52 protein-coding genes and 3 tRNA genes (1 of these 55 cut by a window edge) are annotated in these 57,671 nt (G+C 66.9%); 30 read left to right on the top strand and 25 right to left on the bottom strand.

All coding sequences use genetic code 11. The features are described 5' to 3' along the window. A protein-coding gene (locus tag AB4Z42_RS14935) for a TIGR03084 family metal-binding protein (protein WP_442009957.1) crosses the window boundary here: on the top strand, window positions 1-750 show its 3' portion. 33 nt of this gene lie to the left of the window's left edge; 750 of the gene's 783 nt are visible here — the last part of the coding sequence; its start codon lies beyond the left edge, outside the window; its stop codon occupies window positions 748-750. Here the strand turns inward: AB4Z42_RS14935 and AB4Z42_RS14930 are convergent. Together AB4Z42_RS14930 and AB4Z42_RS14925 are read right to left on the bottom strand one after the other, a co-directional pair. Beyond that, window positions 747-1,238 carry a pullulanase gene (locus tag AB4Z42_RS14930; RefSeq protein ID WP_442010056.1) on the bottom strand — a complete coding sequence of 164 codons (492 nt, stop codon included), beginning with the start codon at window positions 1,236-1,238 and terminating at the stop codon, window positions 747-749. The genes AB4Z42_RS14935 and AB4Z42_RS14930 overlap by 4 nt on opposite strands. A 5-nt stretch (window positions 1,239-1,243) precedes the next feature. After that, window positions 1,244-2,731, bottom strand: coding sequence for a CCA tRNA nucleotidyltransferase (locus AB4Z42_RS14925; RefSeq protein WP_442010055.1), 1,488 nt, complete (start codon window positions 2,729-2,731; stop codon window positions 1,244-1,246). 54 nt (window positions 2,732-2,785) lie between these two features. Between AB4Z42_RS14925 and AB4Z42_RS14920 the strand changes: the two genes are divergently transcribed. From AB4Z42_RS14920 to AB4Z42_RS14885, 8 genes are all read left to right on the top strand, one after another. After that, a complete protein-coding gene (locus AB4Z42_RS14920; RefSeq protein ID WP_442009956.1) occupies window positions 2,786-3,556 on the top strand; it encodes an NUDIX hydrolase in 771 nt (256 codons plus the stop codon). Window positions 3,557-3,600: 44 nt separating this feature from the next. Next, complete coding sequence (locus AB4Z42_RS14915) at window positions 3,601-6,024, top strand: hypothetical protein (RefSeq protein WP_442009955.1); 2,424 nt, start codon at window positions 3,601-3,603, stop codon at window positions 6,022-6,024. Then, window positions 6,021-9,857 (top strand): murein biosynthesis integral membrane protein MurJ, encoded by a 3,837-nt coding sequence (murJ, locus tag AB4Z42_RS14910; RefSeq protein ID WP_442009954.1) that lies wholly within the window; start codon window positions 6,021-6,023, stop codon window positions 9,855-9,857. The genes AB4Z42_RS14915 and murJ overlap by 4 nt, the downstream gene beginning before the upstream one ends. A gap of 65 nt (window positions 9,858-9,922) precedes the next feature. After that, window positions 9,923-10,495 (top strand): RNA polymerase sigma factor SigM, encoded by a 573-nt coding sequence (sigM, locus tag AB4Z42_RS14905; RefSeq protein WP_442009953.1) that lies wholly within the window; start codon window positions 9,923-9,925, stop codon window positions 10,493-10,495. Window positions 10,496-10,544: 49 nt separating this feature from the next. Beyond that, window positions 10,545-11,153, top strand: a complete 609-nt coding sequence (locus tag AB4Z42_RS14900) for a hypothetical protein (protein WP_442009952.1) — start codon at window positions 10,545-10,547, stop codon at window positions 11,151-11,153. Between the two features lie 89 nt (window positions 11,154-11,242). After that, on the top strand, window positions 11,243-12,217 hold the full coding sequence (trxB, locus tag AB4Z42_RS14895) for a thioredoxin-disulfide reductase (RefSeq protein WP_442009951.1): 975 nt from the start codon (window positions 11,243-11,245) through the stop codon (window positions 12,215-12,217). A 9-nt stretch (window positions 12,218-12,226) separates the two neighbouring features. Next, on the top strand, window positions 12,227-12,568 hold the full coding sequence (gene trxA, locus AB4Z42_RS14890; RefSeq protein ID WP_442009950.1) for a thioredoxin: 342 nt from the start codon (window positions 12,227-12,229) through the stop codon (window positions 12,566-12,568). A 135-nt stretch (window positions 12,569-12,703) separates the two neighbouring features. After that, window positions 12,704-13,900: an N-acetylmuramoyl-L-alanine amidase gene (locus AB4Z42_RS14885; RefSeq protein WP_442009949.1), complete on the top strand. Its 1,197-nt coding sequence runs from the start codon at window positions 12,704-12,706 to the stop codon at window positions 13,898-13,900. A 10-nt stretch (window positions 13,901-13,910) separates the two neighbouring features. On the opposite strand, the gene AB4Z42_RS14880 is transcribed toward AB4Z42_RS14885, so the two are convergent. From AB4Z42_RS14880 to rpmH, 9 genes are all read right to left on the bottom strand, one after another. Further along, entirely contained in the window at window positions 13,911-14,660 is a 750-nt protein-coding gene (locus tag AB4Z42_RS14880) for an acetyltransferase (RefSeq protein WP_442010054.1), read from the bottom strand. A 218-nt stretch (window positions 14,661-14,878) separates the two neighbouring features. Then, complete coding sequence (locus tag AB4Z42_RS14875; protein ID WP_442010053.1) at window positions 14,879-15,847, bottom strand: ParB/RepB/Spo0J family partition protein; 969 nt, start codon at window positions 15,845-15,847, stop codon at window positions 14,879-14,881. Window positions 15,848-16,088: 241 nt separating this feature from the next. Continuing rightward, window positions 16,089-17,090, bottom strand: coding sequence for a ParA family protein (locus AB4Z42_RS14870; protein WP_442010052.1), 1,002 nt, complete (start codon window positions 17,088-17,090; stop codon window positions 16,089-16,091). 8 nt (window positions 17,091-17,098) lie between these two features. Continuing rightward, complete coding sequence (gene rsmG, locus AB4Z42_RS14865) at window positions 17,099-17,788, bottom strand: 16S rRNA (guanine(527)-N(7))-methyltransferase RsmG (protein ID WP_442009948.1); 690 nt, start codon at window positions 17,786-17,788, stop codon at window positions 17,099-17,101. A 58-nt stretch (window positions 17,789-17,846) separates the two neighbouring features. Continuing rightward, a complete protein-coding gene (locus AB4Z42_RS14860) occupies window positions 17,847-18,398 on the bottom strand; it encodes a Jag family protein (protein WP_442009947.1) in 552 nt (183 codons plus the stop codon). A 97-nt stretch (window positions 18,399-18,495) separates the two neighbouring features. Beyond that, on the bottom strand, window positions 18,496-19,560 hold the full coding sequence (yidC, locus tag AB4Z42_RS14855) for a membrane protein insertase YidC (protein WP_442010051.1): 1,065 nt from the start codon (window positions 19,558-19,560) through the stop codon (window positions 18,496-18,498). A 37-nt stretch (window positions 19,561-19,597) separates the two neighbouring features. Beyond that, entirely contained in the window at window positions 19,598-19,951 is a 354-nt protein-coding gene (gene yidD / locus AB4Z42_RS14850) for a membrane protein insertion efficiency factor YidD (RefSeq protein WP_442009946.1), read from the bottom strand. After that, window positions 19,948-20,304: a ribonuclease P protein component gene (rnpA, locus tag AB4Z42_RS14845; RefSeq protein ID WP_442009945.1), complete on the bottom strand. Its 357-nt coding sequence runs from the start codon at window positions 20,302-20,304 to the stop codon at window positions 19,948-19,950. Before rnpA ends, yidD begins: the two co-directional genes overlap by 4 nt. A 19-nt stretch (window positions 20,305-20,323) precedes the next feature. Next, complete coding sequence (gene rpmH, locus AB4Z42_RS14840) at window positions 20,324-20,467, bottom strand: 50S ribosomal protein L34 (RefSeq protein ID WP_442009944.1); 144 nt, start codon at window positions 20,465-20,467, stop codon at window positions 20,324-20,326. Between the two features lie 566 nt (window positions 20,468-21,033). Here rpmH and dnaA point away from each other — a divergent pair. The 10 genes from dnaA (at window position 21,034) to AB4Z42_RS14790 (ending at window position 33,219) form a co-directional block, all read left to right on the top strand. Continuing rightward, a complete protein-coding gene (gene dnaA, locus AB4Z42_RS14835) occupies window positions 21,034-22,533 on the top strand; it encodes a chromosomal replication initiator protein DnaA (RefSeq protein WP_442009943.1) in 1,500 nt (499 codons plus the stop codon). Between the two features lie 569 nt (window positions 22,534-23,102). Then, window positions 23,103-24,302 (top strand): DNA polymerase III subunit beta, encoded by a 1,200-nt coding sequence (gene dnaN / locus AB4Z42_RS14830; RefSeq protein ID WP_442009942.1) that lies wholly within the window; start codon window positions 23,103-23,105, stop codon window positions 24,300-24,302. A 28-nt stretch (window positions 24,303-24,330) separates the two neighbouring features. After that, window positions 24,331-25,224, top strand: a complete 894-nt coding sequence (gnd, locus tag AB4Z42_RS14825; RefSeq protein ID WP_442009941.1) for a phosphogluconate dehydrogenase (NAD(+)-dependent, decarboxylating) — start codon at window positions 24,331-24,333, stop codon at window positions 25,222-25,224. Beyond that, window positions 25,225-26,415 (top strand): DNA replication/repair protein RecF, encoded by a 1,191-nt coding sequence (gene recF, locus AB4Z42_RS14820; protein WP_442009940.1) that lies wholly within the window; start codon window positions 25,225-25,227, stop codon window positions 26,413-26,415. It begins immediately after the preceding gene. Then, complete coding sequence (locus AB4Z42_RS14815) at window positions 26,408-26,956, top strand: DUF721 family protein (RefSeq protein WP_442009939.1); 549 nt, start codon at window positions 26,408-26,410, stop codon at window positions 26,954-26,956. Before recF ends, AB4Z42_RS14815 begins: the two co-directional genes overlap by 8 nt. A gap of 235 nt (window positions 26,957-27,191) precedes the next feature. Further along, the gene (gene gyrB / locus AB4Z42_RS14810; protein WP_442009938.1) at window positions 27,192-29,234 is read left to right on the top strand and encodes a DNA topoisomerase (ATP-hydrolyzing) subunit B; all 2,043 of its coding nucleotides are present in this window, start codon (window positions 27,192-27,194) and stop codon (window positions 29,232-29,234) included. A 34-nt stretch (window positions 29,235-29,268) separates the two neighbouring features. After that, window positions 29,269-31,776: a DNA gyrase subunit A gene (gene gyrA, locus AB4Z42_RS14805; protein ID WP_442009937.1), complete on the top strand. Its 2,508-nt coding sequence runs from the start codon at window positions 29,269-29,271 to the stop codon at window positions 31,774-31,776. A gap of 38 nt (window positions 31,777-31,814) precedes the next feature. Further along, window positions 31,815-32,846, top strand: a complete 1,032-nt coding sequence (locus AB4Z42_RS14800; protein ID WP_442009936.1) for a DUF3566 domain-containing protein — start codon at window positions 31,815-31,817, stop codon at window positions 32,844-32,846. A gap of 83 nt (window positions 32,847-32,929) precedes the next feature. Beyond that, window positions 32,930-33,003, top strand: a tRNA-Ile gene (locus tag AB4Z42_RS14795). A gap of 143 nt (window positions 33,004-33,146) precedes the next feature. Then, a tRNA-Ala gene (locus AB4Z42_RS14790) sits at window positions 33,147-33,219 on the top strand. A 31-nt stretch (window positions 33,220-33,250) separates the two neighbouring features. Here AB4Z42_RS14790 and cwsA read toward each other — a convergent pair. Continuing rightward, a complete protein-coding gene (gene cwsA, locus AB4Z42_RS14785) occupies window positions 33,251-33,685 on the bottom strand; it encodes a cell wall synthesis protein CwsA (protein ID WP_442009935.1) in 435 nt (144 codons plus the stop codon). Window positions 33,686-33,792: 107 nt separating this feature from the next. On the opposite strand from cwsA, the gene AB4Z42_RS14780 reads away from it, so the two are divergent. After that, window positions 33,793-34,320, top strand: a complete 528-nt coding sequence (locus AB4Z42_RS14780) for a peptidylprolyl isomerase (protein ID WP_442009934.1) — start codon at window positions 33,793-33,795, stop codon at window positions 34,318-34,320. Between the two features lie 3 nt (window positions 34,321-34,323). Here the strand turns inward: AB4Z42_RS14780 and AB4Z42_RS14775 are convergent, their stop codons facing one another. Next, window positions 34,324-34,740 carry a PH domain-containing protein gene (locus AB4Z42_RS14775; protein WP_442009933.1) on the bottom strand — a complete coding sequence of 139 codons (417 nt, stop codon included), beginning with the start codon at window positions 34,738-34,740 and terminating at the stop codon, window positions 34,324-34,326. Between the two features lie 155 nt (window positions 34,741-34,895). After that, a complete protein-coding gene (gene crgA, locus AB4Z42_RS14770; RefSeq protein WP_442009932.1) occupies window positions 34,896-35,159 on the bottom strand; it encodes a cell division protein CrgA in 264 nt (87 codons plus the stop codon). 83 nt (window positions 35,160-35,242) lie between these two features. Here crgA and AB4Z42_RS14765 point away from each other — a divergent pair, with 83 nt between their 5' ends. Together AB4Z42_RS14765 and AB4Z42_RS14760 are read left to right on the top strand one after the other, a co-directional pair. Next, window positions 35,243-35,992 (top strand): DUF881 domain-containing protein, encoded by a 750-nt coding sequence (locus tag AB4Z42_RS14765; protein ID WP_442009931.1) that lies wholly within the window; start codon window positions 35,243-35,245, stop codon window positions 35,990-35,992. 70 nt (window positions 35,993-36,062) lie between these two features. Further along, entirely contained in the window at window positions 36,063-36,728 is a 666-nt protein-coding gene (locus AB4Z42_RS14760; protein WP_442009930.1) for an aminodeoxychorismate/anthranilate synthase component II, read from the top strand. Here the strand turns inward: AB4Z42_RS14760 and pknB are convergent. The 7 genes from pknB to AB4Z42_RS14725 all read right to left on the bottom strand — a co-directional run bounded on the left by pknB (window position 36,706) and on the right by AB4Z42_RS14725 (window position 46,427). Then, a complete protein-coding gene (gene pknB, locus AB4Z42_RS14755; RefSeq protein ID WP_442009929.1) occupies window positions 36,706-38,580 on the bottom strand; it encodes a Stk1 family PASTA domain-containing Ser/Thr kinase in 1,875 nt (624 codons plus the stop codon). The two genes, AB4Z42_RS14760 and pknB, sit on opposite strands and share 23 nt — an antisense overlap. Next, window positions 38,577-39,923 (bottom strand): serine/threonine-protein kinase, encoded by a 1,347-nt coding sequence (locus AB4Z42_RS14750; RefSeq protein WP_442009928.1) that lies wholly within the window; start codon window positions 39,921-39,923, stop codon window positions 38,577-38,579. The genes pknB and AB4Z42_RS14750 overlap by 4 nt, the downstream gene beginning before the upstream one ends. Continuing rightward, entirely contained in the window at window positions 39,920-41,395 is a 1,476-nt protein-coding gene (gene pbpA, locus AB4Z42_RS14745; RefSeq protein WP_442009927.1) for a D,D-transpeptidase PbpA, read from the bottom strand. Before pbpA ends, AB4Z42_RS14750 begins: the two co-directional genes overlap by 4 nt. After that, entirely contained in the window at window positions 41,392-42,804 is a 1,413-nt protein-coding gene (locus AB4Z42_RS14740) for an FtsW/RodA/SpoVE family cell cycle protein (protein ID WP_442009926.1), read from the bottom strand. Before AB4Z42_RS14740 ends, pbpA begins: the two co-directional genes overlap by 4 nt. Then, window positions 42,801-44,396: a PP2C family protein-serine/threonine phosphatase gene (locus AB4Z42_RS14735; protein WP_442009925.1), complete on the bottom strand. Its 1,596-nt coding sequence runs from the start codon at window positions 44,394-44,396 to the stop codon at window positions 42,801-42,803. Before AB4Z42_RS14735 ends, AB4Z42_RS14740 begins: the two co-directional genes overlap by 4 nt. Beyond that, window positions 44,393-44,860: an FHA domain-containing protein FhaB/FipA gene (locus AB4Z42_RS14730; RefSeq protein WP_442009924.1), complete on the bottom strand. Its 468-nt coding sequence runs from the start codon at window positions 44,858-44,860 to the stop codon at window positions 44,393-44,395. The genes AB4Z42_RS14735 and AB4Z42_RS14730 overlap by 4 nt, the downstream gene beginning before the upstream one ends. A 142-nt stretch (window positions 44,861-45,002) precedes the next feature. After that, window positions 45,003-46,427 carry an FhaA domain-containing protein gene (locus AB4Z42_RS14725; RefSeq protein WP_442009923.1) on the bottom strand — a complete coding sequence of 475 codons (1,425 nt, stop codon included), beginning with the start codon at window positions 46,425-46,427 and terminating at the stop codon, window positions 45,003-45,005. 247 nt (window positions 46,428-46,674) lie between these two features. Here AB4Z42_RS14725 and AB4Z42_RS14720 point away from each other — a divergent pair. Together AB4Z42_RS14720 and AB4Z42_RS14715 are read left to right on the top strand one after the other, a co-directional pair. Next, a tRNA-Leu gene (locus AB4Z42_RS14720) sits at window positions 46,675-46,757 on the top strand. A gap of 107 nt (window positions 46,758-46,864) precedes the next feature. Next, window positions 46,865-47,122, top strand: a complete 258-nt coding sequence (locus tag AB4Z42_RS14715; protein ID WP_442009922.1) for a hypothetical protein — start codon at window positions 46,865-46,867, stop codon at window positions 47,120-47,122. A 12-nt stretch (window positions 47,123-47,134) separates the two neighbouring features. Here the strand turns inward: AB4Z42_RS14715 and AB4Z42_RS14710 are convergent, their stop codons facing one another. After that, entirely contained in the window at window positions 47,135-47,752 is a 618-nt protein-coding gene (locus tag AB4Z42_RS14710) for a TetR/AcrR family transcriptional regulator (protein ID WP_442009921.1), read from the bottom strand. A gap of 112 nt (window positions 47,753-47,864) precedes the next feature. Here AB4Z42_RS14710 and AB4Z42_RS14705 point away from each other — a divergent pair, with 112 nt between their 5' ends. The 5 genes from AB4Z42_RS14705 to AB4Z42_RS14685 all read left to right on the top strand — a co-directional run bounded on the left by AB4Z42_RS14705 (window position 47,865) and on the right by AB4Z42_RS14685 (window position 54,105). Continuing rightward, window positions 47,865-50,129, top strand: coding sequence for a molybdopterin-dependent oxidoreductase (locus AB4Z42_RS14705; protein WP_442009920.1), 2,265 nt, complete (start codon window positions 47,865-47,867; stop codon window positions 50,127-50,129). 12 nt (window positions 50,130-50,141) lie between these two features. Next, a complete protein-coding gene (locus AB4Z42_RS14700) occupies window positions 50,142-50,639 on the top strand; it encodes a pyridoxamine 5'-phosphate oxidase family protein (protein WP_442009919.1) in 498 nt (165 codons plus the stop codon). Window positions 50,640-50,647: 8 nt separating this feature from the next. After that, window positions 50,648-51,127, top strand: a complete 480-nt coding sequence (locus AB4Z42_RS14695) for a nitroreductase family deazaflavin-dependent oxidoreductase (RefSeq protein WP_442009918.1) — start codon at window positions 50,648-50,650, stop codon at window positions 51,125-51,127. Window positions 51,128-51,251: 124 nt separating this feature from the next. Then, entirely contained in the window at window positions 51,252-52,205 is a 954-nt protein-coding gene (locus AB4Z42_RS14690) for a ferritin-like domain-containing protein (RefSeq protein WP_442009917.1), read from the top strand. Between the two features lie 118 nt (window positions 52,206-52,323). Next, window positions 52,324-54,105, top strand: a complete 1,782-nt coding sequence (locus AB4Z42_RS14685) for a serine/threonine-protein kinase PknH/PknJ (protein ID WP_442010050.1) — start codon at window positions 52,324-52,326, stop codon at window positions 54,103-54,105. 3 nt (window positions 54,106-54,108) lie between these two features. On the opposite strand, the gene AB4Z42_RS14680 is transcribed toward AB4Z42_RS14685, so the two are convergent. Together AB4Z42_RS14680 and AB4Z42_RS14675 are read right to left on the bottom strand one after the other, a co-directional pair. Further along, window positions 54,109-54,930: an acyl-CoA thioesterase domain-containing protein gene (locus tag AB4Z42_RS14680; protein ID WP_442009916.1), complete on the bottom strand. Its 822-nt coding sequence runs from the start codon at window positions 54,928-54,930 to the stop codon at window positions 54,109-54,111. Window positions 54,931-54,958: 28 nt separating this feature from the next. Then, window positions 54,959-55,264 (bottom strand): GNAT family N-acetyltransferase, encoded by a 306-nt coding sequence (locus AB4Z42_RS14675; protein WP_442009915.1) that lies wholly within the window; start codon window positions 55,262-55,264, stop codon window positions 54,959-54,961. Window positions 55,265-55,299: 35 nt separating this feature from the next. Here AB4Z42_RS14675 and AB4Z42_RS14670 point away from each other — a divergent pair, with 35 nt between their 5' ends. Continuing rightward, window positions 55,300-56,355 (top strand): MBL fold metallo-hydrolase, encoded by a 1,056-nt coding sequence (locus AB4Z42_RS14670; RefSeq protein ID WP_442009914.1) that lies wholly within the window; start codon window positions 55,300-55,302, stop codon window positions 56,353-56,355. Here AB4Z42_RS14670 and AB4Z42_RS14665 read toward each other — a convergent pair. Further along, window positions 56,352-57,326, bottom strand: coding sequence for a pirin family protein (locus AB4Z42_RS14665; RefSeq protein WP_442009913.1), 975 nt, complete (start codon window positions 57,324-57,326; stop codon window positions 56,352-56,354). The genes AB4Z42_RS14670 and AB4Z42_RS14665 overlap by 4 nt on opposite strands. Window positions 57,327-57,671 lie beyond the last annotated feature (345 nt).

Raw genomic sequence — 57,671 nt, 5'->3', positions numbered from 1 at the left:
CGCGCGGAAAGCGACGAACTGGACGCGTTGGTGGCCGACCTCCCCGCCGCGCGCTGGGCGGAGGCCACACCCTCACCGGGATGGACGATCGCTCATCAGATCGCCCACCTGTTGTGGACCGACCGCGTCGCGCTGACCGCTGTCACCGACCAATCCGGGTTCGACGCCGTCCTCGCCGAGGCCGCCGAGGACCCGTCCGGATTCGTCGACGCGGGCGCAGAAGAGTTGGCCGTGACGCCGCCCGATCAGCTGCTCGCCGATTGGCGCCGCACCCGCGGCCAGTTGCACGACGAGCTGCTCACGGTGGTCGACGGCCGCAAGCTGCCGTGGTTCGGTCCGCCGATGAGCGCGGCGTCGATGGCCACCGCCCGGCTGATGGAGACGTGGGCGCACGGCCTCGACGTGGCCGATGCGCTCGGCGCCGACCGGCCCGCGACCGCGCGGCTCCGCTCGATCGCACACATCGGTGTGCGAACCCGCGACTTCGCGTTCGCCGTCAACAACCTTGCGCCACCGGCAGATCCGTTCTTCGTGCAGCTGAGCGCCCCCAGCAACTCTGGGGCCTCGACATGGTCGTGGGGTCCCGAGGACGCAGCGCAGCGGGTCACCGGCTCGGCGCAGGACTTCTGCATGCTCGTCACGCAGCGCAGGCCACGCTCAGCGCTGGACGTCACGGCCACCGGCGAGGACGCCGAACGGTGGCTCGGTATCGCGCAGGCGTTCGCCGGCCCGCCCGGACCGGGCCGCTAAGAGAGTTCGTCGGCCCCGTCGGCGTGACCGTCCGCATCGCGGTCGCTCAGCTTGATGTCCCACCGGCCGTCTCCGTCGGTGTCGACGTAGGCGTGTTCACCGCTCACCGCGCGGTCGGCCAGCCCGTCACCGTCGGAGTCGGCGAGCCTGTCGTCGGCCTGACCATCGGCATCGACGTCGACCACCGACCCGCCGGTGTGCTCGACGCCGTCGAGCCCGAACCATCTCAAGAGCCCTACCCGGTCGGCACTGACCGCCCAGGTGCCGGTGCCGTCGTCGGTGAAGTAGGCGGCCTCGGGACCGTGGTCACGGATCAGATGGTCGGCGACGTCGTCGGCATCCAGATCGGCCATCGCGTCGTCGAGCAGTCCGTCACCGTCGAAATCCAGGCCGACCGCCTCGAATGCGCCGTCACCGTCGAGGTCGATATCGGGGGCAGCGGTCCAGATGGTCGCCGAGCCGTCGCCGTCACCGAGGCAGTACTCCATGACGATCAGACGGTGCCGTCGCCTCTCGAGTTCCACCACTTCGTCAACTCGTCGACCGCTTCCTCATGCGACAGCGGACCGCGATCCAGCCGCAGCTCCTTGAGATACCGCCACGCCTGGCCGACCTGCGGTCCGGCCGGGATGTCGAGCAGTCGCATGATCTCGTTGCCGTCGAGATCGGGCCGCACACGCTCCAGATCCTCTTTTTCGGCCAGCTCCGCGATGCGATGCTCGAGGTCGTCGTAGGCCGCCTGCAGCCGGGCGGCACGCCGCTTGTTGCGCGTGGTGCAGTCCGCCCGGACCAACTTGTGCAGTCTGGGCAGCAGCGGACCGGCGTCGGTGACGTATCGCCGCACCGCCGAATCGCTCCACCGGCCCGTGCCCTTGCCGTCCGCGTAGCCGTGGAACCTCAGGTGCAGATACACCAGCTGGGACACGTCGTCGACCATCTGCTTGCTGTACTTCAGCGCCCGCATCCGCTTACGCGTCATCTTCGCGCCCACCACCTCGTGGTGGTGAAAGCTGACGCCGCCGTCGTCTTCGTGCTTGCGGGTGGACGGCTTACCGATGTCATGCAGCAGCGCCGCCCAGCGCAGCACCAGATCGGGCTCGGATTCCAGATCGATCGCCTGGCGCAACACGGTCAGCGAATGCCAGTAGACGTCCTTGTGCTGATGGTGTTCGTCGATGGCCATCCGCATGGCGCCCACCTCCGGCAGCACGACATCGCCGAGGCCCGTCTGCACCATCAGGTCGATCCCGGCGACCGGGTCCGCGCCGAGAAGCAACTTGTCCAACTCGGCGGCCACCCGTTCCGCGGAGATCCGGTCCAGCTGGGGCGCCATCTCGACCAGAGCCGCGACGACCCTCGGGGCGACGGTGAAGCCCAGTTGTGAGACGAACCGCGCCGCGCGCAACATCCGCAGCGGGTCGTCGCCGAACGACCTTTCGGGGGCGGCCGGGGTGTCGAGCATCTTCGCGCGCACGGCCGCCAAACCGCCCAGCGGATCGTGGAACTCGCCCGGACCGTCGGCGGTGATGCGGACGGCCATCGCGTTCGCGGTGAAATCGCGGCGTACGAGATCGTCGTCGAGGTTGTTGCCGAATTGCACTTCGGGGTTGCGCGACACCTGGTCGTAGGTGTCGGCGCGGTACGTGGTGATCTCCAATCGGTCACCGGCCTTGCCCACCCCGAGCGTCCCGTACTCGATGCCCGTGTCCCACAGCGAATCGGCCCATCCGCGCAGGAAAACCTGCATCTGCTCGGGGCGCGCGTCGGTGGTGAAGTCGAGGTCATTGCCGAGGCGGCCGAGCAGCGCGTCGCGCACGCTTCCGCCGACGAGGAAGAGCTCGTGGCCCGCGTCAGCGAACACGCGACCCAGGTCGCGCAGGACGTCGCCGTGCTGGTTCAGCGCAACCTGCGCTGCACCCAGCAGTTCGGCGTCACTCGCTGATCCGGCCACGTTCGGACACCCTAATAGCAACGGCTCCATCACGACCGGTGAGTGCGGCCGGAGCGATACACCGTGGCAGCTACTATCGCTTGGGTGTCGGACGGCGAACAGGCAAGACCACGACGGCGCCGCGGCCGTCGTCGCGGCCGCCGCGCCGCAGGTCCCCCCGAAGCCGGCGCCGCCAACGCCGAGCACCACAACAATGCGGCCGTTCCCGCCCCGAAAGACCAGACCAACCCGCAGCCCAAGCCCCAGAAATCGCGGCCGCGGCGCCCACCGGACCGCTTGCGCACCGTGCACGAGACATCGGCCGGCGGCCTCGTCATCGACGGTATCGACGGACCCAAGGACGGCCAGGTCGCGGCGCTGATCGGGCGCACGGACCGGCGCGGCCGGATGCTCTGGTCGCTGCCGAAAGGACATATAGAGCAGGGCGAAACCGCTGAACAGACAGCCATTCGCGAGGTCGCCGAAGAGACCGGAATACAGGGCAGCGTGCTGGCCGCGCTGGGCAGCATCGACTACTGGTTCGTCACCGAGGGGCGCCGCGTGCACAAGACGGTGCACCATTACCTGATGCGATTCCTCGACGGTGAGCTGTCCGACGAGGACCTCGAGGTCACCGAGGTGGCGTGGGTGCCGCTGAGAGAACTGCCATCGCGGCTGGCCTACGCCGACGAACGCCGGCTTGCCGAGGTCGCCGGTGAGCTCATCGACAAACTGCACGCGGATGGGCCCGCCGCGTTGCCGCCGCTGCCACGGACTTCGCCGCGGCGCCGGGCCCAGACGCACTCGCACACCCGCAACCGTCGTCCCGACGAAAAGACAACTCGGCGGACGAACGGATGCGGCCAAGGGCCGTGAGTACGGCTGGGCCCACGCCCGAAGGGCAGGGGACGGGGCCGCGCATGTTCCCAGCGGCGCGCTTGCTCGTCGCGATCGGGCTGTTGGCACTGTTCGTCGTCCCGATGGTGGCGCCCCGCGCGGCTGCAGGCGAGCCGGGCTCGACACCGTTCCTTTCGGTGCACATCGATCGCGTCACTCCCGAAGTCGTCACCACGACCAGCGACCCGGTCGTCACCGTCACCGGCACCGTGCAAAACGTCGGCGACCGCCCGGTGCGCGACGTCATGGTCCGCCTCGAGCACACCGCGGCCGTGAAGTCGTCGGCCGGGCTGCGAACCAACCTCGCAGGCAATGTCGACCAGTTCGAGCCCGTCGCCCATTTCGTCACGCTTGCACCGGAATTGGCCCGCGGAAGTGCTGTGCCATTCACCCTGTCCTACCCGCTGCGCTCCGCACAGGAACCGTCGCTGGGCATCGAGAAGCCCGGGGTCTATCCGGTGATGGTCAACGTCAACGGAACCCCGGACTACGGCGAACCTGCGCGCCTCGACGACGCCCGGTTCCTGCTGCCGGTGCTCGGTGTGCCACGTGACCCCTCCGCAGACACCGACGACGCACTGACGGCGGTGGTACCGCCGGACACCTCCAAACCGGTCGGGCTGACCGTGCTGTGGCCGTTCGCCGACCGTCCCCGGCTGGCCGCGGGCGCACCCGGAGGCACCACACCGGTGCGGTTGATCGACGACGACCTGGCGACTTCTTTGGCGGCCGGCGGCCGGCTGGACACTTTGTTGTCGGCCGTGGAGTTCGCGACCGGACCTCAGGTCGATCCCGAAGGGCACGTCCGCATGTCGACGTGTCTGGCCGTCGACCCCGATCTGCTCGTCACCGTCAACGCGATGACGGGCGGCTACGTCGTCAACGACGGTCCCGACGCGGGGCCGGGCACGCCGACACATCCCGGTGCGGGTCAGGACGCCGCGGTGGCCTGGCTCAATCGCCTGCGGGCGATCGCGAAGCAGATGTGCGTCGCGGCGACCACCTACGCGCAGGCCGACCTCGACGCACTCCGACGCGTCGGCGAACCTCGCCTGTCCGGCATCGCGGTGACGGCGGCCGGCGATATCGTCGACCAGATCCTCGGGATCGCATCGGTTCGCGGCGCCAGCCTGATCGGCGACGGGCCACTCACCGGGCCTGCGGTCCAGCTGCTGTCCAGCATGGGCCCACGTCCGGAGGACAGGGGAGGTACGACCGTCGCGATCGGCGCGGCCGAGGTCGCCGCCGGATCGGAGTCCGACAGTGGTGCCGACACTCCGAGTCCCGCGGACCTGTCGCCGGTGCGCTACACGCCGAACCTCGTCTCGTCACCGTTCGACCCTGCTGTCGGCGCGGCGCTGGCCGGAGCGGGCGCCGAACCCGTGTCGCCGTCGTACCTCGACCCCTCCCTGGCGATCCCCCTTCAGCACGCATCCGAGGTCGCGCGCAGGCAGGACGCGGTCGGCGCTCTGATGTGGCGCGCGCTGCAACCCGATTTCGCGCCGCGCACCGAAATCCTCATGCCTCCGATGGTGTGGAGCCCTCGGCCCGCGGATGCGCAGGCGATTCTCACCGCGTCGGCGACGATGATCAACGCCGGGATGGCGCGGCCGCGACCGCTGACCCAGGTGATCACCGACGGCAACGCCGTGCCGACACAGGCCGTCGCGCCGCTGCCCGAGACCAACCTGGGGGATCCGCGCGGCCGATTCGACGACGCCGTCGTGGCGGGCATCTCAGCGGTGACGGGCCGGCTGTGGGGCCTCACCGCGGCGTTGACCACCGATGAGCGCACCGGACTCACCGGATACAGCTACACGGCACCGCTGCGCGAGGACTCGCTGCGCGCACTGAGCCAGTCGGTACCGCCGGACGCCCGCAACGGCCTTGCGCAGCAGCGGCTGACCACGGTGGGCCGCACGGTCGACGACCTGTTCAACGCGGTCACCATCGTCAACCCGGGTGGCTCGTACACGCTGGCGACCGAACGCAGCCCGCTGCCGCTCGCCCTGCGCAACAACCTCCCCGTGCCGATCCGGGTGAGATTGGACGTCGACGCTCCGCCGGGTATGACCGTCACCGATATGGGCGTCATCGAGCTGCCTCCCGGCTTCCTGCCACTGAAGGTGCCGATCGAGGTGCACTTCACCCAGCGCGTTGCCGTCGACGTGGCACTGCGCACCGACGACGGTCTGCCGCTCGGCGAACCGGTGCGCCTGTCCGTGCATTCCAACGCGTACGGCAAGGTGCTGTTCTTCATCACGCTGACCGGCGGGGCGATCCTCGCGCTGCTCGTCGGCCGACGGCTCTGGCATCGCTTCCGCGGCCAGCCGGACCGCGCCGACCTCGACAGGCCCGATCCCCTCGAAGTCGCGTTGCGTTTCGACGACGAATCGGCGGGCACCGCCGGTACGCACGCGGGCCGGACCACCGGTAGCGAGAAATGAGTACCATCCCCAGCTCTCCGAGCGTGGGCCCAGAAGGACGCGGCCACCCTGGCCCACCGCTGCCCCGCGTCGATCTCGGGGGGCCGCTGCCACCACGCCACCCGACCGCGTCGGGTCCGGGCAGCCCACCCGATCCGCTCGCCGGTCCCCCATCGCCGCGCCTTCGACCCCCGCCACCGCCACCACCGCGGCTTCCGCGCGGACCCGCGCCGCGGCGCCGGGCCGGGCGGCCTGAACTGTCCGACGCCGCAGTGGTGTCCCGCTCGTGGGGCATGGCCTTCGCCACGTTGATCAGCCGGCTGACCGGTTTCGCCCGCATCGTGCTGATCGCGACCATTCTCGGCGCCGCGCTGTCCAGTGCGTTCTCGGTGGCCTATCAACTTCCCAACCTGATCGCCGCACTGGTGCTCGAGGCGACGTTCACCGCGATCTTCGTGCCCGTGCTCGCCCGGGCCGAGCGCGACGACCCCGACGGCGGCACGGCATTCGTACGCCGCCTGGTCACCCTGGCGACCACGCTGCTGCTGCTCACCACCGCGGTGGCCATCGTCTCGGCGCCCCTGCTGGTCGGACTGATGCTCGGTCATGACACTCAGGTGAATCGCGATCTGACAACGGCGTTCGCCTATCTTCTGCTGCCGCAGGTGTTGTTCTACGGGTTGTCGTCGGTGTTCATGGCGATCCTCAACACCCGCAACGTCTTCGGGCCGCCGGCTTGGGCGCCGGTATGCAACAACATCGTCGCAATTGCCACGCTCGGCCTCTATCTCGTTGTCCCCGGCGAGCTTTCGCTGGACCCGGTGCAGATGGGCAACGCGAAGCTGCTCGTGCTCGGCGTCGGCATGACGTTGGGAACCGTGACACAGGTCGTGGTCCTGCTCGTCGCACTGCGGCGCGAGCGGGTCAGCCTGCGCCCCCTGTGGGGGATCGACGACCGGCTCAAGCAGTTCGGCGCGATGGCGTCCGCGATGGTGCTCTACGTGCTGATCAGTCAGGTCGGACTGATCGTCGGCAATCGGATCGCCAGTGGCGCTGCGGCTTCGGGTCCGGCCATCTACAACTACACCTGGCTTGTCCTCATGCTGCCTTTCGGCGTGATCGGGGTGACGGTGCTAACCGTGGTGATGCCACGGCTGAGCCGAAACGCCGCCGCCAACGACCAGCCCGCGGTGCTGGCCGACCTGTCGCTGGCGACGCGCCTGACGATGGTGACGCTCATCCCGATCGTGGCCATGATGACGGTGGGTGGCCCCGCGATCGGCAGCGCGCTGTTCTCCTACGGGAACTTCGGCGATGTCGATGCCGGCTACCTCGGCGTGGCGATCAGCCTGTCCGCCTTCACCTTGATCCCCTACTCCCTTGTGCTGCTGCAACTTCGGGTCTTCTACGCCCGGGAGCAGCCGTGGACGCCGATCGCGCTGATCGTCGTGATCACCACTGTGAAGATCGCGGCCTCCGTGGCGGCGCCGCACCTCACCGATGATCCCGACCTGGTTGCCGGCTACCTCGGCCTGGCCAACGGGCTCGGATTCGTCGCCGGTGCGACGGTCGGCTACTACCTCCTGCGCGCGAACCTCAACCCGCCGGGCGGACGCCTGGTCGGCCTGAACGTGGTGCGCACCATCCTCGTCACGATCTGCGCGTCGCTGATCGCCGGTCTCCTCGCCCACGTAGTCGACAAACTGTTTGGTCTCGAGTCTCTGACCAGCATGTGGGGCGGCGGCGGGTCATTGCTTCGCCTACTGGTGCTCGGGTTGATCATGACGCCGATCATCGCCGGAGTCCTGCTCGCCGCCAGGGTGCCCGAGGCGGAGGCGGCGCTGGCCGTCGTACGGAGGCGCATCGGTCGTCCCGGACACGGTGCCGAAGAACAACAGAGGGTGCCCTCACCACCGACAACGCGGCCCGACCAGCCTCCGTCGGGCACACCCCTCACGTACGCTCATCAAAGGAATTCGCCCGTGCCAGGGCGTCGGCCGGGCCCTCCGGTCGTGCGGCGCGGGCCCCCGGCGGCCGTCGGGGACGGGATGCGGAAAGGACCAGCGGTGACCAACGACCCCGCAAGCGGCTCCGTGCCGGGTCCAGACAACACCGCCACCGCGAAGATCCCGCTGGCGCCGCCGTCTGGTGACCGCGAAGCACCGGTGTCCGCCGACCAATTCCAGCCCGACGTCGCCCAGTCTCCCGCCGACGCGAACAAGACGGCACAGATCTCGACCCAGGAGGCCAACGGCACGACGCCGATGCCGGCATCCGGCCGCCCACCGTCGGACTACGGCGGCGATCCGACCCGCGAATCGCTGCCCTTCGACGTGCCGCGAGAACCGGCGATCGAGGCCGCGACCTCCGATGAAGACGTCCATCTCATACCGGGAGCCGTCATCGGCGGCGGCCGGTACCGCCTGCTCGTCTTCCACGGCGGACCGCCGACGCTGCAGTTCTGGCAGGCGCTCGACACCGCGCTCGACCGCCAGGTGGCGCTGACGTTCGTCGACCCGGACGCGACGCTCTCCGACGGCAACCTGCAGGAGATCCTGTCGCGCACCCTCAAACTGAGTCGCCTCGACATGCCCGGTGTCGCCCGGGTGCTCGACGTCGCCAACACCGGATCGGGCGGTCTTGTGGTCGCCGAGTGGATCCGCGGCGGTTCGCTCGCCGAGGTCGCCGAGACGTCACCCTCGCCGATCGGCGGTGCCCGCGCGATCCAATCGTTGGCGGCCGCCGCCGAGGCGGCCCACCGCGCAGGCGTGGCGCTGTCGATCGACCACCCCAGCCGCGTGCGGGTGAGCATCGAGGGCGATGTCGCGCTGGCCTTCCCGGCGACGCTGCCGGATGCGACCCCCGAGGACGACATCCGCGGCATCGGCGCGGCGCTCTACGCGCTGCTTGTCGACAAATGGCCGCTTCCGGAGTCGGGCGTGCGCAGCGGGTTGGCGCCCGCCGAACTCGACTCGACAGGCCAGCCCGTCGAGCCTCGCGCGGTCGACCGTCAGATCCCGTTCCAGATCTCCGCCGCCGCGGCGCGTGCGGTGCAGGAGGGCGGCGGCATTCGCAGTGCCCCAACGCTGTTGAACCTGCTGCAACAGGCCACCGCGATCGCCGATCGCACCGAGCTCATCGCTCCGGTCGACGAAGCCGAAGCGCCGCCCCAGCAGAAGCGGTTCCGCGAGAACCTCGCCGAGGACCCCGAAGCGCAGGCACGCCGCCGCAAGGCGCTCCTCATCGGGCTCGGCGTCGGCGGCGCGGTCATCATCATCGCGCTGGTTCTCCTCGGCACGGTGCTGACGCGAATCTTCGGCGACGTCGGGGGTGGCCTCGGCGGCGACGAACTGGGCCTCAATGCTCCCGGCTCGACGACGGAGAGCAGCAGTAGCAGCCCGGGCGAGACCGTGAAACCCGTTTCGGCAACGGTCTTTTCGCCCGAGGGCGAAGCCGACGCCCCCACCGAGGCCAAGCTCGCCATCGACGGTAACCCGACAACTGTGTGGCCGATCGACACGTACACGGATCCGAATCCCTTCCCCAACTTCAAGAACGGTGTCGGGCTGATCCTGCAGCTACCCAAGCCCACCAAGATCGGCGAGGTCACCGTCGACCTCAACAGCACCGGCACCGCGGTGGAGATCCGGTCGGCGCAGTCGTCCTCCCCTGCCTCGCTCGCGGACACCACCGTGCTGAAGTCGGCCACCCAGATGCAGCCCGGCAAGAACACCATCAAGATCGACAATGCCGAGGCGACCTCGTACCTGCTGGTCTGGGTGTCCACTCTGGGCACCGTCGACGGCGAGAACCGCTCGGACATCGCGGAGATCACCCTCAAGGCAGCCGGCTGACGGGCTATCCCCAGCCCCGCAAAGATGTGTCGGGAGGCACCCTCGGCGCCGTTTAGTGTTCGGCTGTGGGGACTTCTGATCGCACCGATGCGGAGTTGCTCGCCGCTCACGTCGCGGGCGAGCGATACGCGTTCGAGGAACTGTTCCGCCGTCACCACCGCCAGCTCTACCGGCTCGCCACGCTCACCAGCCGCAACCCCGACGACGCCGCCGACGCATTGCAGGACGCGATGTTGTCGGCGCACCGCACCGCCGCCGCCTTCCGTCGCGATGCCGCTGTCAGCAGCTGGCTGTATCGCATCGTCGTCAACGCGTGTCTGGATAAGCTGCGGCGCAACAAATCCCGGCCTACCGTCGCACTACTGGAGGACACCTGTCACGCCGGCGATCCGATGCCGCGGGTGGACACCGCGATCGTGGTCGAGCGCGCGCTGATGCGCCTACCCGTCGAGCAGCGCGCAGCAGTGGTCGCGGTCGACATGCAGGGCTACTCGGTGGTCGAGACGGCCCGCATGCTCGGTGTCGCCGAGGGCACCGTGAAGAGCCGCTGTTCGCGGGCGCGGCGCAAGCTCGCCGAGACGCTGGAGTACTTCGCGATGGCCGACGGTGGAACCGCGGCGGCCTGTCCTGAAGTCTGAACCACCGTGATGGAGACTGGCTGACGTCAGGCAACCCGCGGGAGCAGCGATGGACAACAGCGACCAGGACGGCATCGATCCTGCCGTGGTCGAGCGTGTCCGGCGTGACCTCAGGGAGCTCGGATCGGACGCATCCTCCGCGGCCGACGTCCCACCGGACGTGACGGCGCGGGTCATTGGCGCACTGCGAGCCGAGCCCGCACATACCGTGCGGCGGCCGCTGCGGCGGCTGCACCGGTTCGCGCTGATCGTCGGTGTCGGAGCCGCGCTGGCAGGCGCCGTCGTCGGCGCATTGTTGCTCGGCCACGACCCCGCGCCCACATTTCCGGCCGGGCCGACGGCCGAGCAGATCACCGCGGCACGCCCGGCGACCACCATCCCGCTGCCCGCCCCGCAGATCATCAGCCTGCTGTCACAGCCACCCGACTACGGCCCGCTCACCGATCCCCAGCGCCGCGGCGCCTGCCTCGGCGGGCTGGGTTACGCCCAGGGAACCCCGGTCCTCGGCGCCCGTCCCCTGGAAATGCGCGGCGAGCCCGCAGTACTGATGCTGCTACCCGGACAAACCCCCGCAGCCGTGGTGGCCGTGGTGGTCGACCAGGATTGCAGTGGAGCTCACACGGGCCTGTTGGCCAAGGACGTAGTCACCCGCCCGTAATCTGTCCCCTGAGCCTGACGGGAACACCCCGGCTTAGGCTGGTGTTACACCCGTGCCGACGTAAATCGGCAGAAAGGCGAATAGCGCTCATGACCTCCAATCCCACGGTTCATGACCTGATCGTCATCGGATCCGGGCCCGCGGGCTACACCGCAGCCATCTACGCGGCCCGCGCTCAGCTGACCCCGCTGGTGTTCGAAGGCATCCAGTTCGGCGGCGCGCTGATGACCACCACCGAGGTGGAGAACTACCCGGGCTTCCGCGACGGCATCACCGGTCCCGAACTGATGGACCAGATGCGTGAGCAGGCGCTGCGCTTCGGCGCCGACCTGCGGATGGAGGATGTCGACGCCGTTTCGCTGGAGGGGCCCGTCAAGACCGTCACCGTCGGCGACGAGACCTACCACGCACGCGCGGTCATTCTCGCGATGGGCGCGGCGGCCCGCCACCTGGGTGTACCGGGCGAGGAAGCCCTGATCGGGATGGGTGTGAGCACCTGCGCCACCTGCGACGGCTTCTTCTTCCGCGACGAGGACATCGTCGTGGTCGGCGGCGGCGACTCCGCCATGGAAGAAGCAACGTTTTTGACCCGCTTCGCCCGCAGCGTGACCATCGTGCACAGACGCGAGGAGTTCCGCGCTTCCCGCATCATGCTCGAGCGTGCCCGTGACAACGAGAAGATCAAGTTCCTGCTCAACACCCAGGTGGTGTCGATCGAGGGAAACCCAAAGGTCAGCGGTGTGCGGCTGCGCAACTCGGTCACCGGAGAAGAGTCCACGCTCGATGTCACCGGCGTCTTCGTCGCCATCGGCCACGACCCCCGTTCGGATCTGGTCAAGGGCCAGGTCGAGCTGGACGCCGACGGCTACGTACAGGTGCAGCACGGCAGCACCGCTACCTCCGTGGAGGGCGTATTCGCCGCGGGCGATCTCGTCGACCACATCTATCGACAAGCCATCACCGCGGCGGGCACCGGCTGTTCCGCGTCGATCGACGCCGAACGCTGGCTGGCCGAAATCGGTTCTGCCCCAAGCGATGAAGAAACCGCTGTCCCCGTCAAATAGGAGTTGACCATGGCTGAAACCACAGCTGGAAAAGCGACCGTAATCGTCACAGACGACTCGTTCGCCAGCGACGTACTGTCGAGCAGCACGCCCGTGCTGGTGGACTTCTGGGCGACGTGGTGCGGCCCGTGCAAGATGGTCGCCCCCGTGCTCGAGGAAATCGCAGGTGAGAAGGCCGGGCAGTTGACCGTCGCCAAGATCGACGTCGACGCCAACCCCGCCACCGCACGTGACTTCCAGGTGGTGTCCATCCCGACGATGATCCTGTTCAAGGACGGTGCGCCGGTGAAGCGCATCGTCGGCGCGAAAGGCAAGGCCGCCTTGCTGCGCGAACTCGCTGACGTGGTGTAACGCTTCAATTCGGCGGGTAGGACACTCGCCTGGCGTTTTACCGAATCCCAGAAGCGTCTGAGACAATGCTGTCTAGCTCTGCTACGCCTTGTCGGCGCTCTGCGACCGCCGGCATCCGTGACCGAAAGGCCGCCTATGTCGAGTCTGCGTCGCGGTGACCGCGGAAGTGCGGTCACCGAGATCCGGGCCGCTTTGACGTCTTTGGGCATGGCCGACAATCCCGATGACGACCTCACCACGGGCAGGCATGTCGCGTTCGACGTCTTCGACGAAGAGCTCGACCACGCCGTGCGAGCATTCCAACAGCACCGCGGCTTGTTAGTCGACGGAATCGTTGGCGAGGCGACCTACCGCGCGCTGAAAGAGGCGTCGTACCGCCTCGGCGCGCGCACCCTCAATCATCAGTTCGGCGCACCGATGTTCGGCGACGACGTCGCCACGCTGCAGGCCCGGCTGCAGGACCTCGGCTTCTACACCGACATGGTCGACGGACACTTCGGTCTGCACACCCACAATTCACTGATGTCGTATCAGCGCGAATACGGGCTGTATCCCGACGGCATCTGCGGCCCAGAAACGTTGCGCTCCTTGTACTTTCTGGGTTCGCGCGTCACCGGCGGTTCGCCGCACGCGATCCGTGAGGAAGAACTGGTACGAAGCTCCGGTCCGCGGCTGTCCGGTAAGCGGATCATCATCGACCCCGGCCGCGGAGGCGATGACCACGGCCTGATCATGCAGAGTCCCGACGGTCCGATCAGTGAAGCCGACATCCTGTGGGATCTGGCCAGCCGGCTCGAGGGCCGGATGACCGCCATCGGTATGGAGACGTTCCTGTCACGGCCGGCCAACCGCGCACCGTTCGACGTCGCGCGCGCCGGCACCGCCAATACCGTTGGCGCCGATCTGATGATCAGCCTGCGCTGCGCCACCCAGCCGAGTCCGGCCGCCAACGGTGTCGCATCGTTTCACTTCGGCAACTCGCACGGTTCGGTGTCCACCATCGGACGCAACCTCGCCGACTTCATCCAGCGAGAAGTGGTGGCTCGCACCGGATTACGCGACTGCCGCACACACGGACGGACGTGGGATCTGTTGCGTCTGACGCGCATGCCCACGGTGCAGGTCGACGTCGGCTACGTGACCAATCCGCGGGATCGCGGGCTGCTGGTGTCCAGTCAGACCCGCGACTCGATTGCCGAGGGCATCCTCGCCGCGGTCAAGCGGCTGTACCTGCTCGGCAAGAACGACCGCCCTACGGGCACATTCACTTTCGCCGAACTTCTGGCGCACGAGCTTTCCGTCGAGCAGGCCGGGCGGGTCAGCCCGAGCTGAGTCCACGGCTCTAGCAGGGGCTCGCGCCGGCCCCGACCGGCTGCTGCAACTGCGCGGTTTCCAACAGGCGTTCCAGCGCCGCCTCGACGTCGGCCTTCCAGCCCAATCCCTGCTCCAACTCGAGCCGTAGCCGAGGAAAGTACGGGTGCTGCGACACCACGACGAACCCGGCGTCCTGTAGCAGGTCGACGCCCAGCACACACTGATCGATGGAACAGTCCCCCAGCACCTCGATGATCGGACGCAGCACCGGCGACACGGTCTGCGGATCGGCCAGGTCGGTCACGTCGGCGGTACGGCCGAACGCCTCGAGTGCCCGCACGCCGCGGCGCACGAGGTCACCGACGACGGCGGCGATCAGACTGCGCGACAGCGTGTCGACGCTCTCCGAGGACTCCACCCCCAGCGTGGTGAGCAATACGGCGTCGGCACTGACCGGACCGGACGGAAAGTACCGGGCTCGCGGCACGGCCCGCGGCGGGGCGTAGAACGCGTAGCCCAGGCATGGCTCGTCGCCGGCCGGCACCGCGTCGTCACCCATCGACTCGGGACACAGCACCGCCATCTGACCGCACGCACCCCACTCGAGCATGACCATCGACAGCCATGCTTCCTTCTCGAACTCCGGGTCCCACAGGTAGTTGCCGCCGGCTTGCGGCTGCAGGGTCGACGGATCCACTTCCCAGAACACGCACCGACGAGCGTGCTTGGGCAGCTGCTCGAATGCTTCGAGCCGCATGGGCGTAATTCGTGGCGGCACTAACTTCTCCGGGTTCCGTACGGTGCTGATGTGCACGGCTGCCACTCCAGGATAGAAGGGCGCGCCACCGCTCGCCCGAAATCGCCGCCGTCCGCTGTGCAGGACGGTGCTGCCGCCGAAAGCTGTTGGTACACACGGTTTTTCCGTGCAGGGCCGACCTCCACGGGCACCTTCCCAGGGGTTTGTGTCACAGTGACGTAATTACCGCGGGTGGGCGGTCAGCGTTTTGCGTCGCTCATGAGTTCGACGATGCGTTGCAAGTCCTCCACCGACCCGAACTCGACGACGATCTTGCCTTTGCGTTTGCCGAGGGCGACCGTGACGCGGGTATCGAAGGCCGTCGACAGCCGTTCAGCAACATCCTGCAGCCCCGGCATGTGGATCGGCTTGCGGCGCTGCGGTGCGGGCGCCGCGGCGTCGCTGTGGTTGGCCAACGTGACAGCCTCTTCGGTCGCGCGCACCGACAGACCCTCGGCGACGATGCGCGCCGCGAGTTCCTCCTGCCGTTCAGGTCCACCCTCGAGCGAAAGAAGCGCACGAGCATGCCCCGCGGACAGCACGCCGGCCGCCACCCTCCGCTGTACCGCGATCGGCAACCGAAGCAGCCGGATCATATTGGAGATGAGGGGACGCGACCGTCCGATGCGGGCGGCCAGTTCGTCGTGGGTGACGCCGAACTCGTCCAGCAGCTGTTGATAGGCGGCGGCCTCTTCCAACGGATTCAGCTGCGCGCGGTGAATATTCTCCAGTAGTGCGTCGCGCAGCATGTTCTCGTCGCCGGTCTCGCGAACGATCGCGGGGATGGTGGCCAGCCCCGCCTGCTGCGCGGCCCGCCATCGACGCTCCCCCATGACGAGCTGATACCTCGGCGCGCCCGCGCCGGGCACCGCGCGGACCACGATCGGCTGCATGAGCCCGAACTCGCGGATCGAGTGCACGAGTTCGGCCAGTGCCTCCTCGTCGAAGACCTGGCGCGGCTGCTTCGGGTTCGGGTCGATCGCAGACGGATCGATCTCGCGGTAGACGGCACCCGCGACGTTGACTGGGCTGGTTCCCCCGATCACCACATCGGCAGCGGCGGAGCCCATCTTGCCGAGCGACGATTGTTCGCCATCGGACGGACCGGTGGGGATGAGCGACGCCAGCCCGCGGCCGAGACCGCTGCGCTTGCCCTTGGGTTGAGTCATCTCGATCTCCTCATCCGGTTCATTCTCTTCGCGCAACTCATCGGGTTCATGTCCCCCTGCCTCCCCTGCGCTGCGCGCGTGGGCCCATCGGGCGGGAGGTGCCCCCACTTCGCGCAAGCGCTCATCGGGTTCATGCTCTTCGCGCAAGCGCTCATCGGGTTCATGCTCTTCGCGCAAGCGCTCATCGGGTTCATGCTCTTCGCGCAAGCGCTCATCGGGTTCATGCTCTTCGCGCAAGCGCTCATCGGCGTTCCGCGATTTCGCGGCTGGCGTCCAGATAGCTCATGGCGCCCCGCGAACCGGGGTCGTAATCGAGAATCGTCATCCCGTAACCGGGCGCCTCGGACACCTTCACGCTGCGCGGGATGACGGTTCGCAACACCTTGTTGCCGAAGTGGGCGCGGACATCGTCGGCGACCTGATCGGCCAACCGGGTCCGTCCGTCGTACATCGTCAGGATCACCGTGGAGACATTGAGGTCCGGATTCAGATGCGACTTGACCATCTCGATATTGCGCAGCAGCTGCCCCACACCCTCGAGGGCGTAGTACTCGCACTGGATCGGGATCAGCACCTCCGGCGCGGCCACGAGAGCGTTGATCGTCAGCAGCCCCAGCGACGGCGGGCAGTCGATGAAGACGTAGTCGAAGTCGTGGTTCTTGAGCCCGGCAAGCGCCGAACGCAACCGCCCCTCACGCGCCACCATGCTGACCAACTCGATCTCGGCGCCGGCGAGGTCGATGGTCGCCGGAACACAATAGAGTCGCTCGCTGTGCGGACTGCGCTGAAGCGCGGCCTCCAACGGGATCTCGCCGATCAGCACCTCGTAGGACGACGGCGTCCCCTCGCGGTGTTCGACGCCGAGTGCGGTGCTGGCGTTCCCCTGCGGATCGAGATCGATCACCAGAACCTGGAGTCCCTGCAGCGCCAGCGCGGCGGCGATGTTCACGGCGGTGGTCGTCTTCCCGACGCCGCCCTTCTGGTTGGCGATCGTGAAGACGCGCTGGCGCTCCGGGCGGGGCAGTCCGCTCTTGGCCGCCGCGTCCAGCAGCCGCACCGCCCGCTCCGCTTCGGCGGCGATCGGTGTGTCCGCGGTGGGTGAGTCGGGCCACGCATCGGGTGCCGCGTCGGCTGGGGCTGGCGTGGCGCCGTCCCACGTTTCACGTGAAACATCGGGCTGCTGTGTTTCAGGCTGCTGTGTTTCACGTGAAACATTCGGCCGCTGCGCGCTCCCGGCCTCCATGTCGCGGCTCATCCCCGCCTCCTGTCGGACGGGCGGCGGTCCGCCGGGCTCCCCAGGCGCGCCGCGACGACGGTCGCGGGTGGATCCAAGAAATCCGCGCAGCATTTGATCACCCTCACATCGGAGGCCCCGAGCGACGTCATCACACGCCGGTGCTCGCGGGCCTCATCTTCGGCACGCTCTCCCTTGATGGCGAGCATCTCGCCACCGGGGCGCAGCAGCGGCATGCTCCATTTCGCAATCTTGTCCAGTGACGCCACCGCCCTGGAAACCACCGCGTCCATCTCCCCCACCTGTTCCCGCACCGCCCGCTCCTCTGCTCTGCCGCGCACCACCGTCACGTCGATCTCGAGCTCGTCGATGACCTCGCGAAGGAAATCGCTGCGCCGCAGCAGGGGTTCGATCAACGTCACCCGGAGGTCCGGGCGAGCCACCGCCAACGGTATCCCGGGCAGCCCCGCACCACTACCGATGTCGGCGACCCGGGAACCTTCGGGGAGCAGTTCGGCGATCGCGGCACTATTTAATAGGTGCCGCTCCCACAGCCGCTCGACCTCTCGCGGGCCGATCAAGCCGCGCTCCACTCCGGTGCCGGCCAAGATCTCGGCGTAGCGCCTCGCCTTAGCCAGACCCGATCCGAACAAGGTATCCGCGGACTTCGGGGCCGCCGATACCTCGTCATGTTTCACGTGAAACATCCTCCGGATCTTCGCGGGCCGACGACAAGGAACTACACCGATGTAACTCTGATTCCGCTTAGTCGACGAGAACGACGACCCGGCGAGACGGCTCGACGCCTTCGCTCTCGCTGTGCACGCCATCCACCGCGGCGACCGCGTCGTGCACGATCTTGCGCTCGAACGGCGTCATCGGCGACAGCTCCTCACGCTCGCCCGACTCCAGCACCCGCCGCGCGACCTTGTCGCCCAACGCGGCCAGCTCCTCGCGGCGCCCCCGGCGCCAGCGCGCGATGTCCAACATCAACCGGCTCCGCTCACCCGTCTTCTGGTGCACCGCCAGCCGCGTCAACTCCTGCAGCGCGTCGAGCGCCTCGCCCTTCCTGCCGACCAACTTGTTCAGGTCGGTGCCGCCGTCGATGCTGACGATGGCGCGGTCGCCTTCGACATCCAGATCGATATCGCCGTCGAAGTCCAGCAGGTCCAACAGCTCCTCGAGGTAGTCGCCCGCGATCTCGCCCTCGGCGACCAACCGGTCTTCCAGATCCTCCGGGCCGGGTGCGGGTGTCGCCTCGCCCGTCTCGTCGTCGAGCAATTCCTCGCTGCGCTCTGTCGTATCAGCGTCAGTCATATCTGTGTCTCTCCCTCATCTCCGGTCTCGCACCGGTTGTCTTCGGGGTTGTCCCGCTCCCCGCGGGTGGCCCCACGCGCTCCCCTGATCTGGGTTGTCAGCGCTTACGTTTCTTGGGCCGAGCGCCCGGTCGTGGCGTCGCGCTCGGGCGTGCGTTTCGGCTGCCGTTTCCCGACACGGTCTTCCCCGGGCTGGCGCCTGCCGCCTTGCCGTCGACCGAACCGTTCTCCGTCGTCGTCTCGTCGATCTCCACAGCGTCGGTCGTCGTGATCTCGCTGGGCTCGGCCGTCGACTTGGTCTGCTTCTTGGGCTTGGCGCCCGGCGCTGGTGCGTTCAGCGAGCGGCGTTCCTTGGCCTCGAGCTTCTTGGCCTCTTCTTCTTTCTCGATCATTCCGAACACGTAGTGCTGCTGACCGAAGGTCCAGATGTTGTTGGCGAGCCAGTACATGATGATGGCCAGCGGCAGGAACGGTCCGCCGGCGACGACGCCGAGCGGGAACACGTACAGCGCGAGTTTGTTCATCATCGCGGTCTGCGGATTGGCCGCCGCCTCAGGACTTTGACGGGCAACCGACGCGCGGCTGTTGAAGTACGTCGCGCAGCCCGCCAGGATCATCATCGGCACGCCGACAGCGATGACCGCTATCCGGTTGAACTCCGTGAACGCTTCCAGGCCGTGCTGCTGGATCATCGTCGCGCCCAGCGGTGCGCCGAACAGGTTGGCGTCGAGGAAGTGACTGACGTCCGTCGCGCTGAAGAAGTAGTTGCCCAGCGAGCGATTCTCCTCCACCGACAGCCCCAGTCGGCCGATCCCGGTCTGGGTCCGGTTGAAGGACATGAGCACGTGATAGAGCCCGAGGAACACGGGCAGCTGGGCCAGCATCGGGAGGCATCCGAGGATCGGGTTGAACCCGTGTTCCTTCTGGAGTTTCTGCATCTCCAACGCCATCCGCTGGCGGTCCTTGCCGTACTTCTTCTGCAGCGCCTTGATCTGGGGCTGCAACTCCTGCATCTGACGCGTCGTGCGGATCTGCTTGACGAACGGCTTGTAGAGGATGGCGCGCAAGGTGAACACCAGGAACATCACCGACAGCGCCCACGCGAAGAAGTTCGACGGCCCGAGTACAAAGGAGAACGCTTTGTACCAGACCCACATGATCATTGACACCGGGTAGTAAATGATGTCCAGGCTGAACCAGTTAAACACGCGTCTCGCTCTCTGCTCGCGATGCGCGGGAAGCCCGCACACCGTCGGCTGCGTCCAGATCTAGCCGGTCGTCAGCTGCGTCCCCGCACTCTTCATGCGCACCGCCGCGACGCTCCGGTATCGGGTCCCATCCTCCCCTATGCCACGGCCCGCATTTCAACAGCCGCACAAGCGCCAGCCATCCACCCTTCACCGCGCCATATTCGGTGAGTGCGTCGACCGCGTACTGACTACAGGTCGGCATGAAGCGACAGGTTGCCGGCCGCAGCGGCGAAACCATGTGCCGGTAAAGCTGGATGACATAGATCAACGGCCGCGCCACGGACGCACCGATCGATCGCTTCACCGCTGAGCCCCGCTCTTGCGTTGCGCTCGCTGCAATGCGGTGCGGAGTTCTTGTTCGAGTCGCGCCGAGATCGCGTGCTTACTACCGGGGAGCGCCCGGATCACGACGCGGTCGGTCGGCTGGAGATCGCCGATGACCGTGCGGGCCACGTGACGCAGCCGTCGAGAGACGCGGTGGCGTTGGACTGCGTTGCCGACGGATTTCGAGACAACTAGACCGATGCGAGGACCGTCGTCGTCGCCCGGGTGACGCATTGTGTGCACGACGAGGTCGGGCTGCACTGTCCGCACCCCTTGGCTGACCGTGGCACCGAACTCGGACGACCGAGTCATCCGGTACCTCGCCGGAAGCACCGCTAAATCCTGCTCGGACTCACGCAGTGAGCTTGCGGCGACCCTTGGTCCGCCGGCCCGACACGATGGCCCGGCCTGCCCGGGTCCGCATCCGCAGCCGGAATCCGTGCACACGCGCGCGGCGCCGGTTGTTCGGCTGAAAAGTCCGCTTGCCCTTGGCCACGGCTGTTTCTCCTCGTTTCCGTCTGGCGTCCGCGTCCGCACCGGTGCACAGTCATGCAGGTGGGACGCGGTTGCCGTTGGTAAGTCGTCCGTCTCGCTTAGCCGGCGCGTGCTCCACAACGATGCTGGGTCGCAGCCGTGCCGCCACGTGCGGGCGACTGTTCGAGGGTACTGACGAGATTTCCCTAGGTCAAACCGCGCTCGGGCCCGCTTCGGCCGTGATGAAAACTTCACATTCGCCACAGCCGTCACGGTGTTCCGGCGCAGCGAAATGAACCCCCAAACAATGTTGCAGAACGGTTGGCACCCGACGAGAAAACTGTTAGCTTCTGCCAATGCCGTTTCGATAACGAAACGGCGACGGACAACGAAGCGGGGATGCCCACCAAGTCGCGAGCCCACAGACCGCACCATCTCCTGTGACGAGCCCCGGCCCGAGGCGTTCCAGCCCGTAGACAACAGAACGAGGACGGCTGTCCTGTCTCCACAACCTGTGGATAACTATGTGGACAGTTCGTCTTCGTTCCTTTGGCCTTCCCTGAAACGGCCGCGAGGGGGTACGCGTCATTGACTGCTGACCCCGATCCTCCATTCGTGGCCGTATGGAACACGGTCGTAGCCGAACTCAACGGCGACATCGAAGCGGTCGGAGTGGCGAACGGTGACGCCGGCCCGGTTCTTACGCCGCAGCAAAGGGCGTGGCTGAAGCTCGTCAAACCTCTCGTCATCACCGAGGGCTTTGCGCTTTTGTCGGTTCCGACGCCGTTCGTTCAGAACGAGATCGAGCGACACCTCCGTGAGCCGATCATCAGCGCACTGAGCCGTCAGCTCGGCCAGCGCGTGGAACTCGGTGTCCGCATCGCCGCCCCCGAAACCGACGACCCCGATGAGGGCATGAACGGATTGTCGGGTCCGGCCACAGACCCCGACGATGACGACATCGACGAGGATCAGGCGGCGCGGGCAAGCGCCGAGGAAAGCTGGCCCACGTACTTCTCCGCCCGTGCGCAGAACGCCATGGCCGACGACGCCACCTCGGTCAACCTGAACCGTCGCTACACCTTCGACACCTTCGTCATCGGCGCCTCCAACCGGTTCGCTCATGCCGCATCACTGGCGATTGCGGAAGCGCCCGCCCGGGCCTACAACCCACTTTTCATCTGGGGTGAGTCCGGCCTGGGCAAGACTCATCTGCTGCACGCGGCCGGAAATTACGCCCAGCGGCTCTTCCCCGGTATGCGCGTCAAGTACGTCTCGACCGAGGAATTCACCAACGACTTCATCAACTCACTGCGTGACGATCGCAAAGCCTCGTTCAAGCGCAGCTACCGCGACATCGATGTGCTGCTGGTCGATGACATTCAATTCATCGAGGGCAAGGAAGGTATCCAGGAGGAGTTCTTCCATACCTTCAACACCCTGCACAACGCGAACAAGCAGATCGTCATCTCCTCGGACCGGCCGCCCAAACAGTTGGCCACCCTCGAGGACCGGCTCCGCACCCGCTTCGAGTGGGGTCTGATCACCGACGTCCAGCCTCCCGAACTCGAGACCCGCATCGCGATTCTGCGCAAGAAGGCGCAGATGGATCGCCTCGATGTCCCCGGCGACGTTCTCGAGCTAATCGCCAGCAGCATCGAACGCAACATCCGCGAACTCGAAGGCGCCCTCATCCGCGTCACCGCGTTCGCATCGTTGAACAAGACCGCGATCGACAAGTCGCTCGCCGAGATCGTGCTGCGCGACCTGATCTCCGATGCGACCACCACGCAGATCAGTACCGCCGCGATCATGGCGGCCACTGCCGAGTACTTCGAGACCACTCTCGAGGAGTTGCGCGGGCCCGGGAAGACGCGGGCGCTGGCACAGTCCCGACAGATCGCGATGTATCTGTGTCGCGAGCTCACCGATCTGTCGTTGCCCAAGATCGGGCAGGCGTTCGGCCGCGACCACACGACTGTCATGTATGCCGAGAAGAAGATCCGCGGCGAGATGGCAGAACGCCGTGAGGTCTTCGATCACGTGAAGGAACTGACGACTCGAATCCGGCAGCGCTCCAGGCGCTGACGCCCCGCTTCGACTCGACAACGCACACCTTCGGATCGCACAAACCCGCATGCGCGCGTCCAAAAAACCCTTGTGTGCCGACAAATCTCGAAAAAACTTCCGTACCGCCGGCATCACTTGTCACATGCTCCGGTTGTGCACACCGGTGTGGACAACTTGGGATCAACCCCGGCATGACCCCGCACTTGTTTCACAACCGCGGCCGTGTCCACAGGCGCTGAACAACAACACCACACTGATCCACAGGAATCCCACAGTGGTCCACCACCGGCATGCAGCGCAGACACCGCTTCATCCCCAACGTGCACAGGCCCTATTACTGTTGCTTATAAATCTATCTAGAAAGTTCTTAGAAGAAGCCTGCTGGGGAACACATCAAAACCTGTCCGGAGAAGCGGTTCGACGAACCAGATGTCAGCGCGATCGATTAGCTTTCAAGTTGGAGCCGAAAGCTCTACGGTGTTCAGCGACAGCCGTTACGGTCGTCACGACGCATAGGTCTTCAGACGTGTTGAGACACCAGGAAACCGCTGCTTAGCGCTAATTGTCTTTTTGATCGAAGGGACTGTATGGACGTGACGACAACAACTGTTGGTGTCACCGATTTGAAGTTCCGTCTGGTGCGCGAAGACTTCGCCGACGCCGTGGCATGGGTGGCTCGTAATCTGCCCAACAGGCCGACCGTCCCGGTGCTGGCGGGTGTGCTTCTCACCGGCTCCGATGAGGGTTTGACGATCTCGGGATTCGACTACGAAGTCTCGGCCGAGGTGCAGGTCGCAGCGGAAATAGCTTCTCCTGGAAGCGTTTTGGTGTCCGGTCGACTCCTGTCGGACATCACCAGGGCGTTGCCGGCCAAACCCGTCGATGTCAGCGTCGAGGGCACCCGGGTGTCGTTGACCTGCGGTAGCGCCAGGTTCTCGCTGCCGACGATGGCTGTCGAGGATTACCCGACGCTGCCCGCGCTGCCCGACGAGACCGGTGTCGTTTCGGCGAATCTCTTCGCCGAGGCGATCGGCCAGGTGGCGGTTGCCGCCGGCCGCGACGACACGTTGCCGATGCTCACCGGCATCCGCGTCGAGATTTCCGGCGAGAACGTAATTTTGGCGGCGACCGATCGCTTCCGCCTCGCGGTTCGGGAGCTGACGTGGTCAACGGTGTCGGCGGACATGGAGGCCGCGGTGTTGGTCCCGGCCAAGACTCTGGCCGAAGCCGCCAAGGCCGGCTCCGACGGTTCCGATGTGCACTTGTCGTTGGGCGCCGGCTCCGACGTCGGCAAGGAAGGTTTGTTGGGTATTCGCAGCAACGGCAAGCGCAGCACCACGCGCCTGCTCGACGCCGAGTTCCCGAAATTCCGCCAGCTGCTACCGACCGAGCACACCGCCATCGCCACCATCGGTGTCGCCGAGCTCACCGAAGCCATCAAACGTGTCGCCCTCGTCGCCGATCGCGGTGCGCAGGTGCGCATGGAATTCGCCGACGATGTGCTGCGGTTGTCGGCGGGCGCGGATGACGTCGGCCGCGCCGAAGAGGATCTGCCGGTCGTGTTCGCAGGCGAACCGTTGACCATCGCGTTCAACCCGACCTATCTCACGGACGGGCTGGGTTCGTTGCACTCCGAGCGCGTGACATTCGGCTTCACGACACCCAGCCGTCCCGCAGTGTTGCGTCCGGCGGGTGAAGATGATGAGAGTGTCGGCGCGACGGGGCCCTTCCCCGCCGCGCAGACCGATTACGTCTATCTATTGATGCCGGTGCGGCTTCCGGGCTGACCGGCCTGACGCCACGACAGGGGCGCACATGCAATTAGGTCTGGTCGGCCTGGGCAAAATGGGTTTCAACATGCGTGAACGCCTGCGCGAGGGCGGGCACGAGGTCATCGGCTATGACCCCCGACCCGAGGTATCCGACGTACCGACGTTGGCGGCACTGGCGGAGGCTCTCGATGCGCCGCGGGTGGTGTGGGTGATGGTGCCGTCCGGATCGATCACCGACGAGACCATCAAGTCGCTGGCGGACGTGCTGAGCCCCGGCGATCTGGTGATCGACGGTGGTAACTCCCGCTACACAGAAGATGGTCCGCACGCGAAGCTGTTGGACGGCAAGGGAATCAAGTTCATCGACGCCGGCGTGTCCGGCGGTATCTGGGGACTCGCCGAGGGGTACGGCCTCATGGTGGGCGGCAGTAAAGAGGACGTCGCCCAGGTGATGCCGATCTTCGAGACGCTGCGGCCGCCGGGCGAACTTGCCGACGGATTCGTCCACGCCGGGCCCGTTGGCGCAGGTCACTACGCCAAGATGGTGCACAACGGCATCGAATACGGCCTGATGATGGCCTACGCCGAGGGATATGAGTTGCTGGCGGCCGAAGAGTTGATCGAGAACACCCAAGCCGTCATCCAGGCGTGGACCAACGGCACCGTGGTGAGGTCCTGGTTGCAACAGCTGCTGGCCAAGGCACTCAAGGAAGATCCGAAATTCGTCGACATCAGCGGCTACACCGAAGACTCGGGTGAGGGCCGGTGGACCGTGGAGGAAGCCATCAGCCACCGTGTCCCGATGCCGGTGATCGCGGCGTCCCTGTTCGCGCGGTTCGCGTCCCGGCAAGACGACTCCCCCACCATGAAGGCGGTGTCGGCTCTGCGGAACCAGTTCGGCGGGCACGCCGTGAAGAGGATCAGCGAGTCCGGATAGTTGTACATCAGGAGCCTCGCGCTGACGGACTACCGGTCGTGGGCCCGGGTCGAGATCGACCTGGAGCCGGGCCGCACGGTATTCGTCGGGCCGAACGGCTTCGGTAAGACCAATCTCATTGAGGCTCTTTGGTATTCGTCGACGCTGGGTTCGCACCGCGTCGGCACTGACGCGCCACTCATCCGGGCCGGTGCCCAGCGGGCGGTGGTCTCGACCATCGTCGTGAACGAGGGTCGCGAACTCGCCGTCGATCTGGAGATCAACGCCGGGCGGGCCAACAAAGCCCGGCTCAACCGCTCCCCCGTTCGCAGCGCACGCGAAATCCTCGGTGTTCTGCGGGCGGTGCTCTTCGCACCGGAGGATCTCGCGCTGGTGCGCGGGGACCCCAGCGAGCGCCGCCGATACCTCGATGAATTGGCCACCATCCGGCGCCCGCAGGTTGCCGCGATGCGGGCGGACTACGAGAAGGTGCTCAAACAACGGACGGCACTGTTGAAGAGCGCGGCGGGTGCGAGGTATCGCGGCGACCGCAGCGCACTGGAAACCCTCGATGTCTGGGACGGTCACCTCGCCGCGCACGGGGCGCAGCTCATCGCCGCGCGCGTCGACCTGGTCAACCAACTGGCACCCGAAGTGGAGAAGGCCTATCAACTGCTGGCGCCCGCGTCGCGGCCCGCGGCCATCCGCTACCGAAGCGGTGTGGAGGTCGTCGAACGCGAGGCCGACGCTGGAACCGGTAACGCCGAGTTGTTCGAGGCGGCTCTGCTCGATGCGCTGGCGCGCCGACGGGACGCCGAGCTGGAACGAGGCGTCTGCCTGGTGGGGCCCCATCGTGACGATCTGGAGTTACGCCTCGGCGATCAGGTCGCGAAAGGCTTTGCAAGCCATGGCGAATCGTGGTCGATGGCGTTGGCGCTGCGGCTGGCGGCCTACGAGTTGCTGCGCGCCGAGGGCGGTGATCCGGTGCTGTTGCTCGACGACGTCTTCGCCGAACTCGACAGTGCCCGTCGGCAGGCGCTGGCCAATGTCGCGGCATCGGCCGAGCAGGTGTTGATCACCGCGGCGGTGCACGAGGACATCCCGCAGGACTGGGATGCGCGCAAGATCGAGATCGTCATGAACGACGACGACACCGGCCGGATCTCAGAAGTACGGGCCACAACGACACGGGTGGAAGCCGAAGATGACTGATGACGCGGAACCGCCGGCACACCTTGCCCATCTAAAGGGCATGGATCTGGTGCGACGCACCCTGGAGGAGGCGCGCGGCGCGGCCCGCAGCCAGGGTAAGGATGTGGGCCGCGGCGGCCGGAGCTCGCAGCCACGCAAGGTCGCAGGCTCCAGCAGGAGGCGCTGGTCGGGTCCGGGCCCGGACTCCCGCGACCCGCAACTGCTGGCTTCGGTCACCCGCGATGTGGCCCGCAACCGGGGCTGGTCGGATCAGGTCGCCCAGGGCGCGGTGTTCGGTCGCTGGCAGGCGGTGGTCGGCGAACAGATCGCGGCGCATGCGGCGCCGATCTCGCTGCAGGAGGGTGTGCTGACGGTTTCGGCGGAGTCCACGGCGTGGGCCACCCAGTTGAGAATGGTGCAGGCGCAACTACTCGCGAAGATCGCTGCGGCGGTCGGCGACGGCGTCGTAAAGTCACTGAAGATCGTGGGGCCGACGGGGCCGTCTTGGCGCAAGGGCCGCTATCACATCGCCGGCCGGGGGCCGCGGGACACGTACGGCTGAAGCCGTGTTCTCGCCGTTGGCTCAGAGCCGCGAGAAAGCCACGGGGGCCTTCCTCAAGCGTCTTGACGCACCTCGGACCGAAAAATTCGCCGGACGGCGCGAATAGGTATGTAGAAACGCCGCCTCAGAATCGGTCCTGACGGTCGTTGACGGTAGAGTGGTTACATGACTTGCCGGCGGTGACAGATCACCGCCAGAGCCCACCCCCAAAAAGAGAGTAGGGAAGCTTCCGCCCGTGGCTGCTGCTAAGAAGACCGCGCCTGCCAAGAAGAAAGAATACGGTGCGAGTTCCATCACCGTGCTCGAAGGATTGGAGGCCGTCCGCAAACGTCCCGGCATGTATATCGGCTCGACGGGCGAGCGCGGCCTGCACCACTTGGTGTGGGAGGTGGTCGACAACGCGGTTGATGAGGCCATGGCCGGTTACGCGACCAAAGTCGACGTGCGGATCCTCGAAGACGGTGGGGTCGAGGTCAGAGACGACGGCCGCGGCATCCCCGTCGAAATGCATGCCAGCGGTGCACCGACGGTCGACGTCGTGATGACCCAGCTCCACGCCGGCGGCAAGTTCGGCGGCGAGGACAGCGGCTACACGGTCAGTGGTGGTCTGCACGGCGTGGGCGTCTCCGTGGTGAACGCGCTGTCGACCAGGCTCGAAGTGGACATCTCGGTCGGCGGACACGAGTGGTTCCAGTCATACGACAAGGCCGTCCCCGGAACTCTTAAGCAGGGGGATACGACGAGGAAGACCGGAACGACGGTGCGGTTCTGGGCGGACCCCGCCATCTTCGAGACCACAAACTATGACTTCGAGACCGTCGCGCGGCGCCTGCAGGAGATGGCCTTCCTCAACAAGGGGCTGACCATCACGCTCTCCGACGAACGGGTAGCCGCCGCGGCTGTCACCGAAGAGGTCGTCAGCGACACAGCCGATGCCCCGAAGTCGGCCGAGGAGAAGGCCGCCGAGGCGGCGGGTCCGCACAAGGTCAAGAACCGCACCTTCCACTACCCCGGAGGCTTGGTCGACTTCGTCAAGCACATCAACCGCACGAAATCGGCCATCCACCAGAGCATCATCGACTTCTCTGGCAAGGGCGAAGGCCACGAGGTCGAGATCGCGATGCAGTGGAACGCCGGCTATTCGGAGTCGGTGCACACCTTCGCCAACACCATCAACACGCACGAGGGCGGCACCCACGAGGAAGGCTTCCGCGCCGCGCTGACCACCGTGGTGAACAAGTATGCCAAGGACAAGAAGCTACTCAAGGAGAAGGACACCAACCTCACCGGCGACGACATCCGCGAGGGGTTGGCCGCGGTCCTGTCGGTGAAGGTTGCTGAGCCGCAGTTCGAGGGCCAAACCAAGACCAAGCTGGGCAACACCGAGGTCAAGTCATTCGTCCAGAAGATCTGCAACGAGCAGATGAGCCACTGGTTCGAGGCCAATCCCGCTGAAGCGAAAACCGTTATTAATAAGGCGATTTCGTCGGCGCAGGCGCGGATGGCCGCCCGCAAGGCCCGCGAACTGGTGCGCCGTAAGAGCGCCACCGACATCGGCGGGCTGCCCGGCAAGCTGGCCGACTGCCGGTCCACCGACCCCCGCAAGTCCGAACTGTACGTGGTGGAGGGCGACTCCGCAGGCGGCTCGGCCAAGAGCGGCCGCGACTCGATGTTCCAGGCGATTCTTCCGTTGCGCGGCAAGATCATCAACGTCGAGAAGGCCCGCATCGACCGGGTGCTGAAAAACACTGAAGTCCAGGCGATCATCACTGCGCTTGGCACCGGCATTCACGACGAGTTCGACCTCGCCAAGCTGCGGTATCACAAGATCGTGCTGATGGCCGACGCCGACGTCGACGGTCAGCACATCTCGACGCTGCTGCTGACGCTGCTGTTCCGGTTCATGAAGCCGCTGGTCGAAAACGGCCACATCTTCCTGGCGCAGCCGCCGCTGTACAAGCTGAAATGGCAACGCACTGAACCGGAATTCGCCTATTCCGACCGTGAGCGCGACGGCCTTCTCGAAGCCGGCAAGAAGGCGGGCAAGAAGATCAACGTCGACGACGGCATCCAGCGCTACAAGGGTCTTGGTGAGATGGACGCCAAGGAGTTGTGGGAGACCACAATGGATCCGTCGGTGCGGGTGCTGCGCCAGGTCACCCTGGATGACGCGGCGGCCGCCGATGAGCTGTTCTCGATTCTGATGGGCGAGGACGTCGAGGCGCGCCGAAGTTTCATCACGCGCAACGCGAAAGACGTTCGTTTCCTGGATGTTTGATCCGCAACGATTCAATACATAGGGCTGAAACCACATGACTGATACCACGTTGCCGCCGGGCGACGCAGCAGGCGATCGCATCGAGCCGGTCGACATCCAGCACGAGATGCAGCGCAGCTACATCGATTACGCGATGAGCGTGATCGTCGGCCGCGCACTGCCCGAGGTTCGCGACGGCCTCAAGCCTGTGCACCGCCGCGTGCTGTACGCCATGTTCGACTCCGGCTTCCGGCCGGACCGTGGACATACGAAGTCGGCGCGCTCGGTCGCCGAAACGATGGGTAACTATCACCCGCACGGCGACTCGTCGATCTACGACACCCTGGTCCGTATGGCCCAGCCGTGGTCGCTGCGCTATCCGTTGGTCGACGGCCAGGGCAACTTCGGCTCGCCGGGTAACGATCCGCCGGCCGCCATGCGCTACACAGAGGCGCGACTCACTCCGCTGGCGATGGAGATGCTCCGCGAAATCGACGAGGAGACAGTCGATTTCGTCCCGAACTACGACGGGCGCGTACAGGAGCCGACGGTCCTGCCCAGCAGGTTCCCCAACCTGCTCGCCAACGGCTCGGGCGGCATCGCGGTCGGCATGGCCACCAACATGCCGCCGCACAATCTGCGCGAGCTCGGCGAGGCGGTGTTCTGGTGCCTGGAGAACTTCGAAGCCGATGAAGAAGCAACGCTCGAGGCGGTCTGCGAGCGCGTCAAGGGTCCGGACTTCCCCACCTACGGCCTCATCGTCGGATCGCAGGGCATCTCGGACATGTACCGGACCGGTCGGGGGTCGGTTCGCATGCGCGGTGTCTGCGAGATCGAAGAAGACAGTCGGGGACGCACCGGGATCGTCATCACCGAACTGCCGTATCAGGTCAACCACGACAACTTCATCACCTCGATCGCCGAGCAGGTTCGCGACGCCAAGTTGGGCGGCATCTCGAACATCGAGGACCAGTCCAGTGACCGCGTCGGGCTGCGCATCGTCGTCGAGCTCAAGCGCGACGCCGTGGCCAAGGTGGTGCTGAACAACCTCTACAAGCACACCCAACTGCAGACCAGCTTCGGCGCCAACATGCTGTCGATCGTCGACGGTGTGCCGCGCACACTGCGGCTGGACCAGTTGATCCGGCACTACGTCAACCATCAACTCGACGTCATCGTGCGGCGCACGACCTACCGGCTGCGCAAGGCCAACGAACGGGCCCACATCCTGCGCGGTCTGGTCAAGGCCCTCGACGCGCTCGACGAGGTCATCGCGCTCATCCGGGCGTCGGAGACCGTGGACGTCGCCCGGCAGGGCTTGATCGACCTGCTAGACATCGACGAGATCCAGGCCCAGGCCATCCTCGATATGCAGCTGCGCCGGCTGGCCGCTCTCGAGCGCCAGCGCATCGTCGACGATCTGGCCAAGATCGAGGCCGAGATCGCCGAGCTCGAGGACATCCTGGCCAAGCCGGAACGCCAGCGCGCGATCGTGCGCGACGAGCTCAAGGAGCTCGTCGACAAGTACGGCGACGACCGCCGCACCCGCATCATCGCCGCCGACGGTGACGTGTCCGATGAGGACCTGATCGCTCGCGAAGAGGTCGTCGTCACGATCACCGAGACCGGCTATGCCAAGCGGACCAAGTCCGACCTGTACCGCAGCCAGAAACGCGGCGGCAAGGGTGTGCAGGGCGCAGGCCTGAAGCAGGACGACATCGTCAACCACTTCTTCGTCTGCTCCACTCACGACTGGATCCTGTTCTTCACCACACAGGGCCGGGTCTATCGCGCCAAGGCGTACGACCTGCCGGAGGCGTCGCGCACGGCGCGCGGCCAGCACGTCGCCAATCTGCTGGCCTTCCAGCCGGAGGAGCGCATCGCGCAGGTCATCCAGATCAAGACCTACGAGGATGCGCCGTACCTGGTGCTGGCCACCCGCAACGGTCTTGTCAAGAAGTCCAAGCTGACCGACTTCGACTCGAACCGCACCGGCGGCATCGTCGCGGTCAACCTGCGCGACGGTGACGAGTTGGTGGGCGCGGTGCTCTGTTCCTCGGAGGAGGACCTGCTTCTGGTGTCCGCCAAGGGCCAGTCGATCCGCTTCTCAGCTACCGACGAGGCACTGCGTCCGATGGGCCGGGCGACGTCCGGTGTGCAGGGCATGCGGTTCAACACCGACGACCGACTGCTGTCGCTGAACGTGGTGCGTGAAGGTACGTACTTGCTGGTCGCAACCGCGGGCGGTTACGCCAAGCGCACCGCGATCGAGGAGTACCCCGTCCAGGGTCGCGGTGGCAAAGGGGTGCTGACGGTCCAGTTCGACAAGCGGCGTGGCAGTCTTGTCGGTGCGTTGATCGTCGATGACGACACAGAGTTGTACGCCATCACCTCGGGTGGAGGTGTCATCCGGACGGCGGCTCGCCAGGTACGTAAGGCCGGGCGTCAGACCAAGGGCGTTCGGTTGATGAACCTGGGGACGGGCACGACACTGATAGCCATCGCGCGCAACGCGGAAGAAGGCGACAGCACCGACGAGGTCAACACCGACGTAGGTGAGTAGCCCACAGTCGTGACCAGTAAGCCAGTAAGGAGCCGTAGGTGACTTCACCGAACGAGCCCGGGTATCCCCGCGCGGCCGACGGGGCCGGGAACGGCTCCGGTTCGGGCCCCGAGGGCGGCGCGGCGGGTGGCGGCGCGCCGCGCGGTCCGCAATCCGGCGCATCGAGTCCGGAGAGAATCGCGGACCCGACCGAGGTGCCGCCGTGGCAGCGGGGCCGGGCGGCCAAGCCTGCGAACCGCCCGCAGGACTCGTCCGCGCGTCCAGATGCAGCCCGGCGCGCCGGCAGCGGAGCACCGGGGCACTCCCCCGGCGTGGATGCCCGGCTCAACCGGTTCCTGTCCGGTGGCGCGGCAGGCGCCCCTGCGCAGGAGCAGGACAGTGCAGGATGGGCCGATCCGCCCGAGGCGGCACGGCCCGACGCGCCCGCCCGACCGGAAGCGCCAGCGCGACCCGAACCCACCCGGCCCGAGGCGCCCGCTCGCGCCGAGGCGCCCGCCCGAGCCGACGCGCCTGTCCGGCCCGACGCACCCTCACGGCCCGACGCACCAGCACGACCCGATCAGTACGCCAGCGAGATTCCCGACCTGTCCGGCGGTGCACCGCGCCCGGCGCCCCGCAAGTCGGCCCCGGATCGCCCCGGGAAGGAACCGGTGAGCCGGCCTGCCGGTGGGCCCGCAGGCCGGGTGCAGGTGGCCCGCCATCAGGGCCCCGTGCGCGCCAGCATGCAGATCCGCCGGGTGGACCCGTGGAGCGTCCTGAAGGTGTCGGCGGTGTTGTCCGTCGCCCAGTTCTTCGTCTGGATGATCGCGGTCGCGTTCCTGTACCTGGTGCTCGGCGGCATGGGTGTGTGGAGCAAGCTGAACAGCAACGTCGGCGACCTGCTGACCAGCGCAAGCGGTAGCTCCGGCGGTGAGCTGGTGTCGAGTGGAACGATATTCGGCGGCGCCGCGCTGATCGGTCTGGTCAACATCGTTCTGCTGACGGCGATGGCGACCATCGGCGCGTTCATCTACAACCTGACCACCGACATTGTCGGTGGCATCGAAGTGACGCTGGCCGATCGCGACTGAGCGTCCGCTACTCTGCGCGTTCGCGGTTTGGGCGGGAGCTTACGATTGCGGTAATCTCGTCGCTCGGCCGTACCGGCATGTCCGGGGCTATAGCTCAGGCGGTTAGAGCGCTTCGCTGATAACGAAGAGGTCGGAGGTTCGAGTCCTCCTAGCCCCACGGAAAGGTTCACACCATGAGGGTTGTGGTGCTGCTCACCACAGCGGTCGCCGCGGTCGTCGCTGTGGCGATCTGGCGGTCCCGGCACGACGTCGAGGTGTGGCATACAGCGGCCGACGTACCGGCCTGAAATATCCCGACGAGGGGCCTTAGCTCAGTTGGTAGAGCGCTGCCTTTGCAAGGCAGAAGTCAGGGGTTCGAATCCCCTAGGCTCCACTCACACTCGAAATCCTACGCGCACAACACATTACGGTTTGGGCGAAACGGGCACACTCGGCTGCAGCGTCGTCGGCGGCTCATGCGGCGGCGGTCGCCGGATGATCGAGAACGCCACCGCTCCCCCGGCCAGCACGGCCACACCGAGCGCGGCCAGCAGCAGCGGCCGCCGGCGCCGCCGCGTGCGCGCCTTCTGCAACGCCTGTGGCAGGTTCGACACCACTTCCTGGGCGGCGGCGATCTCGGCCGCGATGGTGTCTTGGGCGGCCGCCAGTTCCTGGGCCAGCTGATCCTTCAGCCGGCTGCGCCGGTACAGGTCGCCGACCCAGGCGGCCGACGACTGCGCGCCGTCCACACCGAGGCCCAACGCCCCGCGGGTGACATCGACCGGACCGACCGCCGAATATTTGAGGCCACGGGACAACCGCTGTCCAGGAGTCAAGCGGATCTCGGTCTTCGAGCGCATAGCGCACCTCTCTCGCGGCCTGAACGGGAATCGGTACCAGACTGCCATCAACCGCAACACAGCGGTGCCCGTTGAGCGTCGAACGGAGCGTGGCACACTGACTTCCCGTGACGAGCCCCATTCAGACAGCGACTGCAACGCTGCACACCAACCGTGGCGACATCAAGATCGCACTCTTCGGAAACCATGCGCCCAAGACCGTCGCCAACTTCGTCGGACTGTCTCAGGGCTCCAAGGACTACAGCACGCAGAACGCCTCGGGCGGATCGTCGGGCCCGTTCTACGACGGCGTGATCTTCCACCGGGTCATCGACGGGTTCATGATCCAGGGCGGCGACCCGACCGGTACCGGTCGCGGCGACGCCGGCTACAAATTCGCCGACGAGTTCCACCCCGAGTTGCAGTTCGACAAGCCCTATCTGCTGGCGATGGCCAATGCCGGACCGGGAACCAACGGCTCGCAGTTCTTCATCACCGTCGGCAAGACGCCACACCTGAACCGCAAGCACACGATCTTCGGCGAGGTCGTCGACCCGGAGTCGCAGAAGGTGGTTGACGCTATCGCGTCCACCGCGGTCGACCGCAACGACCGGCCGACCGAGCCGGTGGTCGTCGAGTCGATCACCATCGCCTGACTCTCAGGAGCCAGCGAAGCCGGCGGCCGTCAGGGCGTCGAGCACATGCAGCGGGTCGCTGCCCAGATCCCACCGGGTGAACACAAGTAGCCGGTCGTCGGTGGTGTCGATCTCCAGCAAGCGCGTCTTGCGGCCGATCCTGCGGAACTCCGTGATGCGGATGAGCTTGATATCGGCGTGCCGCAGCTCGGTTTGACCCAGTAAACCGCGGGTGACGATGGCGTCATTTTTGATTGCCAGCTTGGGTCGTGCACGCCACGACATGCTTGCAAACACAATTAACCCGATTGCGGCAACCCCCACCAGGATGCGCCCGGGAGCGTCTGTGATCAGGGTCACAGCGCCGATAGCCAAGATAAGACCGGCTATGCCGCATGCGGCGATGCCCAGTGCGGGCGGACTCCACTGAGTTTGCTGCACTGCGCCCTTACACCCTCTTACCGTGGCTAATGAGGTTATCCACAAGTGCTATCCCCAATGGGGATGAATCACATCAGTGTGATCTGGTGACCGCAGGGTTGCTAATCGGGTAACGCTCGGAGGACAGCTTGAATTCATACCGCTCGTTGTGTCACTCAGCGCCAGCGCATCGTGAGCAACAGCCCGCTGATCATGAAGGCAAAGGCGATCGCGTAGTTCCACGGGCCGAGGTCGGCCAGGAACGGGATCGCAGACTGCGCCAGCTGGAACACCAGCAGCCACGCCAGCCCGATCAGCATCAGCCCGATGAAGAACACCACGAACCAGGTGCTCGACGGCCCAGCCTTGACCTTGACCGGAGTACGGCTCACCGGGCTGATCGTGAAGTCGTTCTTCTTGCGAACCTTGGACTTGGGCATACGTACCTTCGGGACAGACGGCGTCACACGGTGCGACGATGTACCTAAGCCTAACGCAGGCACCACCCGCAGGAGACCAGCCAATGGCGCCCACGACCAAGTCCGCATGGCGGTTCGGCGTGCCGTTGGTCTGCTTGTTGGCCGGGATTCTGCTGGCAGCCACACATGATGTGTCCGGCGGCGGCGAGATCAGGCGCAGCGACGCCCCCCGGTTGGTCGACCTGGTGCGAGAGGCCCAGCAGTCCGTGGATCGGTTGACCGCCGACCGCGACGAGTTGGTGAACACCCTCAACACGCATCACGGCGGATCGCCGGGGGCCGACGCGGCGCTGACCGCGATCACCAACCGCTCCGCCCGGTTGGCCGTCGAGGCGGGCCTCGAGCCCATGCGCGGACCCGGACTGGTGGTGACGCTGAACGACGCTCAGCGCGACGCTGAGGGCCGTTTCCCGCGCGACGCCTCCCCTGACGACCTGGTGGTGCACCAGCAGGACATCGACGCCGTGCTGAACGCGCTGTGGAGCGCAGGCGCGGAGGGCATCCAGATGCAGGATCAGCGCATCATCGGCACCTCGGCGCCCCGGTGCGTCGGCAATACGCTGCTGTTGAACGGACGCACCTACAGCCCGCCCTACGTCATCTCCGCGGTCGGCGACGCGTCGGCGATGAAGGCCGCCCTGGCGGCGGCAGCGCCGGTGATTCTCTACCGGCAATACGTGGTGCGGTTCGGGCTCGGTTACAGCGAGGAGCCCCGCGCTCAGGTCGATCTCGCGGGGCACTCCGGCCTGGTGCGGATGAAATTCGCGAAACCCGCGGGACCCGTCGGCTACTGAGCGATTCGGCGTGTGCAGTCACGCTCAGCGTGACCAGCCACGCCGAAATCACAGGTTGTAACCTGGTCCGATGCGTGTCCTGGTCGTTGACAACTACGACAGCTTCGTGTTCAACCTGGTCCAGTACCTGGGCCAGCTCGGGGTGAACGCCGAAGTCTGGCGTAACGACGACGACCGCCTCACCGACGAGAACGAGGTCGCGAAAGCGTTCGACGGTGTCCTGCTCTCCCCCGGGCCCGGCACACCCGAGCGCGCGGGTGCGTCGATCCCACTCGTGAAGGCCTGCGCGGCCGCGGCGACACCGCTGCTCGGCGTATGCCTTGGCCATCAGGCCATCGGCGTCGCATTCGGAGGCACCGTCGACCGGGCACCCGAGCTGCTGCACGGCAAGACCAGCACCGTGTTCCATGCCGATGCCGGTGTGCTGCAGGGACTTCCGGATCCGTTCACGGCGACGCGCTATCACTCGCTGACCATCCTCCCCGAGACTGTGCCCGCCGAACTCGAGGTGATCGCGCGCACGGAGGGCGGCGTCGTCATGGGCGTGCGTCACGTCGAATTGCCGATCCACGGCGTGCAGTTCCACCCCGAATCGATCCTGACCGAGGGCGGACACCGGATGCTGGCCAACTGGCTGGGCTACTGCGGGGACGCACCGGACGAGACGCTGGTGCGCCGACTGGAGGACGAAGTGGCCGGCGCGGTCGCGGCGGCTACGACGCGAAGCTCAGCGTGATCCGGCTGTCGTAGTTCACCCCGGTGCCTGCCGGCGGGCTCTGGGTCACCACCGCGGCGGAGCGCTGCCCCGAGTTCTGGACGTCGCCACCCTTGTCGAGGCCACCGGTCCAGCCCAGCGCCCGAAGCCGCGGCTCGGCATCCTTCCAGAACATGCCCGTCAGGTCGGGCATCAGGAACTGGTTGCCCCGCGACACCTGCAGCTGAATGACCGTGTCGACCGGAACAGTCTGTCCCGCAGGTGGATTGGTGCCGAGGACCTGGCCGACGGGAGTGGTGCTGTCGACCTGGACCGGAATGGTCTTGGTGAAGCCCGACGCGGTCAGGATCTGTCCGGCACTGTCCTGCGACTGGCCCTTCACGTCGGGCAGCGGCCGAGTCTCGGGTCCTGCGCCCAGCACGATGGTGATCTCGTTGGTGATCGCCGACGTCTGGTTAACCGGGGGATTGGTGCCGAGGACCTTGTCCTTCATCTCGGGAGTCGACGGCGACGACGACGGCCTGAAGTTCTCGAACCCGGCGTCGCGGAGCTTCTCGACGGCGTCGTCGTAGCTGAGATTCCTGACGTCGGGTATCTCGCGCTGCTCGGGCCCGGTGGACACGTTGATGGTGATCTCGTCGCCGGCGTCGACCGACGAGTTGGCGGCCGGGTCGGTGCCGATCACGTGGTCGGGCGGGACGTTGGAATCGGGTTTCTGCTGGGTGCGGGTCCTGAAGCCGCGGTTCTGCAGCTCCGCGATCGCTTCGGCCGAAACCTTCCCGCTCACGCTGGGCACCTGCACGTCGCGGGTGGCGCCACCCATCATGTTGATCGCCAGCGTCACCACCACGGTGAGCACGGCCAGCACCGCGACCGCGATGACCCAACGGCCGACCGAGCCGCGCCGCTCCTTCTCGATATATCTGGGCTGGGCCCGCGCGACGGAATCGATGGGCTCGGTCCGGTGATCGCCGGGCGCCGCCGACATCAACGAGCTGCGCTCGGCGTCGGTGAACACCTTGGGCGCGTCCGGCTGCTCACCGCTGTGGACCTTCACCAGGTCGGTGCGCATCTCCGCGGCGGTCTGATACCGGTTGTCCGGGTTCTTGGCCAGCGCCTTGAGTACGACGGCGTCCAGCTCGGGGGAGATGCCCTCGTGGCGTTGCGACGGGGGCGTGGGGTCTTCGCGGACGTGTTGATACGCGACCGCGACCGGCGAATCGCCGACGAAAGGTGGTTCGCCGGTGAGGATTTCGTACAGTACGCAGCCCAGCGAGTACACGTCGGAGCGGGCGTCGACCTTCTCACCGCGCGCCTGCTCCGGGGACAGGTACTGAGCGGTGCCGATGACGGCCGCGGTCTGAGTGACGCTGTTGGCGTCGGCGAGTGCCCGCGCGATGCCGAAGTCCATCACCTTCACCGCACCGGCCTTGCTGATCATGATGTTCGCCGGTTTGACGTCCCGGTGGATGATCCCGTGCTGATGGCTGAAGTTCAGCGCCTGGCATGCGTCGGCGATGACCTCGATGGCCCGGCGCGGCTCCATCGGCCCCTCGGTGTGCACGATGTCGCGCAGCGTGACGCCCTCGACGTACTCCATCACGATGTAGGGGAGCGGACCGGTGGGTGTCTCGGCCTCGCCTGTGTCGTACACCGCGACGATGGCGGGGTGGTTCAGGGCGGCGGCGTTCTGCGCTTCCCGGCGGAACCGGAGGTAGAAGCTCGGATCGCGGGCCAGATCCGCGCGCAGCACCTTCACGGCGACGTCGCGGTGCAGCCGCTGATCGCGCGCGAGATGGACTTCGGACATGCCTCCGAAGCCCAGGATGTCGCCGAGTTCGTACCGGTCGGACAGGTGTTGCGGGGTTGTCATTGTGTGGTCTGTTCTGAAGCGAAGGGCCGCCTGCCCTGCAGCTCCGTGGGCGAAGGCGTCACCTGCACCGTTGCCGGCGGCGCCATCGCATTGAGTCGGGTTACCCCGAATTCTGTCCCACCATGACCGATCGGGCCCTGCTCAGTCCAATCCGGCATCGCCGTCGGCGAGAACGGGGTGGTCTCGGTGATCGTATTGGTGATCGTCGGGGCCGGCGTCTGCTCGGTGTCCTTACGGTCCTGGGCGTTGAGCACGATGAGGATCGCGATGACGATCGCCAGGGCGCCGAGTACGCCGGCCGCCCACAGCAACGCCCGCTGACCCGACGAGAACGTGCCGCGGGCCGGGGCCGGGGCAGGGCGGTGGCTTCCGGTCGCCGGGCGCGGCCGGGCAGCCGTCGCCGGCGCACGTGCGGTCAGATCCGCGGCGGCGCGGGCCTGTGCTGCCGACGGCACGGCCGCCGGTGTTGCGCGTCCGATCGACGGCGCCTGGTTCGGCCGCGGCGGCCGACGGCCCGAGCGCACCGCGGCGACCGCGTCGGCGAACAGGCCGCCCGACCGGTACCGCATACCCGGGTTCTTGACCAGGGAGATCTCGATCAGCTCGCGCACATTGGGCGGCAGGTCGGCGGGCAGCGGGGGAGGGGTCTCCTTGATGTGCTTCATCGCCACGGTCAGCGCACCGTCACCGGTGAACGGCCTCTTGCCCGAAACCGATTCGTAGCCAACAACTCCCAGTGAGTACACGTCGCTGGCGGCCGTCGCATCGTGGCCGAGCGCCTGCTCGGGCGCGATGTACTGGGCGGTGCCCATCACCATGCCGGTCTGGGTCACCGGAGCCGCGTCGACGGCCTTCGCGATGCCGAAGTCGGTGAGCTTCACCTGGCCGGTCGGCGTGATGAGGATGTTGCCGGGCTTGACGTCGCGGTGCACCAGGCCCGCGGTGTGTGCGACCTGAAGAGCGCGGCCGGTCTGCTCGAGCATGTCCAGTGCGTGCCGCAGGGACAGCCGGCCGGTGCGCTTGAGCACGGAGTTCAGCGGCTCGCCGTTGACCAGTTCCATCACCAGATATGCGGTCCGGCCCTCGCCGTCCATATCGGTCTCGCCGTAGTCGTACACACCGGCGATGCCCGGGTGGTTGAGCATCGCGACGGTGCGCGCCTCGGCGCGGAACCGCTCGACGAACTCGGCGTCCTCGGAGTACTCGGCCTTGAGGACCTTCACCGCGACGCGGCGCCCCAGCCGGGAGTCGATACCTTCCCAGACCTGGCCCATGCCGCCGGTGGCGATCAACCGCTGCAGCCGATACCGGCCGGACAGCGTCACTCCCACGCGCGGACTCATGATTCCTCCCGCAGCGCTGCGGCGATCGCGGCGCGCCCGATCGGGGCGGCCAGCGCCCCTCCGGTGGCCGAAAGGCGGTTGCCCCCGTTCTCGACCAGCACAGCGACGGCCACCTTGGGCGCCTGGGCAGGGGCGAATGCGATGTACCAGGCATGCGGTGGGGTGTTGCGCGGATCGTTGCCGTGCTCCGCTGTGCCGGTCTTCGAAGCGATCTGCACGCCGGCGATGGCTCCCTTCTGCTGCGTGACCTGCTCAGCGGCGACCATCAGATCCGTCATTGTATCGGCGACCTCGTGCGACACCGCTCGCCGCTCTTCCTGCGGCGCCGCTGTACCGATATTGGCAAGGTCGGGTCCCTTAAGGCTATCGACCAGGTAAGGACGCATCGTTACCCCGTCGTTGGCGATGGTCGCGGCCACCAACGCATTTTGCAGCGGCGTGACCGCGACGTCCTTCTGGCCGATGCTCGTCATGCCGAGGGCGGCGTCGTCGTCGATCGGGCCGACGGTCGACTCGACGACCTGCAGCGGGATCATCGGGGGAGGAGTGTCCAGTCCGAACGATTGCGCCGTGGACCGCAGGGCTTCCTTGCCGGTGTCGAGGCCGAGCTGGACGAAGGCGGTGTTGCACGATTTCGAGAACGCCTGCCGCAGGGTGGTCGTCGGGGCGTCGCCACACGGGGTGCCTGCGAAGTTCTCCAGCGTTGCGGTGCTGTCGGGCAACGGGATTCGAGCCGTCGCGGTCAGCTGGGTGTTCTCGGTGGCGCCGCGCTGAAGCGCCGCCGCAGTCGTGATGACCTTGAACGTGGACCCGGGCGGATAGGTCTCGGAGATGGCGCGGTTCAACAACGGCGAATCGGGGTCGTCGCGCAGCTGCTGCCAGGCGGCCGACTGCTCGTCCAAATTGTGCGTGGCCAGCAGGTTGGGGTCGTACGACGGCGACGAGACCATCGCGAGGATCTTGCCGGTGGACGGCTCGAGGGCGACCACCGAGCCCTTGCACGGACCGTTGCAGCCGGTTTTCATCGCGTCCCAGGCGGCCTGCTGCACCTGGGGCTTGATTGTGGTGTCGACGTTCCCGCCGCGTGGATCGCGGCCGGTGAAGAAGTCTGCGAGGCGCCGGGCGAACAGGCGCTGGTCCGACCCGTTGAGGATGGTGTCCTCGGCGCGCTCCAGGCCGGTGCTCGAGTACTGCAGCGAATAGAAACCGGTGACGGGCGCGTACGTGTAAGGGTTCGGGTACACGCGTAGGAAGCGGAAGCGCCCGTTGGTCGAAACGGAGTAGGCCAGGAGTTGACCGCCTGCGGATATCTGGCCGCGCTGACGCGAGTACTCGTCGAGGAGCACGCGCTGGTTGCGCGGATCGGAACGCAGGCCGTCCGCCGTGAATACCTGGGTGAACGTGGCGTTGGCCAGCAGCAGGACCACCAGGACCATCACAGCGATGGCGATGCGGCGTAGCGAGGTGTTCATACCTTCTCGATCACCTCGGTGCTCACCGCCGCGATCGGGGCCGCGGCCTGTGGTGAGGTGACAAGCGGACGCCGCGCCGAGTGCGAGATCCGAACCAGGATCGCCAGCAGCAGATAGTTCGCCAGTAAGGACGATCCGCCGTAGGACATCCACGGTGTGGTGAGTCCGGTCAACGGGATCAGCTTGGTGACGCCACCGACGACGATGAACAGTTGGATCGCCAGTGTGGACGCGAGCCCGGCGGCCAGCAGCTTGCCGAAGCTGTCGCGTACCGCGATCGCCGTGCGGAGGCCACGGATGACCACGATCGTGTACAGCATGAGGACGGCGGCCAGCCCGACCAGACCGAGTTCCTCCCCGATGGCCGCGATGATGAAGTCCGTCGACGCGGCGGGCACAGTGCCGGGCTGCCCGTTGCCGAGACCGGTGCCGAAGATCCCGCCGGTGGCGAAGCTGAACATCGACTGCACCATCTGATACCCGGCGCCCTCAGGGTCGGCGAACGGGTCCAGCCAGTTCTGCACACGAACCTGGACGTGGCCGAAAAGGTAATACGCCGCAACGCTTCCCGCGGCGAACAGCGCCAAGCCGATGACCACCCAGCTGAATCGGTCGGTCGCGATGTAGACGAGGACCAGAAAGGATGCATAGAGCAACAGCGACGTGCCGAGGTCCTTCTCGAAGATCATCACCCCCACCGATGCGATCCACGCCGCGAGCAGCGGCGCGAGGTCGCGTGGCCGCGGCAGATCCATGCCGAGGAAGTGCTTGCCCGCGCTGGTGAACACGCTGCGCTTGGCCACCAGCACCGAGGCGAAGAAGATGAGCAGCAGGATCTTCGAGAACTCCGCCGGCTGGATGGAGAAGCCCGGGAACTGAATCCAGATCTTCGCGCCGTTCTGCTCGGACATCGAGCTCGGCAGCAGCGCTGGGATCAGCAACAGGACGAGGCCGGTTAGCCCGTAGACGTAGCCGTACCGCGCGAGCATGCGGTGGTCGCGCAAGAAGATCACGACGAGCGAAAAGCCGATGACGCCGACGAGGGTCCACAGCATCTGCTGGTCGGCGGTGCCGCCGAGGCCGTGCTGTATGAGCACGCCCTCGGAGAGGTCCAGCCGGTGGATCATCACCAGGCCGAGCCCGTTCAGCAGCGCGACGACCGGGAGCAGGAGCGGGTCGGCGTACGGCGCGAAGCGTCGCACCGCGAGGTGCGCGCCGGTGAACAGCGCCAGGTAGGCGACGGCGTACTGCGCCAGGTCCCAACGCAGTCCCTGTTCCTGGTTGGCCTCGACGAGCAGCAGGGCCACCGTGGTGATGACCGCGGCGAAGCCGAGAAGGAACAGTTCGGCGTTGCGCCTGTTCGGCAGTGCGGGAGTGACGGCCACCGGTGATTGCGGCTGGGTCGTCATGACAATTCCCGGCAGTTCGTCCCGGGCTCCGGTGGTGGTGGGGGCAGGGCCGTGACGGTCTGGGACGGCGTCGGCGCAGGGGTCGGTGGGGCGGGCGGCGGCGCGGGTGTCGAGCTACCCGGAGCGGGCGGCGGGGTCGGCCCCGGAGCGGGGGCCGCGGTCCGCGTGACGGTCTGCGGAGTCTCAGGCGCCGGCGTCTCCGTGCCCTGTGGTGGCGGGGCAGTCGTCACGTTGTTCGGCGGATTGTTGGGCAGCCCAGGCGAATTCGACGGGTCCGGCGAATGCGGCACGGCGGTGGGCCGCGGCGACGTCGTCGTCGGCGGCTCCGGTGGTGCACAGACCGGCAGCACCGAATCCTGGGCGAGCCGGTTGATCTGGACGATGGCGTCGTCCTCGGAGCCCGTCGGCAGGCCGGCCTCCACTTGCTGTCGTTCGGTCTGCTTCAGATCGCTGACACGAAAGAGTTGGCAACCCGGAGTCGACTGGCCCGGCGCGATGAGTTTGAGTTCGTTGCGGGCGGTCAGGCAGCCGTGCCGGTAGGTCTCCTGCAGGGGCAGGCCGAGAATCGACCCGGGCACACCGCGCATGATCGAGACGGTGCCGTCGTGGGCGGCGACGTAGTAATTGCTGCGCACGACCTCGCGGCCGATGGCCAGGCCCGCGACGACCACCAGAATTAAAATCGCGGCGGCAATGAACATTCGCCGCCGCGATTTCGGTGCACGAACCGGCTCCTCTGGAGGCGGTTCGACACGCTTGGCCGCATTGCGTTTCGGGTTGAATGCGGACGCGCGGCCCGCGGACGTATTCGGTGGCGCGGACTGATCGTCGTCGCCGGACACCGCACCCGCGAGAATCGGCTGGGTCTGGCCGTAGTCGTAGTCGACGACGTCGGCCACCACCACCGTCACGTTGTCGGGTCCGCCGCCGCGCAACGCCAATTCGATGAGACGGTCGGCACTTTCGGCTGTGTCGGCGATCTGCAGCGCCTCGAGGATGGTGTCGTGGCTGACCGGATCGGACAGCCCGTCGGAGCACAGCAGGTAACGGTCGCCGGCGCGAGCCTCGCGCATGATCAGCGTCGGTTCCACCTCGTGACCGGTGAGCGCGCGCATGATCAGCGACCGCTGCGGATGGCTGTGCGCCTCCTCGAGCGTGATGCGGCCCTCGTCGACCAGGGTCTGAACGAAGGTGTCGTCCTTGGTGATCTGGTTGAGTTCGCCGTCGCGCAGCAGATAGCCGCGTGAGTCACCGATGTGGACCAGCCCAAGGCGATTGCCCGCGAACAGGATCGCGGTCAGCGTGGTGCCCATGCCCTCGAGCTCGGGGTCGGCCTCGACCTGCGCGGCGATCGCGGCGTTGCCCTCACGGACCGCGGTGTCCAGCGAGCTCAGCAGATCGCCGCCGGGCTCGTCGTCATCGAGGTGGGCCAGCGCGGCGATCACCAGTTGGGAGGCGACCTCACCGGCTGCATGACCGCCCATACCGTCGGCGAGCGCGAGCAGCCGCGCACCGGCGTAGACGGAGTCCTCGTTATTCGCGCGGACGAGGCCGCGGTCGCTGCGCGCGGCGTATCGGAGCACCAGTGTCACGGGCGCAGCTCAATTACCGTTTTGCCGATTCGAACCGGCGTGCCCATCGAAACGCGTACCGCAGTCGTCACCTTGGCCCTGTCGAGGTATGTGCCGTTGGTCGATCCTAGGTCTTCTACGTACCATTCCGAACCCCGTGGGGACAGCCTGGCGTGCCGTGTCGAGGCGTAATCGTCGGTGAGAACCAGAGTCGAGTCGTCGGCGCGGCCGATGAGCACCGGCTGGCTGCCCAATGTGATGCGGGTGCCTGCGAGTGCGCCTTCGGTGACGACGAGTTGACGCGCCACGTTCCGTTGGCCGCGTTTGGGCAGCAGCGATCCCCGCAACGGCAGTCCCCGGCGCACCATGACCGCTCCGGTGGGCGCGTAGATATCTGTCCTCAAGATCCGCAGCACCGACCAGATGAACAACCACAGAAGCAACAGGAAGCCGACGCGTGTCAGTTGCAGTATCAACCCCTGCATCTGACGTCCTCTCCATCCCCATTCGATTCCGTCGCATCGACAACAACACCAAGTCGCCTACTTCGGCAACGTCACGATACTTGGACGCCCAGCGGCATGAGGGGGAAGCCGCAGCTTCCCCCCGCCCACGGCAGGCCAAGCCTCAGTGCACGCGGACGACGATCTCCGAATGGCCCAAACGGATCACGTCGCCGTCCGCGAGTTGCCACTCCTGAACTGGTGCGTTGTTGACCGTCGTGCCGTTGGTCGAGTTGAGATCGGAGAGCAGTGCGACCTGACCGTCCCAGCGGATCTCCAGATGACGGCGGGACACGCCGGTGTCGGGCAGCCGGAACTGGGCGTCCTGTCCGCGGCCGACGACGTTCGCGCCTTCACGCAGCTGATACGTGCGGTTACTGCCGTCGTCGAGATGAAGCGTGACGGTGGCAGCGGCGGGGGGATAGTCGCCCTGGCCGTAGCCGTAGCCGCCGCCTTGCTGCTGGCCGTAGTCGTATCCGCCTTGCTCGCCGTAGCCGGGCTCGGCATAGCCTGCGCCGCCCTCTGGGTAGCCGCCGTAGTTCGGCTGCGCATAGCCCTGGTCCTGGCGTCCGTAGGCCTGTCCACCGTAGGCCCCGCCCTGGTCCGGGTATCCGCCTTGATCCGGGTATCCGCCCTGTTCGGGGTAGCCGCCCTGGTCGGGGTATGACGGCCGCGCGTCCGGTCGGCCGTAACCGCCGTCGTCGGGCCGCGCGGGCGGGCGACCGTAGTCACCCGCGGGCGGGCCGTAGCCCTGCTGGCCCCCGGGAGGGGCGCCGTAGCCGCCCTGTCCCTGGCGGTAACCCTGGTCGGGATATCCGCCGCCGCCTGACGGCGGGCCGTACCCGGCTGGCGGGCGCTGCTCATACGACGGCGGCGGGTAACCCTGGTCGGGATAGCCGCCCTGCTCTGGGTAGCCGCCCTGCTCTGGGTAGCCGCCCTGGCGTGGCGGGTAGCCCTCCCGCTGTTGCGGGTATCCGCCCTGCTCCTGCGGGGGGTAGGGGGCGCGGGGATCGGGTCCCCGGTCCTCGGGCCGGTTGTACCGGTCGTCGTAGTATTCGTCGGCGGGCCGCCCCGGTCCCTGGCCGCCGTATTGGGTCGGGTTGTCGCTCATCGGTACTCCTGATTCTGCGTTGGACGAGAGTTCTCGGGGTGGTGGGGCGGGATCGCCACTGGTTGAGTCAGGATTGACCGCCCCACGCGCGCGAAACTGTCCGGTGTGCAGGCCGGATGATTGTTCGAACCTGACGACCACATCACCATACGTTTGCCATCCCTGCTCATGGATGTATCCCTCCAAGTGCTTGGCAAAAGTCGCGGATGTGAGGTCCGGGTCGGCACTCACCTTCTGATAGTCAGGCACACTGAGGGTAATGACGTAGTCGTTTGGCGCCAAAACTCGCCCGGCGGCCGATTCACGTGCACCGGCCTCGGCCTCGCGGCGAAGCATCGCCTCGACCTCTTGCGGAACGATCGATCCGCCGAACACCCGGGCGAATGCGTCGCCCACGGTTGACTCGAGTTTGCGCTCGATGCGGTCGGCAAGACCCATATCACCGCCCGCCTCACTCGTCGTTGGTCGTCGTCCTGCGTATGGCGCTGCTCACCCCGCGTGTCGCCTAGCCACCGCCTTCCGTTGCATGGTATCGGCCCAGCACGTCACAGCGGGAACAAAGGAACTCTGAGAATTGGATCGAGGCAGGTCAGCGCTATTTGTGCGCGCCGAGTTCGGACGGCCGGTGCGCGACGCCGCGGTTGGGGAGCGGGGTGTCGTGCGTGATAGGCTCCCCCGGTTGTTGGGGCGAGTGGCGGAATGGCAGACGCGCTGGCTTCAGGTGCCAGTGTCCTTCGGGACGTGGGGGTTCAAGTCCCCCTTCGCCCACAATCAAGATGCAGTGAATCGATGAGCTGCCGCGCGAAAAGCCACGACCGGAACGGGTCGTGGCTTTTGTGTTTACGATGAACATGACGCCGAACGAAAGCGCGAAGATGGCAACTCGGAATCCAATGGGCAGGCTGTTCTTCGCTGTCGTTTGTGCCAGCGCCTTCGCGGTCGCACCTTTCGTGACCGCCGCGCCCGCGAGCGCCTGCGGCCCGAACTTCTACACCGATCCGTTCACCGGGCAGTGCTCTGCTCCCGGGAACATCCCGACCGTCAACGGCATCACGTGTATCCCTGGCCGGCATCTGGGCACCTGCATGGGCATGCTGCAGAACATGCCCGGCGGCTACAGCCCGTGGCCGTAGTCGCGGCGCACGCTAGCGGGCCGGAACCAGCACCCCGCGCAACACGACACCACTGAGCTGTACGGCGGCGGCGTCGATGTCTTTGACGCGACGCACACACACCGCGTACCAGGCGCCACCGGCGATCATGTCCATGACGGTGTTGGCGTCGACGCCGGGGCGCGCCGTGCCGTCGGCGACCGCCGAGTCGATCCGGTCGGCGAGGTGACGGCGTGCGGCGGCTTCCAGGCGGTCGCTGAGGACGCGACGCATCCGGCGGTCCGAGCGTAGGTCGTTGAGAAGGCCGGGGATCGCCTCACGCACGGCGGGGTCGCCGTACATGGCCAGGGCTCCGTGGCACAGGCGGGTGATCTCTGCGACGAAATCGTCGGCGGGCGGTTCGGGGCCGAGGTCCGGGAATAGCGCCTCGTGCACCAGCTGGGCCTTGGAGCTCCATCGCCGGTAGACGGCGGGCCGGCTCACCTTCGCCGTCGTGGCGATCAGATCGATGGTCGTCGCCGCGTAACCGCGTGCGACCAGCAGACGCCGGGTCGCGGCGAGCACGTCGGCGTCGATGGACGGGTCGCGCCGTGAACCCTGGCGCCGGTGACGCCGCTGGGCGGTCTCCAAGATGCACACCCCCTCCGGCATTTGTCGTTACAGTGTGTCACAACAACACGGTGCCGAACGTGGGTTACCCGCACGCACTTCGGCCCTCAGGCGTGCGGGTAACCCACGTTCGGCGAAAGCAGCGGAGGCGGCGATGACCATCGAACAAACAAACCTGCTGGCCGGTGTCGGCGAGGACGGCCGCCATTTGTACACCTGTCCGCTGTGTGAAGCCATGTGCGGCTTGGAGATTCAGGTCTCCGATGGCCGGGTGGCCGGTATCCGCGGCAACCCCGACGACACATGGAGCCGCGGCCACATCTGTCCGAAGGGCGCGAGCCTGGGCAAGGTGCACGAGGATCCCGACCGGATCCGCCAACCGATGATCAAGGTCGACGGGCAGTGGCAGGAGGTCAGTTGGGACGCGGCGTTCCGGCGCTGCACCCAACTGCTGGCGCCGGTGATCGAGAAATACGGCATCGGGGCGGTGACCTGCTACACCGGAAACCCGCTCGCGCATTCGTTCTCGCTCGGGCGCTACACCGGGGTGCTGCTGGGTATGTCGGGCATTCCGCTGTCCTATTCGCCTGGCACCGTCGATCAGTGGCCCAAGAACCTGTCGTCGCACCTGATGTACGGCGGATGGTGGACGTTCCCGGTGCCCGACATCGAGCGCACCGACCTGCTCGTGGTGATGGGTGCGAACCCGGCCGCATCGCAGGGGTCGCTGCTCGCGGCACCGGACGTGATGGGCATCATCGGCGCAATTCGCAAGCGCGGCAAGGTCATTGTGATCGATCCCGTCCGGACCGCCACCGCGGCGCGTGCAGACGAGTGGCTACCGATCACGCCCGGAACCGACGCAGCCCTGCTGATGGCGGTGACCCACACACTGTTCGACGAGGACCTGGTCGACCTCGGTGAGCTGGCACCGCACATCGACGGGCTGGACCGGATGGCCGAGGTCGCCGCGGACTGGTCCCCGGAGCGGGTCGCGGGAGTGACGGGTATCGACGCCGAGCGCATCCGCGCACTGGCCCGCGAGCTCGTGGCGACCGAACGCGCCGTCGTCTACGGCCGGATCGGTACGTGCAACCAGGAATTCGGCAGCCTGGCCAGTTGGCTCGTCGACGTCGTCAACATCCTCACCGGTCACTTCGACAACGCGGGTGGGTCGATGTTCCCGCGCGCCACCGCATGGTCGGTGACCGTGCAGCCGATCCCCGGACTCGAAGACGGGGCACCGGAATTCGGCCGCTTCCGAACCCGCGTGCGCGGAGCCAAGGAGGTCCTGGGCCAGGTGCCGGTGTCGTGTCTGGCCGAGGAGATCGCGACGCCGGGGGAGGGCCAGATCAAGGCCCTCATCACCGTCGCGGGCAACCCGGTGCTGTCCACCCCGGCCGGTCACACGCTCGACGAGGCGCTTCCGAACCTGGACGCGATGATCTCCGTAGACCTGTGGCTCAACGAGACGACCCGGCACGCCGACGTGATCCTGCCCGGCCTGTCGCCTCTCGAACAGCCGCACCACGACGACCTGATCCTCAACTTCGCGGTCAACAGCATCGCCAACTATTCGGCACCGGTATTCGAGCCCGACGAACCGGACCGGCCCCGCGAGTGGGAAATCCTGGTCAGGCTGACGGGCCTGTGCACCGGCATGCCCGCCGAGGACGTCGACGTCGCGGCGATCGACGACGGCTTCTTCGACTACATGGCATTCACCCAGGGACTCGACGGCGCCGAACTACGAAGGAACTACGCCTCGACTGATTTGACTGGTGGCCCCGAACGCATCCTGGACCTCACGCTGCGCACCGGTCCGTTCGGCGATCGCTATGGCGAGAACCCGGACGGGCTGACGCTGGAGAAGCTGAAGGCGCAGCCCAACGGCATCAACTTCGGGCCGATGGTGTCCCGGGTGCCCGAGGTGCTGGGAACCGCCGACAAGAAGATCCGGCTCGCACCGCAGTATCTGCTCGACGACCTGCCGCGGCTGGCCGCCCGCCTGGACCGCGCACCCGACGAGCTGGTCCTCGTGAGCAGGCGTCACCTGCGCTCGAACAACTCGTGGCTGCACAACGTCGGACCGCTGATGAAGGGCAGGGACCGCTGCACCCTTCTGATCCACACCGACGACGCGACCAAGCGCAAGGTGTCGACCGGCGACCTCGTCACGGTGACGTCCGCCGGTGGCCACATCGAGGTGGCCGCCGAGGTGACCGAGGCGATCAAGCCCGGCGTGGTGTCGATGCCGCACGGCTGGGGGCACGGCAAGCCGGGCACCCGCATGGCGGTCGCCAACGATTCGCCCGGCGTGAACACCAACGTCCTGTCGCCGCCGACGTTCATCGACGAGCCTTCGGGCAACGGGGCGCTCAACGGCATCCCGGTGACGGTCACCGCAAAGGCGACCTGAAAGTATTTCGGCGTGGGCAAGAACGAGCGTTCAAAGATCGTCATGAGCGATGACGAGATCACCGAGTTCATCGAGCGCAGCCGCACTGCGACGATGGCGACGGTGCTTCCCGACGGACGGCCGCACCTCGTCGCGATGTGGTACGCGTACCTCGACGGTGAGATCTGGTTCGAGACCAAGGCCAAGTCGCAGAAGGCGGTCAACCTGCGTCGCGATCCGACGATCACCGTGATGATCGAGGACGGACAGTCCTACAACACGCTGCGCGGGGTATCGATCGACGGCCGCGCGGAGATCATCGACGATCCGGAAACCAATCTGCGCGTTGGCATCAGCGTGTGGGAGCGCTACACCGGGCCTTACACCGACGACATGCGCCCTTTCGTCGATCAGATGATGAACAACCGGATCTGTGTGCGGGTCGTGCCCGGCCGGTTGCGCAGCTGGGATCACCGCAAGCTGGGCATGGGCGAGATGCCCATCGCCGGCAGCACCGCGCAATACCTATAGGGGACGTGATGGATCCGAACAACAAACCGAAGCAACTGAATTCGCCGTTCGTGACGACGGTGATGAAGTACGCGGGCAAGGCCCACGTATGGGCCTACCGGAAATCCGGCGGGAAGATCGGCGCCAACTGGCGCGTCGGCGCCGGGTTCAAGAAGCCCGTGCCCACGCTGCTCCTCGAGCACACCGGCCGCAAGTCCGGCAAGACGTTCGTGTCTCCGCTGGTGTTCATCCATGACGGGCAGGACGTGGTGATCGTGGCGTCGAAGGGTGGTAGCGACACCCACCCGCAGTGGTACCGCAACCTGGTGGCGATCCCCGATTGCTACATCGAGATCGGCTCCGATCGTCGGGCTGTGCGCGCCGAGACTGCCTCGCCTGAAGAAAGGGCCAGGCTGTGGCCGAAGCTGGTCGAGGCGTACGCGGACTTCGACACCTATCAGACGTGGGCGGACCGCGAGATCCCGGTGATCGTTCTCAAACCGCGCTGAAACGGGCGGTGCGACCTATCTCACAGCGCGCAATGTTGTTCATCGCGGTGTGTCGGGTAGCCAATTGGTCAGGTGCAGCCGAGCGCCGATCAATCATGACTACGACGCAAAGAGGCGATAACTGATGACCCACACCACTTTGATCAACCAACTGCGCACCGTACTTGACCTGACGCACACCGAGATTCAGGTTGCGGAGACCCGGATTGCGCAGGCGCGTACGGACGCTGTGCGCGACGAGCTGACAAAGAACGCGAACAACGGGCGCATCCGCGCCGAGGCGATCGAGAAAGCGATCCGTGACCTCGGCGGTTTCCCCGACACCATCGGGCCCTTCCTCGGACGCGCCGCCGCTGCGGTGAAGGCGCTCACCGAGCAGGCACAGCCCTTCGACGAGGCGCTGCTGGGCGACCTCGCGCTGGAGGATCAGCTTCTGGACCGCTCGCGCTACATCAAGGCGCTCGCGGTCGCAGAAAAGAACAGCGACGTCCAGGGGCTTGCAGACCGCCTGATCACCGCACACTCCGCGACGGTCAACTGGCTGACCACCGTGCTGGCTGAGGATGCCCTCGGTGGGCCGGCGGCACTGCGCCGCACACCTCTGCAGGCAGCCGCGGGCACTGCGGTGAAGATCGTTGGTTTGCCCGGCCAGTGGTCGGCCCAGTCCGCGGAGCGTGTCGCCGAACTGGTCCGCTCCACCGGACCGGCCGTGGACGACTTGGTCCGTCGTGCGCAGCGTGCCGGTGAGGTCGCGCTCAAGGCGATCGGCGCCTCGCGCGATGCGGCGCTGCAGAGCGCCGAGGCCGTGGTCCGTGACGAGGGAGCCGACAAGACCGCCGACGCGCTGCACAACGCGCGCGCCGCGACCGGTGTCCTCGACGTCGAGGAACTGCCGATCCCCGACTACGACGAGCTGAACCTCAACGAGGCCGTCGCCGCGGTGAAGGAACTCGAGGCGCCGTCCGACATCCGGACGATCATCGCGTACGAGGAGGCTCACAAGAACCGGCAGCGGCTGGTGTCCGCCGCGCAGACTCGCGTTGCCGAGATTGCGCAGGAGGTTGTCGGCCTCAGCTAGTCCCGCAGGTCAACGAACACCCCGCGACCAGGAGGTCGCGGGGTGTTCGGCATGCTTGGACATCCGACCTAGGACAACGTCGGCAGACTTAGGGGGCAGTGTGGCGTTTAGTCCCGGAATGGTGGTGTCCGGCTACACCATCGAGGCGGTGCTGGGCGCCGGCGGAATGGGCACGGTCTACCGGGCTCGGAATCCCGCGTTGCCACGCAGTGACGCGTTGAAGGTGCTCTCCGAGGAGCTGTCACGCGATGAACATTTCCGGGCCCGATTCCTGCGAGAGGCTGATCTGGCCGCGACGCTGAATCACGCCAATATCGTCACCGTCTACACCCGCGGCGAGACCGACGACGGCCAGCTCTGGATCGCGATGCAGTACGTGGACGGCAGCGATGCCGAGAACGAGACGCGCAAGAGGCGGATGACCCCGCAGCGCGCTGTGTACATTGTCGGCGAGGTCGCCAAGGCGCTGGACTACGCGCACCGGCGTCAGCTACTGCATCGTGACGTCAAGCCGGCTAATTTTCTGCTCAGCTCAGAAGACGAGCGAGTCTTCTTGGCGGACTTCGGGATTGCTCGCGCGCTCGACGACGCGGTCAATCTGACGCAGACCGGAATGGTGGTGGCCACCATCGCCTACGCCGCGCCCGAAAGTCTGTCCGGCTACAACGTCGACGGCCGCGCCGACATCTACTCGCTTGGCTGTTCGCTCTACCACCTGCTCACCCAGAGAACACCGTTCGGCGATTCCGGCGGAATGGCGGCGACCATGTCCGCCCACTTGAACCAGCCACCGCCGCGAGCCACCGATCTTGTGCCCGCGTTGCCCCCTGGCATCGACCGGGTGATTGCGCGGGCGCTGGCGAAGAACCCGGCCGACCGCTATCAGACGGCGCGTGACTTGGCAGCCGCAGCGGCTGACGCGCTCGAGGGGAGCACCGTACCGGTGCGTCCGATGCCGATGCGGCCAACGGTTCAGCGACAGAACCCGACATGGTCGCGCGCGCATACCTATCTCCGAAACCCATCGTCTGGACCGCGCTACGCCGCGCCGCCACCGCACCACCCCCCGCAGACCCAGCCGCCTGCGATGCAGCACCAGCCGCCGCCGAAGGGCGGCAAGGGATCCCAGCTGCTGGGCGGCAAGCGGCGCGCGTGGGTCATCGGCGGTGCGGCCGCCGCGGTCGTTGCGCTCGTCGTCGGGATCGTCGTCGCCACGTCCGGCGGCGAGACCGCCGAACCGACGGCAGCCAATCCCACATCGACGGTGGCAAGCTCCACGCGGACCTCGTCGGCTGCTCCCTCGACTTCGGAACTCACCAGCACTCCGCCGGCGCCGGCCAATGTCGGGACGGACGCGCTGCCTGCACTGCTGTTATCCGCCGACGACGTCGCGCAGCGCATGAACAAGCCCGGAATGACGGCGATGCCCATGGAATTCGCGCCGATCGCCGGCACCGTGACACCACCCGATTGCACCAGCGCGGGGGGGCCCGCATACCAGGCCACCTACGACGGGTCCGGTTTCACTGGGCTGGCCGTGCAGGGCGTTTTCGCGAATCCGACTCACAAGCTCGTCGAGTCGGTGGCGGCGTTCCCAGATGCCAAGGCCGCCAAGGCGTTTTACGACACGCAGGCCACAGACTGGGGTGCGTGCAAGTCCAGTCACATCAGGTTCGAGTACGAAGGCGCCTCGACCGAGGGCGACCTGGGCGTGCCGACGACGACCGCCGGTGTCCTGACGTTGATGTTCAACCCCACGACGTCCGCGACCGCTGGCCAGCAGTGCGAACGCAATATGGCTGTACGCGCCAACGTGATCGTCGACGTCCGTGCGTGCTCACCCACGGTCGGCAGCTCGGGCCTCTCGATCACCACCGCGATCATCGACAGAATCAAGTAACGACTACGGATGCGGTGGATTGAAGCCCGGATTGGACAGCGCCGTGGCGGTTGCGCTGCCGATCGGACCGAACTCGTCGACGATGGTGGCGACTCCGGTGGCGACGCCGTCGTGGCTGGAGTGGGTCAGCGCCGCCAGACCGAGATAGTGCCCCTCTGGCAACCGGGACAGCGTCAGCGTGTAGTCGGCGTTGATGAACTGCAAACCGCTTGGGCCGTAATGGGTTAGCGAACTTGCCATGTCGCCTGCCATGGCCGTCCTGGCGAAGGGGGTGAGCGGTTCGCCCTCGACGAGGGGGCGGATGTCACGCACCCAGATGTACTTCGGGCCGGTGTGCTCCCATGCGCTTAGACCGAAGCCCGGCCCCGGCGCGTGCTGTTCCTTGCCGTAGGTCCACACCAGCGTGGTCAGCCCGCGTGGGATGGGGTCAGGAGTCGGCGGGAGCGGCGGCATGGTCACGGGTGAAGTCCAGATCTCGTCGGCCGGTTGTTCCCCGCGCCGCAGAAACAATCCGCTCGCGCGGGCGACGACGGTGCCCTTCTGGGTGACCACCGCATCGACCAACTTCAGGCGCCTGCCTGCACGGGCGACCGTGGTGTCGATGCGAACGGGTGCCAGCGCCGCGGGACGGAAGAGGTCGACGGTCAGTCGAGCAGGCTGGAATTCGGACTCGCCGGCGTCGCGTTCGAGCACATGGCCGAGCAGTCCGCCGAGGTAGTTGCCGCTGATCGTCTGACCCCATGGTCCGCGCGCGATCGGCGCGGGCACGAACACATCGCCGTCCGGCGCGAAGAAGGCCGAACGTGTGCCGTCCGCTGTCGTCATCGGAACCGACGATATCGGCCCGGTTTCGCTAACCGTTCGGCGCGTCGGCGGAGTCGTCGAACTCGGGATGCTTCTTCACGAAATCGGCCACCATCGAACACACCGGCACGATCCGCAGCCCGGCGTCTCGAGTCTGCTGCAGCGCCTCTCCGATCAGGATCGACGCCAGGCCGCGCCCCCGGAACGCATCGTCCACCTCGGTGTGGGGGAAGGTTCGCTTGCCGTCGCGGTCGACGATCTCGGTGAAGCCGGCGACGGTGCCGTCCACCGAGATGGTGAAGCGGTCGGCCTCCTTGGTGACGGTGGTGGTCGCGCCGGTCTTGTCGGTTGCCATGCCTCTTCTATACCCGGGGAGCGCACTATGGAGTCATGTGTGATGACGGCGGCTCTGCCGCGGAGGCGTCCGCGTCCACGCCGCGTGAGGCGGCAGGCCCGGCGGTCGATCCGATCACCCTGGCCCCGGTCGACGAGGTCACCGTGACGACTCTCGTGGACAACAGCTACGACGCGTTGATGAGCGATGTCGGCCCGGCCCGTCGGTTCGGTATGGGCAGGGTTCCCCCGATCGCTGCCCCACAGTTCGAGGGCGGCCGCGCCTCTCCCGGACTGATCGCCGAGCACGGCTTCTCCGCGCTGGTGACCACTCGCAGCGGGAACCGAACGCACACAGTGCTTTTCGACACCGGGATCTCGCCGGACGGCATGGCGACGAACTTCGAGCGCCTCGGCCTGGATGCGTCGGCGATCGAGGCCGTCGTGCTCAGCCACGGCCACCCCGACCACGACGGCGGCTTTCCGGGGCTGGTCCGGCTGCGCGGCCGCAGCGGACTGCCGCTTGCGGTGCACCCCCTGGCGTTCAGCCGGCGTCGGTTCGCCCTGCCCGGCGCGCAGCCCATGGAACTGCCGACGCTCAGCCGGTCGGCAATCGAGGCCGAGGGTTTCGAGGTCATCGAGCGCCGCCAGCCGTCGCTGCTGCTGGACGGTTCGGTGCTGATCACCGGCGAGGTCGACCGGACCACGGAGTTCGAGCGTGGGATGCCCAGCCATGAGGCATTTCGCGGCGGAAAGTGGGAGCCGGACCCGTTGATCGTCGACGAGCAGGCGTTGGTGGTGCATGTCCGCGGCCACGGGCTCGTCGTCCTCACCGGGTGCGGTCACGCCGGTGCGGTGAACATCGCGCGGCATGCCCTGCGGCTGACGGGCGTGGACCGGCTGCACGCCATGATCGGTGGTTTCCATCTGACCGGAGCGGTGTTCGAGCCCATCATCGAACCGACGGTCGACGCGTTCCGCGAGTTGGCTCCCGATGTCCTCGTGCCCGCTCACTGCACCGGATGGAAGGCCCAGCACCGGTTCGCCGCCGAGCTGCCCGACGCGTTCGTGCCCAACGCGGTGGGCACCTCCTTCACCTTCGCCGCGGCCTAGGTCGCCGGGTTGGGCCGGGGCCGCAACGTCGCATTCGGCAGGGGAGGCGCGGGCAGCCGGCTCGTTGAACCGCGGTAGCCCTCGACCGAGCCGAAGCGGTCGTCGTGGTCCTCCCACTGCCGGCGATACGTCGCGATGTCGTCGTGACTGCGGCCGACGAAGTTCCACCACATGACCAGCTGCTCGGGAAACGGCGTGCCGCCGAGCACCAGGACGCGTGCGGGAGCGTCACCGCGGTTGACGATGTTCAGCTGCCCGCAGCCCGCTGCCTGGAACGCGAGGTCGGCGACATCGAGCGCGGTTCCGGCGACGCCGACATCGCCCTGATCGAGCAGCACTCCGTGCTCGAAGGTGCGGTCGACGTCCAAGGTGAGGTCGGCGCCTGGGTCGAGGTCCAGTTGGGCACCGAGAAGCGGTGTGAACGTGTGCACGGGAGAGCGGGCGTCGGCGAGCTCACCCAGAAACACCCGCAGGGTGGCGCCGTCCAGGGAATGCGGAGGCGGGACGAAGTGCGCGAAGTCGCGGGCGGCGTCACGGTCAGAGGCGGGCAGGGCCACCCAGAGCTGCGCGCCGTGCAGCACGGTGGTCGCCGGCCCCGAAATCACCGACACCTCGGAGTGACAGATTCCGGCGCCTGCCGTCATCAGGTTCAGTTCCCCGGGCCGCACCATTGCGTGTACGCCCGCGCTGTCGCGGTGCTCGACCTCGCCGCTGAACAGCCAGCTGACGGTCTGAAGTCCGGTGTGGGGATGCGGTGGAACGTCCATGCCGGGGCCGCTGCGGACGTCGTGAGGGCCGTAATGGTCGGCGAAGCACCACGCCCCGATGAGCGACCGCTCCCGCTGCGGCAGCGTGCGCCGAACCCGGACTGCCCGCGGCCCGCCGAGCGGCACCTCGCGCGGATGCAGCACTCCGGTGAATGATGATGGCGCACAGGCGACTTCGGCGGGCGCCGCGTCGGTGTTGCTCACCAGACCAGAGTAGGCCCTGACGACTGTAGTGGCCAGAGGTGACACCCCCGCCGAGGCTACGCTACTGGATTAGGTTGTACGACAACAGCAACGGAGCCCTGGAAGCCTCGGTAGGCGCGGACGGCTTGGGCCATTTGACTGCAGGCCGCGCATAGGTCGGTGCTGGGGTATCCGCACGCCGGACAAATCGCCGTGCGCCTGTCTTCTGTGGCTGCGACGCTACTCATGGCGTGCTCCTTGCGCTGTCACCGAAGTGCCCTTGCAGACCGCTCGAGCATCGGTTCTTCTCATCTGTGAGTTCGTGCCCGCCACCCAAAGGGGTGGCGGGCAGAACCAGAGCGGCTG

Origin of the sequence: Mycobacterium sp. 2YAF39, assembly GCF_052114565.1 — a bacterium.
GTDB lineage: Bacteria > Actinomycetota > Actinomycetes > Mycobacteriales > Mycobacteriaceae > Mycobacterium.
Note: the sequence above shows the minus strand (reverse complement) of the source record. Positions and strands in the feature narration are given on the sequence as shown.

Coding starts and splice junctions, on each gene's coding strand:
- cwsA (WP_442009935.1), bottom strand. CDS start 33,685: ATGCGCTCGAAGACCGAGATCCGCTTGACTCCTGGACAGCGGTTGTCC.
- AB4Z42_RS14760 (WP_442009930.1), top strand. CDS start 36,063: ATGCGTGTCCTGGTCGTTGACAACTACGACAGCTTCGTGTTCAACCTG.
- AB4Z42_RS14670 (WP_442009914.1), top strand. CDS start 55,300: ATGTGTGATGACGGCGGCTCTGCCGCGGAGGCGTCCGCGTCCACGCCG.
- AB4Z42_RS14680 (WP_442009916.1), bottom strand. CDS start 54,930: ATGACGACAGCGGACGGCACACGTTCGGCCTTCTTCGCGCCGGACGGC.
- gnd (WP_442009941.1), top strand. CDS start 24,331: ATGCAATTAGGTCTGGTCGGCCTGGGCAAAATGGGTTTCAACATGCGT.
- AB4Z42_RS14930 (WP_442010056.1), bottom strand. CDS start 1,238: ATGGAGTACTGCCTCGGTGACGGCGACGGCTCGGCGACCATCTGGACC.
- AB4Z42_RS14705 (WP_442009920.1), top strand. CDS start 47,865: ATGACCATCGAACAAACAAACCTGCTGGCCGGTGTCGGCGAGGACGGC.
- gyrA (WP_442009937.1), top strand. CDS start 29,269: ATGACTGATACCACGTTGCCGCCGGGCGACGCAGCAGGCGATCGCATC.
- AB4Z42_RS14925 (WP_442010055.1), bottom strand. CDS start 2,731: ATGGAGCCGTTGCTATTAGGGTGTCCGAACGTGGCCGGATCAGCGAGT.
- AB4Z42_RS14675 (WP_442009915.1), bottom strand. CDS start 55,264: ATGGCAACCGACAAGACCGGCGCGACCACCACCGTCACCAAGGAGGCC.
- AB4Z42_RS14685 (WP_442010050.1), top strand. CDS start 52,324: ATGGTGGTGTCCGGCTACACCATCGAGGCGGTGCTGGGCGCCGGCGGA.
- AB4Z42_RS14860 (WP_442009947.1), bottom strand. CDS start 18,398: ATGACTGACGCTGATACGACAGAGCGCAGCGAGGAATTGCTCGACGAC.
- murJ (WP_442009954.1), top strand. CDS start 6,021: ATGAGTACCATCCCCAGCTCTCCGAGCGTGGGCCCAGAAGGACGCGGC.
- AB4Z42_RS14710 (WP_442009921.1), bottom strand. CDS start 47,752: ATGCCGGAGGGGGTGTGCATCTTGGAGACCGCCCAGCGGCGTCACCGG.
- trxA (WP_442009950.1), top strand. CDS start 12,227: ATGGCTGAAACCACAGCTGGAAAAGCGACCGTAATCGTCACAGACGAC.
- rsmG (WP_442009948.1), bottom strand. CDS start 17,788: ATGTTTCACGTGAAACATGACGAGGTATCGGCGGCCCCGAAGTCCGCG.
- AB4Z42_RS14725 (WP_442009923.1), bottom strand. CDS start 46,427: ATGGGTCTTGCCGACCGCATCGAGCGCAAACTCGAGTCAACCGTGGGC.
- dnaN (WP_442009942.1), top strand. CDS start 23,103: ATGGACGTGACGACAACAACTGTTGGTGTCACCGATTTGAAGTTCCGT.
- pknB (WP_442009929.1), bottom strand. CDS start 38,580: ATGACAACCCCGCAACACCTGTCCGACCGGTACGAACTCGGCGACATC.
- AB4Z42_RS14750 (WP_442009928.1), bottom strand. CDS start 39,923: ATGAGTCCGCGCGTGGGAGTGACGCTGTCCGGCCGGTATCGGCTGCAG.
- AB4Z42_RS14815 (WP_442009939.1), top strand. CDS start 26,408: ATGACTGATGACGCGGAACCGCCGGCACACCTTGCCCATCTAAAGGGC.
- AB4Z42_RS14740 (WP_442009926.1), bottom strand. CDS start 42,804: ATGACGACCCAGCCGCAATCACCGGTGGCCGTCACTCCCGCACTGCCG.
- AB4Z42_RS14870 (WP_442010052.1), bottom strand. CDS start 17,090: ATGGAGGCCGGGAGCGCGCAGCGGCCGAATGTTTCACGTGAAACACAG.
- crgA (WP_442009932.1), bottom strand. CDS start 35,159: ATGCCCAAGTCCAAGGTTCGCAAGAAGAACGACTTCACGATCAGCCCG.
- AB4Z42_RS14915 (WP_442009955.1), top strand. CDS start 3,601: ATGTTCCCAGCGGCGCGCTTGCTCGTCGCGATCGGGCTGTTGGCACTG.
- AB4Z42_RS14875 (WP_442010053.1), bottom strand. CDS start 15,847: ATGACTCAACCCAAGGGCAAGCGCAGCGGTCTCGGCCGCGGGCTGGCG.
- AB4Z42_RS14695 (WP_442009918.1), top strand. CDS start 50,648: ATGGATCCGAACAACAAACCGAAGCAACTGAATTCGCCGTTCGTGACG.
- AB4Z42_RS14885 (WP_442009949.1), top strand. CDS start 12,704: ATGTCGAGTCTGCGTCGCGGTGACCGCGGAAGTGCGGTCACCGAGATC.
- trxB (WP_442009951.1), top strand. CDS start 11,243: ATGACCTCCAATCCCACGGTTCATGACCTGATCGTCATCGGATCCGGG.
- AB4Z42_RS14765 (WP_442009931.1), top strand. CDS start 35,243: ATGGCGCCCACGACCAAGTCCGCATGGCGGTTCGGCGTGCCGTTGGTC.
- yidC (WP_442010051.1), bottom strand. CDS start 19,560: ATGATCATGTGGGTCTGGTACAAAGCGTTCTCCTTTGTACTCGGGCCG.
- AB4Z42_RS14730 (WP_442009924.1), bottom strand. CDS start 44,860: ATGCAGGGGTTGATACTGCAACTGACACGCGTCGGCTTCCTGTTGCTT.
- AB4Z42_RS14900 (WP_442009952.1), top strand. CDS start 10,545: ATGGACAACAGCGACCAGGACGGCATCGATCCTGCCGTGGTCGAGCGT.
- pbpA (WP_442009927.1), bottom strand. CDS start 41,395: ATGAACACCTCGCTACGCCGCATCGCCATCGCTGTGATGGTCCTGGTG.
- AB4Z42_RS14690 (WP_442009917.1), top strand. CDS start 51,252: ATGACCCACACCACTTTGATCAACCAACTGCGCACCGTACTTGACCTG.
- AB4Z42_RS14715 (WP_442009922.1), top strand. CDS start 46,865: ATGGCAACTCGGAATCCAATGGGCAGGCTGTTCTTCGCTGTCGTTTGT.